50 protein-coding genes and 2 pseudogenes (1 of these 52 running past the window's edge) are annotated in these 56,028 nt (G+C 61.5%); 21 read left to right on the top strand and 31 right to left on the bottom strand.

Annotated elements, in window-relative coordinates; genetic code table 11:
• Nucleotides 1–797 precede the first annotated feature (797 nt).
• The 4 genes from QRN36_RS19330 to QRN36_RS19315 all read right to left on the bottom strand — a co-directional run bounded on the left by QRN36_RS19330 (nucleotide 798) and on the right by QRN36_RS19315 (nucleotide 3,723).
• Nucleotides 798–1,151, bottom strand: coding sequence for a hypothetical protein (locus tag QRN36_RS19330; protein ID WP_285425535.1), 354 nt, complete (start codon nucleotides 1,149–1,151; stop codon nucleotides 798–800).
• Nucleotides 1,152–1,318: 167 nt separating this feature from the next.
• The gene (locus QRN36_RS19325; protein WP_285425534.1) at nucleotides 1,319–2,068 is read right to left on the bottom strand and encodes a creatininase family protein; all 750 of its coding nucleotides are present in this window, start codon (nucleotides 2,066–2,068) and stop codon (nucleotides 1,319–1,321) included.
• Nucleotides 2,069–2,201: 133 nt separating this feature from the next.
• Nucleotides 2,202–2,999, bottom strand: coding sequence for an aldolase (locus QRN36_RS19320; protein WP_285425532.1), 798 nt, complete (start codon nucleotides 2,997–2,999; stop codon nucleotides 2,202–2,204).
• A gap of 10 nt (nucleotides 3,000–3,009) precedes the next feature.
• Complete coding sequence (locus QRN36_RS19315) at nucleotides 3,010–3,723, bottom strand: haloacid dehalogenase type II (protein WP_285425544.1); 714 nt, start codon at nucleotides 3,721–3,723, stop codon at nucleotides 3,010–3,012.
• A gap of 105 nt (nucleotides 3,724–3,828) precedes the next feature.
• Here QRN36_RS19315 and QRN36_RS19310 point away from each other — a divergent pair, with 105 nt between their 5' ends.
• A complete protein-coding gene (locus QRN36_RS19310) occupies nucleotides 3,829–4,704 on the top strand; it encodes a LysR substrate-binding domain-containing protein (protein ID WP_285425531.1) in 876 nt (291 codons plus the stop codon).
• A gap of 170 nt (nucleotides 4,705–4,874) precedes the next feature.
• On the opposite strand, the gene QRN36_RS19305 is transcribed toward QRN36_RS19310, so the two are convergent.
• Complete coding sequence (locus tag QRN36_RS19305) at nucleotides 4,875–5,807, bottom strand: hypothetical protein (RefSeq protein ID WP_093459359.1); 933 nt, start codon at nucleotides 5,805–5,807, stop codon at nucleotides 4,875–4,877.
• 419 nt (nucleotides 5,808–6,226) lie between these two features.
• Between QRN36_RS19305 and QRN36_RS19300 the strand changes: the two genes are divergently transcribed.
• The 3 genes from QRN36_RS19300 (at nucleotide 6,227) to QRN36_RS19290 (ending at nucleotide 8,112) form a co-directional block, all read left to right on the top strand.
• The gene (locus QRN36_RS19300; protein WP_285425530.1) at nucleotides 6,227–6,703 is read left to right on the top strand and encodes a GNAT family N-acetyltransferase; all 477 of its coding nucleotides are present in this window, start codon (nucleotides 6,227–6,229) and stop codon (nucleotides 6,701–6,703) included.
• A 362-nt stretch (nucleotides 6,704–7,065) separates the two neighbouring features.
• Nucleotides 7,066–7,335 (top strand): DUF1652 domain-containing protein, encoded by a 270-nt coding sequence (locus QRN36_RS19295; protein WP_306470474.1) that lies wholly within the window; start codon nucleotides 7,066–7,068, stop codon nucleotides 7,333–7,335.
• Nucleotides 7,336–7,692: 357 nt separating this feature from the next.
• Nucleotides 7,693–8,112, top strand: a complete 420-nt coding sequence (locus QRN36_RS19290) for a hypothetical protein (RefSeq protein WP_285425528.1) — start codon at nucleotides 7,693–7,695, stop codon at nucleotides 8,110–8,112.
• A 52-nt stretch (nucleotides 8,113–8,164) separates the two neighbouring features.
• Here the strand turns inward: QRN36_RS19290 and QRN36_RS19285 are convergent, their stop codons facing one another.
• Nucleotides 8,165–8,479 carry a hypothetical protein gene (locus QRN36_RS19285; protein ID WP_285425527.1) on the bottom strand — a complete coding sequence of 105 codons (315 nt, stop codon included), beginning with the start codon at nucleotides 8,477–8,479 and terminating at the stop codon, nucleotides 8,165–8,167.
• 936 nt (nucleotides 8,480–9,415) lie between these two features.
• Here QRN36_RS19285 and QRN36_RS19280 point away from each other — a divergent pair.
• Together QRN36_RS19280 and QRN36_RS19275 are read left to right on the top strand one after the other, a co-directional pair.
• Complete coding sequence (locus QRN36_RS19280; RefSeq protein ID WP_285425543.1) at nucleotides 9,416–10,852, top strand: pyridine nucleotide-disulfide oxidoreductase; 1,437 nt, start codon at nucleotides 9,416–9,418, stop codon at nucleotides 10,850–10,852.
• 174 nt (nucleotides 10,853–11,026) lie between these two features.
• Nucleotides 11,027–11,968 (top strand): ketopantoate reductase family protein, encoded by a 942-nt coding sequence (locus QRN36_RS19275; protein ID WP_285425526.1) that lies wholly within the window; start codon nucleotides 11,027–11,029, stop codon nucleotides 11,966–11,968.
• Nucleotides 11,969–12,094: 126 nt separating this feature from the next.
• Here the strand turns inward: QRN36_RS19275 and QRN36_RS19270 are convergent, their stop codons facing one another.
• On the bottom strand, nucleotides 12,095–13,342 hold the full coding sequence (locus QRN36_RS19270; protein ID WP_285425525.1) for a M20/M25/M40 family metallo-hydrolase: 1,248 nt from the start codon (nucleotides 13,340–13,342) through the stop codon (nucleotides 12,095–12,097).
• A 202-nt stretch (nucleotides 13,343–13,544) separates the two neighbouring features.
• Between QRN36_RS19270 and QRN36_RS19265 the strand changes: the two genes are divergently transcribed.
• Nucleotides 13,545–13,787 (top strand): DUF465 domain-containing protein, encoded by a 243-nt coding sequence (locus tag QRN36_RS19265; RefSeq protein WP_285425524.1) that lies wholly within the window; start codon nucleotides 13,545–13,547, stop codon nucleotides 13,785–13,787.
• Nucleotides 13,788–14,082: 295 nt separating this feature from the next.
• On the opposite strand, the gene csrA is transcribed toward QRN36_RS19265, so the two are convergent.
• The 3 genes from csrA to QRN36_RS19250 all read right to left on the bottom strand — a co-directional run bounded on the left by csrA (nucleotide 14,083) and on the right by QRN36_RS19250 (nucleotide 16,826).
• Nucleotides 14,083–14,271, bottom strand: coding sequence for a carbon storage regulator CsrA (gene csrA, locus QRN36_RS19260; RefSeq protein WP_285425523.1), 189 nt, complete (start codon nucleotides 14,269–14,271; stop codon nucleotides 14,083–14,085).
• Nucleotides 14,272–14,843: 572 nt separating this feature from the next.
• On the bottom strand, nucleotides 14,844–16,196 hold the full coding sequence (locus tag QRN36_RS19255; protein ID WP_285425522.1) for a GntP family permease: 1,353 nt from the start codon (nucleotides 16,194–16,196) through the stop codon (nucleotides 14,844–14,846).
• A gap of 114 nt (nucleotides 16,197–16,310) precedes the next feature.
• Nucleotides 16,311–16,826: a gluconokinase gene (locus QRN36_RS19250; RefSeq protein WP_177182083.1), complete on the bottom strand. Its 516-nt coding sequence runs from the start codon at nucleotides 16,824–16,826 to the stop codon at nucleotides 16,311–16,313.
• A 273-nt stretch (nucleotides 16,827–17,099) separates the two neighbouring features.
• Here QRN36_RS19250 and QRN36_RS19245 point away from each other — a divergent pair, with 273 nt between their 5' ends.
• Nucleotides 17,100–18,116, top strand: a complete 1,017-nt coding sequence (locus tag QRN36_RS19245) for a LacI family DNA-binding transcriptional regulator (RefSeq protein WP_285425521.1) — start codon at nucleotides 17,100–17,102, stop codon at nucleotides 18,114–18,116.
• 247 nt (nucleotides 18,117–18,363) lie between these two features.
• Here the strand turns inward: QRN36_RS19245 and QRN36_RS19240 are convergent, their stop codons facing one another.
• The 6 genes from QRN36_RS19240 to QRN36_RS19215 form a co-directional block, all read right to left on the bottom strand.
• Nucleotides 18,364–20,541, bottom strand: a complete 2,178-nt coding sequence (locus tag QRN36_RS19240; RefSeq protein ID WP_285425520.1) for a malate synthase G — start codon at nucleotides 20,539–20,541, stop codon at nucleotides 18,364–18,366.
• A 141-nt stretch (nucleotides 20,542–20,682) separates the two neighbouring features.
• Nucleotides 20,683–21,090 carry a heme-binding protein gene (locus QRN36_RS19235; protein ID WP_285425519.1) on the bottom strand — a complete coding sequence of 136 codons (408 nt, stop codon included), beginning with the start codon at nucleotides 21,088–21,090 and terminating at the stop codon, nucleotides 20,683–20,685.
• A gap of 49 nt (nucleotides 21,091–21,139) precedes the next feature.
• A complete protein-coding gene (glcF, locus tag QRN36_RS19230; RefSeq protein WP_285425518.1) occupies nucleotides 21,140–22,363 on the bottom strand; it encodes a glycolate oxidase subunit GlcF in 1,224 nt (407 codons plus the stop codon).
• A gap of 2 nt (nucleotides 22,364–22,365) precedes the next feature.
• Entirely contained in the window at nucleotides 22,366–23,463 is a 1,098-nt protein-coding gene (gene glcE, locus QRN36_RS19225) for a glycolate oxidase subunit GlcE (RefSeq protein ID WP_285425517.1), read from the bottom strand.
• The gene (gene glcD, locus QRN36_RS19220) at nucleotides 23,463–24,962 is read right to left on the bottom strand and encodes a glycolate oxidase subunit GlcD (RefSeq protein ID WP_285425516.1); all 1,500 of its coding nucleotides are present in this window, start codon (nucleotides 24,960–24,962) and stop codon (nucleotides 23,463–23,465) included. The genes glcE and glcD overlap by 1 nt, the downstream gene beginning before the upstream one ends.
• A 57-nt stretch (nucleotides 24,963–25,019) precedes the next feature.
• Complete coding sequence (locus QRN36_RS19215; protein ID WP_285425515.1) at nucleotides 25,020–25,190, bottom strand: hypothetical protein; 171 nt, start codon at nucleotides 25,188–25,190, stop codon at nucleotides 25,020–25,022.
• 70 nt (nucleotides 25,191–25,260) lie between these two features.
• On the opposite strand from QRN36_RS19215, the gene glcC reads away from it, so the two are divergent.
• From glcC to hppD, 3 genes are all read left to right on the top strand, one after another.
• Nucleotides 25,261–26,034 carry a transcriptional regulator GlcC gene (glcC, locus tag QRN36_RS19210; protein ID WP_285425514.1) on the top strand — a complete coding sequence of 258 codons (774 nt, stop codon included), beginning with the start codon at nucleotides 25,261–25,263 and terminating at the stop codon, nucleotides 26,032–26,034.
• An 80-nt stretch (nucleotides 26,035–26,114) separates the two neighbouring features.
• Nucleotides 26,115–26,747, top strand: coding sequence for a maleylacetoacetate isomerase (gene maiA, locus QRN36_RS19205; RefSeq protein ID WP_285425513.1), 633 nt, complete (start codon nucleotides 26,115–26,117; stop codon nucleotides 26,745–26,747).
• Between the two features lie 142 nt (nucleotides 26,748–26,889).
• Nucleotides 26,890–27,966: a 4-hydroxyphenylpyruvate dioxygenase gene (hppD, locus tag QRN36_RS19200; RefSeq protein WP_285425512.1), complete on the top strand. Its 1,077-nt coding sequence runs from the start codon at nucleotides 26,890–26,892 to the stop codon at nucleotides 27,964–27,966.
• 102 nt (nucleotides 27,967–28,068) lie between these two features.
• Here hppD and QRN36_RS19195 read toward each other — a convergent pair whose 3' ends face one another.
• Nucleotides 28,069–28,860: an IclR family transcriptional regulator gene (locus tag QRN36_RS19195; RefSeq protein ID WP_285425511.1), complete on the bottom strand. Its 792-nt coding sequence runs from the start codon at nucleotides 28,858–28,860 to the stop codon at nucleotides 28,069–28,071.
• A 110-nt stretch (nucleotides 28,861–28,970) separates the two neighbouring features.
• On the opposite strand from QRN36_RS19195, the gene hmgA reads away from it, so the two are divergent.
• A complete protein-coding gene (gene hmgA / locus QRN36_RS19190; RefSeq protein WP_285425509.1) occupies nucleotides 28,971–30,287 on the top strand; it encodes a homogentisate 1,2-dioxygenase in 1,317 nt (438 codons plus the stop codon).
• Nucleotides 30,284–31,582: a fumarylacetoacetase gene (gene fahA, locus QRN36_RS19185; protein WP_285425508.1), complete on the top strand. Its 1,299-nt coding sequence runs from the start codon at nucleotides 30,284–30,286 to the stop codon at nucleotides 31,580–31,582. Before hmgA ends, fahA begins: the two co-directional genes overlap by 4 nt.
• 160 nt (nucleotides 31,583–31,742) lie before the next feature.
• Here fahA and QRN36_RS19180 read toward each other — a convergent pair whose 3' ends face one another.
• The 4 genes from QRN36_RS19180 to QRN36_RS19165 all read right to left on the bottom strand — a co-directional run bounded on the left by QRN36_RS19180 (nucleotide 31,743) and on the right by QRN36_RS19165 (nucleotide 36,801).
• Complete coding sequence (locus QRN36_RS19180; RefSeq protein ID WP_285425507.1) at nucleotides 31,743–33,212, bottom strand: amidohydrolase family protein; 1,470 nt, start codon at nucleotides 33,210–33,212, stop codon at nucleotides 31,743–31,745.
• Between the two features lie 3 nt (nucleotides 33,213–33,215).
• Nucleotides 33,216–34,076: a MurR/RpiR family transcriptional regulator gene (locus QRN36_RS19175; protein WP_285425506.1), complete on the bottom strand. Its 861-nt coding sequence runs from the start codon at nucleotides 34,074–34,076 to the stop codon at nucleotides 33,216–33,218.
• Nucleotides 34,077–35,426: a gluconate:H+ symporter gene (locus QRN36_RS19170; protein ID WP_285425505.1), complete on the bottom strand. Its 1,350-nt coding sequence runs from the start codon at nucleotides 35,424–35,426 to the stop codon at nucleotides 34,077–34,079.
• Nucleotides 35,427–35,820: 394 nt separating this feature from the next.
• Nucleotides 35,821–36,801, bottom strand: coding sequence for a GlxA family transcriptional regulator (locus tag QRN36_RS19165; protein ID WP_285425504.1), 981 nt, complete (start codon nucleotides 36,799–36,801; stop codon nucleotides 35,821–35,823).
• Nucleotides 36,802–36,950: 149 nt separating this feature from the next.
• On the opposite strand from QRN36_RS19165, the gene QRN36_RS19160 reads away from it, so the two are divergent.
• Nucleotides 36,951–37,628: a DJ-1/PfpI family protein gene (locus QRN36_RS19160; RefSeq protein ID WP_285425503.1), complete on the top strand. Its 678-nt coding sequence runs from the start codon at nucleotides 36,951–36,953 to the stop codon at nucleotides 37,626–37,628.
• On the opposite strand, the gene QRN36_RS19155 is transcribed toward QRN36_RS19160, so the two are convergent.
• Complete coding sequence (locus QRN36_RS19155) at nucleotides 37,625–38,251, bottom strand: TetR/AcrR family transcriptional regulator (protein WP_285425502.1); 627 nt, start codon at nucleotides 38,249–38,251, stop codon at nucleotides 37,625–37,627. The two genes, QRN36_RS19160 and QRN36_RS19155, sit on opposite strands and share 4 nt — an antisense overlap.
• A gap of 228 nt (nucleotides 38,252–38,479) precedes the next feature.
• Between QRN36_RS19155 and QRN36_RS19150 the strand changes: the two genes are divergently transcribed.
• A complete protein-coding gene (locus tag QRN36_RS19150; RefSeq protein WP_285425501.1) occupies nucleotides 38,480–39,616 on the top strand; it encodes an MBL fold metallo-hydrolase in 1,137 nt (378 codons plus the stop codon).
• A gap of 43 nt (nucleotides 39,617–39,659) precedes the next feature.
• On the opposite strand, the gene QRN36_RS19145 is transcribed toward QRN36_RS19150, so the two are convergent.
• The 3 genes from QRN36_RS19145 to QRN36_RS19135 form a co-directional block, all read right to left on the bottom strand.
• Nucleotides 39,660–39,815, bottom strand: a complete 156-nt coding sequence (locus tag QRN36_RS19145; RefSeq protein ID WP_285425500.1) for a hypothetical protein — start codon at nucleotides 39,813–39,815, stop codon at nucleotides 39,660–39,662.
• 43 nt (nucleotides 39,816–39,858) lie between these two features.
• The gene (locus QRN36_RS19140; protein ID WP_285425499.1) at nucleotides 39,859–41,406 is read right to left on the bottom strand and encodes an FAD-dependent oxidoreductase; all 1,548 of its coding nucleotides are present in this window, start codon (nucleotides 41,404–41,406) and stop codon (nucleotides 39,859–39,861) included.
• Between the two features lie 95 nt (nucleotides 41,407–41,501).
• Nucleotides 41,502–41,990: a GFA family protein gene (locus tag QRN36_RS19135; RefSeq protein ID WP_285425498.1), complete on the bottom strand. Its 489-nt coding sequence runs from the start codon at nucleotides 41,988–41,990 to the stop codon at nucleotides 41,502–41,504.
• 193 nt (nucleotides 41,991–42,183) lie between these two features.
• Between QRN36_RS19135 and QRN36_RS27660 the strand changes: the two are divergent.
• The 3 genes and pseudogenes from QRN36_RS27660 to QRN36_RS19125 all read left to right on the top strand — a co-directional run.
• Nucleotides 42,184–42,951 (top strand): annotated as a pseudogene (locus QRN36_RS27660) (MCP four helix bundle domain-containing protein); the annotation flags it as partial.
• The gene (locus QRN36_RS27655; RefSeq protein WP_373568771.1) at nucleotides 42,946–43,809 is read left to right on the top strand and encodes a methyl-accepting chemotaxis protein; all 864 of its coding nucleotides are present in this window, start codon (nucleotides 42,946–42,948) and stop codon (nucleotides 43,807–43,809) included. The pseudogene QRN36_RS27660 and the gene QRN36_RS27655, both read left to right, overlap by 6 nt.
• 151 nt (nucleotides 43,810–43,960) lie before the next feature.
• Nucleotides 43,961–45,205 carry an AGE family epimerase/isomerase gene (locus QRN36_RS19125; RefSeq protein WP_285425496.1) on the top strand — a complete coding sequence of 415 codons (1,245 nt, stop codon included), beginning with the start codon at nucleotides 43,961–43,963 and terminating at the stop codon, nucleotides 45,203–45,205.
• A 15-nt stretch (nucleotides 45,206–45,220) separates the two neighbouring features.
• On the opposite strand, the gene QRN36_RS19120 is transcribed toward QRN36_RS19125, so the two are convergent.
• Nucleotides 45,221–46,003 carry an exodeoxyribonuclease III gene (locus QRN36_RS19120; RefSeq protein ID WP_285425495.1) on the bottom strand — a complete coding sequence of 261 codons (783 nt, stop codon included), beginning with the start codon at nucleotides 46,001–46,003 and terminating at the stop codon, nucleotides 45,221–45,223.
• Between the two features lie 127 nt (nucleotides 46,004–46,130).
• Nucleotides 46,131–47,228 carry an AbrB family transcriptional regulator gene (locus QRN36_RS19115; RefSeq protein WP_373568769.1) on the bottom strand — a complete coding sequence of 366 codons (1,098 nt, stop codon included), beginning with the start codon at nucleotides 47,226–47,228 and terminating at the stop codon, nucleotides 46,131–46,133.
• 104 nt (nucleotides 47,229–47,332) lie between these two features.
• Between QRN36_RS19115 and QRN36_RS19110 the strand changes: the two genes are divergently transcribed.
• Together QRN36_RS19110 and QRN36_RS19105 are read left to right on the top strand one after the other, a co-directional pair.
• Nucleotides 47,333–48,235 (top strand): LysR family transcriptional regulator, encoded by a 903-nt coding sequence (locus tag QRN36_RS19110; RefSeq protein ID WP_285425494.1) that lies wholly within the window; start codon nucleotides 47,333–47,335, stop codon nucleotides 48,233–48,235.
• A gap of 68 nt (nucleotides 48,236–48,303) precedes the next feature.
• Complete coding sequence (locus QRN36_RS19105) at nucleotides 48,304–48,516, top strand: hypothetical protein (RefSeq protein WP_285425493.1); 213 nt, start codon at nucleotides 48,304–48,306, stop codon at nucleotides 48,514–48,516.
• A gap of 85 nt (nucleotides 48,517–48,601) precedes the next feature.
• Here QRN36_RS19105 and QRN36_RS19100 read toward each other — a convergent pair whose 3' ends face one another.
• A complete protein-coding gene (locus tag QRN36_RS19100; protein WP_285425492.1) occupies nucleotides 48,602–49,123 on the bottom strand; it encodes a nucleoside 2-deoxyribosyltransferase in 522 nt (173 codons plus the stop codon).
• Between the two features lie 153 nt (nucleotides 49,124–49,276).
• Here QRN36_RS19100 and QRN36_RS19095 point away from each other — a divergent pair.
• Nucleotides 49,277–50,947: pseudogene (locus QRN36_RS19095) on the top strand (VRR-NUC domain-containing protein); the annotation flags it as partial.
• A gap of 306 nt (nucleotides 50,948–51,253) precedes the next feature.
• Here the strand turns inward: QRN36_RS19095 and QRN36_RS19090 are convergent.
• The 3 genes in view from QRN36_RS19090 to mfd are tightly spaced (at most 13 nt apart) and all read right to left on the bottom strand, a layout consistent with a single transcriptional unit that may run on beyond the window.
• Nucleotides 51,254–53,959, bottom strand: coding sequence for a DEAD/DEAH box helicase (locus QRN36_RS19090; RefSeq protein ID WP_285425491.1), 2,706 nt, complete (start codon nucleotides 53,957–53,959; stop codon nucleotides 51,254–51,256).
• Nucleotides 53,960–53,972: 13 nt separating this feature from the next.
• Nucleotides 53,973–54,509: a CsiV family protein gene (locus QRN36_RS19085; protein ID WP_285425490.1), complete on the bottom strand. Its 537-nt coding sequence runs from the start codon at nucleotides 54,507–54,509 to the stop codon at nucleotides 53,973–53,975.
• A 9-nt stretch (nucleotides 54,510–54,518) separates the two neighbouring features.
• Nucleotides 54,519–56,028: the 3' end of a transcription-repair coupling factor gene (gene mfd, locus QRN36_RS19080; RefSeq protein ID WP_285425488.1), read on the bottom strand. 1,952 nt of this gene lie beyond the right edge of the window; only the last 1,510 of its 3,462 coding nucleotides appear in the window; the start codon falls outside the window, past its right edge; its stop codon occupies nucleotides 54,519–54,521.

Below are 56,028 nucleotides of genomic sequence, written 5' to 3'. Positions count from 1 at the left end.
GCAGAATTTGTGGGAGTGAGCTTGCTCGCGATCGGCGACGCAGTCGTCGTAAACCCGGGTCATGCGATCTGCCTGATGCACCGCGTCATCCGATGCTGCTGCCGCTTTGCGCCAGATCGCGGGCAAGCCACGCTCCTACAGGGGACGTGTGGCGTTGCCAGAATTTGTGTCGAACGCAGAATTTGTAGGAGTGAGCTTGCTCGCGATCGGCGACGCATTCGTCGTAAACCCGGGCTACGTGCTCTGCCTGATACACCGCGTCATCCGATGTTGCTGCCGCTGCGCGCCAGATCGCGGGCAAGCTACGCTCCTACAGGGGATGTGTGGCGTTGTCAGGTTTTGTGTCGAACGGCAAAACCTGTGGGAGCGTGGCTTGTCCCGCGATCGGCGACGCAGTCGTCGTAAACCCGGGCTAGGCGATCTGCCTGAAGTACCGCGTCATACGATTCTGCTGCCGCTGCGCGCCAGATCGCGGGCAAGCGCGCTCCTGCAAGGTAATGCGGCGCCGACGGGTGTCGAGGCAGGCCACAAACCTGTGGGAGCGTGGCTTGTCCCGCGATCGGCGACGCAGTCGTCGTAAACCTGGGCTAGGCGATCTGCCTGATGCACCGCGTCATACGATTCTGTTGCCGCTGCGTGCCAGATCGCGGGCAAGCCACGCTCCTACAAGGTAATGCAGCGTCGACGGGTGTCGAGCAAAGCCAAAAAACCTGTAGGAGTGAGCTTGCTCGCGATGGCTGATTTACAGTCATCCTGACATGTTCAGGTTCGACGGCAATGCAGTGGCGGCAAAAGAATCAGCTACGCAGGTCCTTGTTCACGTCATCGCCGCAGGGTGTCTGGCGGGATTCGCCAGGGAAAAACTCACCTCCCACGCCCAGGGCTTTCAAACGGGCTACCAGCACATTTTTGATATCTGCAGTGGCTTCTCCGTCGTTCAGATCATTAATCTGCAACCACAACCGCGGCAGATTCTGGAAATACACCTCGTCGATTTCCACGTCTGTGGTCAGTTCGCGGTCTGCACGCCACAGGCATTCGCGTTCGGTCTGCGGATCCTGAGGCCACTCTTCCTTCGTAGTCAGCCAGACTTCGTGGTAGTCGTGCAGGTTGATGGTCTCGAGTTTGTCCACTGGAATGAAAGTATTCACATATCACCTGTCAGCCAAGTGGATCGGGCAGGGCCGTTGCGCCCCTGCCTGCCACGATCCGGTACGTTGAGAAAAGCGCATGAAACTATGGCTGCGGCACGGCTCACGAGTTCAACGTTTTTATCGCCTGAGTGGCGCGCTTGACGGCTGGACAAGCGCGGCGATGCTTACTGCGGCCTGACTTCACGGCTGAACGCGGCAACCGCTTGAACGAGCCCCAAGGCGGCAACGCGCACCAGTTCACCGCCTTTTTCCGGGGTCGCCAGTGAAGGGTCCGAACCCATGCGGCCATCGGCGAAGCGGGCGCGAAAATCGAGGGCTTCGCGAATAGGACCGGTCGGCGCGATCTGCGGCGAATAGTCCGCAGTTTTGATCGACTCGGGGTAGGCCCACTGCGTGACCGCGATCTCCGACGGCGTGGCGTGGGAGCCATGGCCCACCGGAAACTGCTGCTGGGCCAGCTCGCCGACGCCTTCCAGATCCCACCAGTTGCACAGCTTCAACGCGAAGCCGGCTGGGCGCCTGGCGAAACTCGCTTCGGCGTACAACTCCGAGAACGCCGCTTCGATCGAGGCGATATTGCCGCCATGGCCATTGAGAAACAGGATCTTCTCGAAGCCGTGCCCGGCAAGCGAGCGAACCCAGTCACCGATGGCTGCGATGAAGGTCGAGGGGCGTAGGGAAATGGTCCCTGGAAAGCCGAGATGATGTTGCGCCATGCCGATATTGAAGGTGGGAGCGATCAGGATGTCGGCGTTTTTCTGGGCTTCATGGGCAATGATCTGCGGGCACATCCAGTCGGTGCCCAACAAGCCGGTCGGACCATGTTGTTCGTTGGAGCCGATCGGCACGACCACCGTGCGGCTGCGCTGGAGAAACTGGTCGATTTCGATCCATGTCGATGCATGTAAAAGCATTTCAGAGCCTCGCTGGGGCAGTCTTGATTGACGTGCGAACGCAGCGAAGCGTACTCGAATTGACCACCGCGGCCAACGAAGCGCAGCCCGTCACGACGCGTGCGCGCTGGCCGACAGTGCTTGCTGCGGTGTCTCAGTGTGCAAAGTCTGGCGCCGTGCGTGTGAGTATCCGCTTGACGCTCTCCAGATGCAGTCTGGCGCTTTCGGCATCTTCCTCGCTCATCTGGCGCGCCGTACGCAACAGAATCTCCGGTTCGATGGCCTTGAGCGCACGGCCGCTGCTCATGGCCTTGAGCTGCACTTCGGCGGCGCGCTCCAGGTAATACAGGTCGTCCCAGGCTTGGGCAATGCTCGGCGCGGTGACCATGACTCCATGATTCTTGAGAAACACGATGTCCGCCTGACCCATCGACGCTGCGATGCGGTCGCCTTCATGGTTGTCCAGCGCCAAGCCGTTGTAATGCTCGTCCACCGCGACGCGGCCGTAGAACTTGAGCGCGGTCTGACCGGCCCACAGCAGCGGTTCACCTTCAAGCATCGCCAGCGCCGTGGCATGGGGCATGTGCGTGTGAAACGCCGCAACGGCCCGGGGTTTATGCAGATGCAGGCGAGCGTGGATATAAAAAGCGGTGGCTTCCGGTTTGCCGTCGCCCATGACCACATTGCCGTCGAAGTCGCAGATCAGCAGGCTGGACGCGGTGATCTCCTCGAACGCCAGGCCATATGGGTTGACCAGAAACAGATCCGGATGCCCCGGCACCAGAGCCGAGAAATGATTGCAGATGCCCTCACTCAGCCCCAGCCGCGCCGCCATGCGCAGGCTGGCGGCCAGATCGGTCCTCGCGGCCTCGATCATCACGGTGTTCAGGTTCGCTTGCTGCCGGTCGTTGCGTGCAGGCCGCAGATCACTGGCGCGTAAGTCGTGTGCCATCGTGTTCTCCCTATTCGTTCGCCCAACCTTTGCTGCGAATGTAGTCCGCAACCTGGGACAGATCCGCCAGCGTGGCGTCAGGAGTGTAGTCGGGCAATGGCTTGCGGCGGGTTCCGCGGTCGATCCAGACACAGCGAAAACCCATGCCCTTGGCGGCTTCGAGATCCAGATGCGGGCTGGCGCATATGTGCAGCACGTCATCGAGGCCGACGCCGAGCGTCCGGTGAGCATGCTGGAACAGTCGATGATCCGGTTTGTAGGCCTGCGCTTGCTGGGCCGTGATGACTCGATCGATGTAACCGCCGAGCTGAGCGACGTTGCCGGCAATGATGTCGTCGTCCGTGTTCGACACGATGCACAGGCTGAAGCCCTGATCCTTCAACCACTTCAATGCGCCGAGCACTTCCGGGAACGGCGGCATGGCACCGATGCGCTGAATCAGACCTTCGGCATCCTCCGGCTCACACGGCATGCCTGATGCCTGCAGCGTCAATGCCATCGACCGGCGCGAGATATCGGCGAACGAACGATGCGGCGGCGTTTGTTCCAGCGCGTGCTCGTGGCGATCGTAAACAGCGATGAAGGCGTCGGCGTCGAGACGGGCGTCCTTGCGCTCGAGCAACTGCCGAACGTAGTCGAGCAGCCCTTCATCCCATTGAATGAGGGTGCCGTAGCAATCGAATGTGATCCAGCGCGGGCGGGCAGGAAGGGTGCTCATGGTCAGTTCCTCTTTATAGGGTGTGAACTGATTCTGCGAGCGATGGCGATCATCGTAAAATTAAATTATATTGCTTGAATAATTCGTTTCTTGAATGAGTGAATCATTCCCATGTTTGATCTCGAACTGCTGCACACCTTCGTCTGCGTGGTCGACGCCGGCGGCTTCACCAAGGCGGGGGAACGGGTCAATCGCACCCAGTCCACCGTCAGTCAGCAGATCCGCAAGCTGGAGGATCAGCTCGGTCGGCCACTGTTGCTGCGTCAGCGCGCGAGCAAGCACATTCAACTGACCGAGGATGGCGAGCGCTTGATCGGCTATGCCCGGCGGCTGGTTGCATTGGCCCTGGAAGCGCACAGTTCGCTCAGCCGTGACGACGAGACCGGCGTAGTCAAACTGGGTGTGCCGGAGGATTTCGATGTGCAGCGCCTGATGTCACTGTTGTCCGGGTTCGCGCGGGAACATCCGCACATCCGCCTGGACACGGTCAACGGGCTGAGCGTCGACCTCTATGCGCGGCTGGATAACAAGGACATCGATCTGGCATTGGTCAAGCGCGACCTCGCCGGTCGGCACGGGCAGCGGCAGGACACAGCGCTGGCGAGTTGGCCCGAGCAGGTGCATTGGGTGACGGGCCGGGACACGCAGGTGATCGACGATCCAGTCCCGCTCGTGGTGTATCCGCAAGGGTGCATTTACCGCAATCGCATCGTCCATGCGCTGGAGTCTTCCGGACGTCGCTGGCGCGTGGCGTTCGCCAGTCAGAGTCTGGTCGGTATTCAGGCGGCGGTGTCGGCCGGTCTGGGCATCAGCCTGTTGCCCACTTCGGCCATGCGCCAGGACCATCGATTACTGACACCGGATGAAGGCTTCGCCCAAGTGCCGGGCGGAGAACTGGCGTTGATTGCTGGCAGCCGGCTGCTGACGCAGGTGCAGCAGACACTGGTGGCGTACATGAAAGAGCGCATGACAATGGAGTTGGCCTGAGACGTTTCGGCGGGTAAACGCCGGGTGAAAAAAATCCGCGCAGGCCCTAGAAGGCACAGCGCGGATTGTCTACGACTCGATCAGTGCATGAACAGCGCGATCAGAATGATCACTGGAATCGGCACGCCGAGGAACCACAAGAGTAGTGAACGCATGATGTCTCTCCTTGATCAGCGGATGGTTGAAGTGCTGGTGTAGGCACGGGTTTCTACGTAGGTCACGGCGTCACGGCGACGACCGCCCCAGATGGCAGCGAGGCTGGCGACGAAGGCGCCGATCAACAGTGCAACGAACGTCCACAGGGCGCTCATGGCGGCGACCTTGGCGGCGGCATCGGCGGCCTGTTGAGCTTTGACCTTGGCGTCCTGAACCGCTTGCTTGGCCTGGCCATACACCTGATCGACACGCGCCTGAGCGTCCGCCTGACTCAGGTTGGTACGCTGGGCGACCAGCTGAGCGAGGTAGTTGCGGTCTTCCGGCGCCAGTTGGCCATCATTGGCCAGGGTCTTGGTGAAGATGCGCACGACAACGCCGCGAGCAGCGTCGTCGCTGACAGCGGCAGGGCGGTCATCACGGAACAGGGTGTCGACGAAGTAACCGTATTGGTCACTGCTGGTATTGCTCGCCGCATTGCCCGCAGCCACGGCCGCCGTGCCAGCAACGCCTGCAACAGCGCTTGCACCTGCCTTGACGCCGCTGCCGACGATGCCGCTTACCGAACTGACGATCAGCACGGCAGCCACCAGCGTAGCGACGGCCCAGGCGAGGAAGCCGTGGGCGGTGTCACGGAAATACACTTCGTCGCCGTGCATGTTCGACCACTTCACGCGCAGACGACCGGCCAGATAGCCGCCAAGTCCCGAAGCGATGATTTGCGTCAATGCCAGCCAGACCACCGTGGAGATCCCGATGGTCTTGGCACTGGCACCCTCGTTTGCCCATGGCGACATGGCTGAAAAACCCAGCCCCGAGCCCAGCAGAACGAGAATCAGCGAAAGTGCGGCGGCACCGGCGGCGCCAGCGAAGATGGCTCCCCAGGAGACTCCCGAGGCGTTGGTGGATTCTTCTACAGCGGCAGGATAAGTATCAGGGGTGACGTTCATTGTTGTGCTGCTCCGTGCGAATAATGTGTGCTTCGCAGTGAAACGGTGCAGTGCTTGTGCCAGTCTCGACCAGCGGAATAAATCCATATAAATCAATTAGTTGAATCGAGCTTGTATTTGCGGAGTCATGCATTTTGCATGAACTGCCCCGGCGTCGCAGGCGTTATGCCCGGTGGGAAAAAGTTCTGAGCTGTCAGGGAGTTGCGTGTGCTTTCTAGTGTTCAGACATCGTATCTGAAACATTTCGGCACTAAATCGCTGAAATCGAGGTCTTATGGACTCGTGTTTGACAACGCGTCGCCTTGCGATTGACACCTCGCGCCACGTCATAGAGCGCTGCAGTCGAGATTGATGCCGCGATGGCGCCGTTTGTCTTATAGTCTGAATCCAGTGCCCGTTTCTTCGAGAGGATAACCGTCATGTTTCTACATCGCCCCCTGGAAGAAAAAGACATCCCCGTCGTGTGTGATATGCCACAGAGCGTCGACGAGCTCTTCTATATGTTCCCCAAAGCGGTGTTTCCGCTGACCCCCGCGCAGTTGAAGGATGCGATTGAGCAGCGCTCCGATAACACGGTGATCGAGTTGAATGGCGAGGTGGTGGGGTTCGCCAACTTTTCACGCTACGACTTCCGCGGACGTTGCTCGATGGGCAATGTGATCATCGCCCCCCACGCGCGCTCCAAAGGCGTGGGTCGCTACATGATCGGCTGCATGATGGAATTGGCGTTTGGCAAGCATGAGGCGAGTGAGCTGACCGCATCTTGCTTCAACCACAATGTGCCTGGCCTGCTGTTTTATCCCAAGCTGGGATTCAAGCCCTTCGCCATCGAAGAGCGTCAGGACAAGAAAGGCTCGCGTGTCGCATTGATCCACCTGCGCCTGCCTCGTAGCTGATCGTCCGGTCGTTTCGTCGGCAACTGAGTGGGCGGGGCGACGAACGGGCGGACCCGAATATTACAAAACATGAGTCGATCGATCGGGACGCGCTACTTTGGCGTTGCGATTAATCGGCTTTTTGTCGTTGTTCAGGGCGGATGAATCGTTTCTTCTCTTTCATTGATCAATGACATCCCATTGCGGTGCGCGCAAGTTCGTCACGTTGCTACAACTTGGGGCGAGGCGTATAAATTGGGTATTCGCCAATAACCACGAGGCTTATCTGACGAATCAGGATCACTGCGGATCCCATGGAAGCCAATCAATAAAAACCCGGTCCATCACTGCACTCATTCTTCCTGCAGTCCGACCGAGGGAGGATGTCAATGATTGCATGCACGCTGTCTAATCTTGAACTGCGAAGCATTATAGAAAGTGCTTTTCTGCCTATGCGTTGTAATTGCTCGGTGGTCGCCGACTCCATGAGCGTCGAAATCATCGACCCGGTCAGTCAGGACGTTAAGCTGTACAGCTCAGGGATTTCCCTGGACAAGCTGGACACCAGCCGCGCGCTGTGTGAACTCATCGCGCAATTGCGAAGTGAACTGAACAAAGAGCTGCAGCCATTCCCTCACGCCCTGGCGGGATGAATGGCCGCAATATACCCACCCGCTACGTAATCCATGCCCATGACGCTGTACAGGCCATGGGCATTTTTGTGGGCGCTTTTCCTATTTGCAAAGCGCCTTTGGCAGTACAAGTGGTCTACCGATATAAAATGGAGGCGTGGGAACGTATTGCGTACAAACGCGTGGGTTTAATCGGGCAGGACGTCCACTTGCGGGAATCTTCGCCAAATTGATCGAGCCGATCACGGCGACGCTTATTTCCCTGAATACCCAGCCCAATTGCCGCACGTGTGCAACGGGTATGGCAATACAGGCCCAGACCTTTTATCTTTACGCGGCGAGTGGCACTCCAGGCCAGAATGAACACAAGGGGTAGGCATGGCGGATACGCAGCCTGATGTCCATGAGATACCGAAAGGCAGAGCAGCAAGGCGGCTGGATGTGCGCCGCAGGGCGCTGATCGGCATGGGCTGCCTGTTGGGTATCGTGGTGATCTGCGTCGCAGTCATTGCCTACATGCTCAACCATCTGGAGTCACGCAGGGGCACTGTTCAGCCTCCCATGACAGCGCTTGAGCGAGAGCGATTGCTGCCTGGCGATCCGGTGTTGGAAACCGCGCCTCGTCTGGATGGCTTGCGCTATCGCGACGACGATCAGTCCGGCGTCGATGGCTTCTCACCGTCGCACACCACTGATCAGCAATTCAGTCCCATGCCTTTGAATCAGACCTTGATCCTGCAGGGCAGGGACCTGCCTCTGACCCACGGCCTGCACGCATCCACCGAGACGCGCCAATAGCGTGCCGCGAAGCAAGCATGACGATTAACGCCTGACGAGTGACGTGAGCCCTTCAATGCACGCGGCGACGGTGCTCGTTCTCAAAGAGCAGTTTGAACTGTTCCTCGCCCTCACTGCGAATCGCGTAATGCTCGCGAATCGGGCCTGCCTCGATGCGGCCATCCATCGCCACCCGAATGATCGCTGATTTGGGCAGGTAATCCGGAACGTCCCCGATGATGGTCAGCTCACGCAGCGTGTGGCCGTCGTGTTCGATAGTCGCCAGGCGCACGCGGCAGGTCGCTTGCATGGGGATCGGCCCGAACAAGGTGTCTCGTGAGTAATCGATTTCGGCAATGCTGGACCGACGGTTTTTATCAGCATTCATGGTGGCCACCTCTATATCCATGCAAAAGTAAGCGTAAGCCTGATAATGGAGACGGATCTGCTTGAAATAGTTCTGTTTTTTTTACCGTGGGTGTAACCGTTCATCGGTTGCGTTGGAACGCTGCAATTGGCTGCTTTGCAGCCCGATAGGCAGTGCCGATGAATACTGTCTTGCTTGACGTCAAAATGCCGCCTTTGTCGAAACGCTGTATTCGTTGACACTCAACTTTTACCGACTTTTATGACGCTTACTTTCAGACGCTGGAAATTTGTCTTTTTCTATTATTTAACGATAGCGATTCCTGTTTATCAGGCAATTGGAGAAGTGCATTTTTTACCCGCTATTATTTTAAAAATGCATGGAGCCTGCACGGTCATGCGGAATTCCGCCGTCAAAAATTAAATTTGTTCAAAAACAATGTGATAGACGTCCAAAATCACAAATATTCATTTTTCTCGAAAATTTGACACTTTCGGGCTTTTTTGAAACTATCGCTTTACGGTTTTTCTCCTCTCACCGTTGTGGATGTTGTTTCGCTGCCGTCGGATGTTCAACTGAGCGCTTGTGTCCGAAGGGGACTAAGTGGCGGTAGCGTCCCTGACAACAGGCAATCCCTGCTCGCATCATACGGGCCGGTAAAGGCTGCTGAACGACGCCAGACAATCAGCGTTCGTATTCACATAACCCTTGAAACAGAGCCTTCCTGGCCTGATCGGGGTCACCGCTTCTGATTATTCAATCCCAGCAATTGACTTGACTGACAATTGCTACGGTAGCTGTGCGTTTATTTTAAGTGCGAAACCGCAAGTTGCTGTTTGTATCAAGTTCGACATTTAAAAACATCGCATCGGGGTGGGCTGTCGCGGTTCCTGTTATTACCGGGGCGGGACGGTTCCGGGCTGCGCTAATGCATCGACCAAGTTTGGAGTCATGATTATGTATGGAGATCATCTGGAAACCGTCTGCGGTTGTGTAGTGGGAGGCGCAGGACCAGCGGGCATGGGATTGCTTTTCAATGCATTGAAAAGTGGGACCATGCCTGAACTAGCCAAGGAAGGCCTGATTATTGTCGATGCCAGCCCGACGCCCGGCACAGGTCGTCTGGGGCAATACCGGATCACTGCCAACTCGGTGGGTGATGTGTTCCTGGATTGTCTGCGCGACCCGGCGCTGCGTGACGTCTTCGAGCCGTTGGAGCATTCACCGGCGTACTGGCGGATCCGGCGGCAGGCGCAGAGTGCCCCGCAGCTGGCGGACGTGGCGCAACTGCTAGCGGAAGCGTCGACCCTGGTGCTGGATTTCATCGTCGAGCATTACGGCGTCAAGCTCTGGAGCAGCACCACGATCACTGAAGTCGTGCACGAGGGCGATGAATATCAGGTGTGGGTCGAATCGGAAGGGCGCACGCGGCGTATTCGTTGCCGCGCCGTCGTGCTTAATCTGGGCGGTCGTCAGGATCCTCAACACCTGCTGAACGGCCTGGCGGACCAAGGTCTGGCCATCGCGCCCTCGGCGAGGATTCAAAGCGCCGATGCCTTGTTGCGCATGAACGCCGTTCAGCTGCGCGACCTGTTTGCGTCGACACTGGCGCGAAAGGGGCGGATCAGCGTCGTGGGCGGCTCACACAGCGCATTTTCGGTGCTCGAAAATCTTGCCGATGCGTTGGAATTCGCGGGCCTCAAGGAAGTGACGCTGGTTCATCGCTCGCCGGTCCGGCTGTTTTACGAAACCGCACAAGCGGCAACGGACGCCGGTTATGTGTTCGATCCGCAGCGCGATGTGTGCCCGGTCTCCGGCAGGGTCAATCGCTCGGGCGGCCTGCGCTATCGTGCACTGGATGTCGGGCGCGAGGCGCTGGCCAACGGGCACATCGGCAAGACCGGCGTGCGTGTGCAGCTGCTGCAGACCGACAACGGTCCTGCCGATCACTACGAGCGCGCTCGCGAGGCCCTGGCGGAGTCGGAATTCGTCGTTCAGTGCACCGGTTATCAGCCTTTGCTGCCCGCCTTGAGCCATGCCAATGGCAGCCCGATCAATCTGCTGGAGGTCAAGGGCGGACTGGATTCAGACCCTTGCGGCTGTCCGATGGACGCCTCGGGCCAGCGCTTGCACGGGCTGCATCTTTTCGGGCTTGGCGCAGGCCTGGGCGTCGATCCCCGGCTGGGCAGCGAGGCGTCGTTCGACGGTCGGATCTATGGCGTCTGGCAGTTCCACAACGACGCCAGCAGGGCCGTGATCGATGCAGTGCTTGAACGCTTGCAGGTCCCGCTGGCTCAGCCGGTCAGCCTGGGACGTCTGCTGGTCGCAGTGCCAAGCCGCAACGAAGAACGGCAACCGTTTCTGTGGCCCGCGATGGTTAACGCGCAATCCTGACTCTCCTTGCAGTAGCTTTCCCGGACCGCCCCTGGCGCTCCGGGATTTTTTTTGCCTGAGTTCGGATCCGTTCATCTATATGTTGGTTGTCATCCTGCTTTTGGCTAGAGTCTGTCCGGTCATCTATTCTGGGGGCTCGACCCTCTCCGGTTCATCAACAAGGGCTGACAGGACATGCGTATTTTGATCGTGGGCGCGGGTGCAATAGGCGGTTATTTCGGCGGGCGGTTGCTCGAAGCCGGGCGTGACGTGACGTTTCTGGTGCGCCAGGGCCGATCGGAGGAGCTGGACCGTGACGGCCTGATCGTTCGCAGCCCGCTGGGAAACATTCTGTACCCCTCGCCGCCGCATCGGTTGGCGGCACTGCTGGATGAGACGTTCGACCTGATTCTGCTCAGTTGCAAGGCTCAGGACCTGGACGCCGCCATGGATGCCTTCGCGCCGGCAGTAGGCCCGGACACGCTGATCTTGCCGCTGCTCAACGGCATGGCTCATCTGGACCGGCTGGGCACACGCTTCACGCCCGATAACGTACTGGGTGGGCAATGCCTGATCTCGCTGGACCGTGATGCGTCCGGAGCGATCCTGCATTTGAACGACACCAATCAATTGTCGTTTGGTGAGTTGAGTGGCGCCCTGACGCCGCGCATTCTCAAGGTCGCAGAAGCGCTGGCTGACGCGGGATTCGATTCCAGCCTGAGTCAGCAGATCGTTCAGGAGATGTGGGAAAAATGGTGCTTCATTGCGACAGGTGCCGGCGTCACCGGGTCGATGCGCGCCAGTATCGGTGATGTCATCGCCAGCGGCGGCGAAGCGTTCATCATCGGTCTTCTGACGGAGTGCGCGAGCGTCGCGCAGCACGCGGGCTACCCGATACGCAGCGAAGTGCTGCAACGTTTTCGGAAGATGTTGACAACTCCGGGTTCAAAGATGACCGCGTCAATGCTCCGGGACATCGAGCGCCACGCGCCGATCGAGGTTGAGCACGTGATTGGCGACATGATTGCGCGGCGTCCACAGCAGGACGCGCCTGCGCCCGGCGGCTTGAGTGCTCTGGATGTGGTCTATCTGCATCTGCGCGCATACGAAGCGCGGCGGGAACGCGAACACGCATAGGCCGTGTCGCAGCGCCGGCGCCCCGCGCATTCACTCGCGGCGCGTCTTGCCTCATCGTCGCGCAGACTTGTCTGGCAGGATCGCGTCGCGATCGAATAACGCATCGTCAGTCGGCGGGGCGGAGCATCAGCCTTTCTGCTTCGTCAACTCCATGATCATCCGCGTCAGCAGATAGATCCTCGGCGACACGCTTTCTACCTCGGCGTACTCCTCAGGCGTATGAATGTTGCCGCCGACGATGCCGAAGCCGTCGAGGGTGGGCACGCCGACACCCGCCGACAGGCTGGCATCCGCTGCGCCGCCGCTGCCTTCGATCGTCAGCTTGCGGCCAATCTCGCCATAGATGCGCTGCGCGATGTCGACCAGCCGGTCGGATTCGGCCGTTTGCGGCATCGGCGGTAACCCACGTTCCAGGCGAGTCGTCACCTCGGTTTCCGGGATCAGCTTGTCGGCCGAGACCCGCGCCAGGTCCTTCTCGATACGGTCGAACTCTTCGGGCACCGCAGCGCGCACATCGCCTTTGGCGGTGGCCTGATCCGGAATCACGTTGACCCGGTCGCCGGCGTTGAGCACGGTGAAATTGATCGTGGTCTTTTTCTCGGCGTCGCCCAGTTTGCCCAGTTGCAGAATCTGGTGGGCGACTTCCATCGCCGCGTTGCGCCCCAGTTCCGGGGCGACCCCGGCATGGGAGGCCTTGCCTTTGACCTCGACCACAGCGGTCGCGCTGCCTTTGCGCCACACCACCAGGCCATCGGCGGGACGGCCCGGCTCAAGGTTCAGCGTGACATCGTGCTGCCGGGCGACTTTCTGGATCAACTCGGTGGCGGCGGTCGACCCCGTCTCTTCGCTGGCATCGAGCAGGAAAGTGATCTGCGCGTAGTCCTTGAAGTCGAGGTTCTTGAGGATTTTCAGCGCATACAGGCCGGCGACGATCCCGCCCTTGTCGTCCATCACGCCTGGTCCATAGGCGCGACCGTCTTTGATATGGAAGGGGCGGGCAGCGGCCGAACCTTCCTTGAAGACAGTGTCCATGTGGGCCATCAACAGAATCTTCGCTTTGCCGGTGCCCTTGAGCGTGGCGACAACGTGGCTGCTTTTGTCCGGTGCGGCGTTGGGGAAGGTCTCGATGCTGGCGCCGAGTTTTTTCAGCTCGTCGACGACGATGCCGCGCACCTGGGTCAAGCCAGGCTCGTAGCCGGAGCCTGTGTCGATATTGACCAGCCGCTCCAGCAGCTTGAGCGCCTCATCCTTGTACTGTTCAGCGTCGGCCTGCACCTTTTTGTCAGGCTCTGCCAGCGCGGGCGTCGCCATGCCGATGACCAGGCCCAGCGTCAGGGCGGAGGCGATGAGGGAGCGAGAGAAAGGAAGAGTCATGTGTCGATCCTTGATGGGGTATTAAATTGTTGTGGATCACACCGTAGCCGCTTGAACAGGATTGTGCATGTCAAAATGCGACGCGACGCCTGCCGATGCATGGGCATGCTCGACGCACGGATCGTGCGCGGACGAAAAACGCCGAACCTTTGTGCTGGGCTACCCTCAATAAGTCAACATCAGCCAAGCACAGGAGAGTCCCATGCCGGTCAAGCACGATTTGCTCGCAGATCTGAAAATCGACAAAGAAGAGTTAGTCAAAAAACGCGGCAATGATCCTAAGCTCAATCAATTGGTCAACGATTACGACGAGCTTGACGCCGACATCGTCAAAGCGGAGAAGGGACCTTCGGGCAGCATTTCCGATGATGACCTCAAGAAGCTGAAAGAGAAGCGCTTGCTGGCCAAGGACAAGATCGTCAAGCAGCTGGAATACCCGGGTTAATCAGAATAATTCGCATATACAGCGCGGCTGGCTTCCATTGGAAGCTGGCCGTTTTTATTTGCGTATCAATACCGCGTCCGCCATTTAGTCCGAACTAGACAGGTTGCAAAGTGCGATTCAGAGCAGTTGCCCTTCCTGCGCAAGTGCCTTTTGGCTGGCATTGTTGGTTGCCGAAAGAGCAGTCGGATGGATCCAACTTACTGGCAAAAAAAATGGCGCCGTGATGGGCGCCGTTTTTTTGAGTGTCAGCAGCTGCGGGCTGCTGGCAGTGTCGGAATAGTATGAACCGGGTGGTTCATTGAGGTTCCTGATCAGGTGCGGTCTCGGCCTTGATGCGTTTGTAGATTTCTTCACGGTGTACCGAAACATCTTTCGGAGCGTTAATCCCGAGCCGGACTTGCAGGCCCTGTACGCCCAGAATGGTAACGGTGATTTCGTCACCAATGTTTATGCTTTCGCCGACTTTGCGGGTGAGTATCAACATAATCTTTTCCTTGATGGCCTCTTGAAGCGCCTCTACCAGGAGGCTGGCGTTAGCCTTTGGGTGGTGGTAATTGCCGAGTGCATCCAAATGCGTCCATCAGTATGACGCCATTGGTACGAATTTAATTCCCCAGGATCATCTTCTTGTCATTGATAGGGTTTCTCCCAAGGCCAACCGGCATGCGAATTTTGCCTGTTCGTGGCTCTAAATCCCCGTCGGAATTGGCTATGACTCTGATAGCCAGATCCGGGGCGGCGCCTATTGCACACTCCTTTCGCATTTATTGCAAAGAACTCGTGCCGGGCGGCCATGAAATTTTTCTTAGATTGCCCAGTGGGACATCTCTTTACGCAGTGTAGGAGAGTTCCGAATCGTGTAGAGGCAAAGTGGCATAACTTTAGTCGAATCTTCGACAGACTGCCCGCAAAGCCGTGTATCCGGATGCGTACAAAGCGTGCTGGGGCGACAAGGCGTCGAGGCGGGGATGAGCGCAGGCTTGGCAGTGGGGCGTTGGCGACCCCGGAAACGACATGCCCACCGCGAGGGTGGGCATGGGTGCAACGGTCAGAGAATCAGACCACCAGCGACAACAGCATGATCAGAATGATGCCGACCACCGACAGGATGGTTTCCATCACCGTCCAGGTCTTCAGGGTCTCAACGACGGTCATGTTGAAGTACTGCTTGACCAGCCAGAACCCGGCGTCGTTGACGTGGGACAGGATCAACGAGCCTGCGCCCGTCGCCAGCACCAGCAGTTCGCGGTTGACGCCCGGCACCATCGCGACGACCGGCGCCACGATACCGGCACCGGTGATGGTGGCCACGGTTGCGGAACCGGTGGCAACGCGAATCACCGCAGCGACCAGCCATGCCAGCAGAATCGGCGAAATCTGCGCCTGCACGGCCATGTGGCCGATGAGGTTGCCGACGCCGCTGTCCACCAGCATTTGTTTGAAGCCGCCGCCAGCACCGACGATCAGCACGATTGCAGCCACAGGCGCCAGGCTCTGGTCCAGCAGCTTGATGATCTGCTCGCGGCTGAAACCACGCGCTGAGCCGAAGGTGTAGAACGCCAGCAGCAAGGCAAACAGCAGGGCCGCGATCGGGTGACCGATGAAGTCCATCCAGATACGGAAGATGTGGCCGTTAGGCAGCGCCACGTCGGCAAAAGTCTTGAGCAGCATCAGGAAAACCGGCAGCAGGATCGTCACCAGCGTGATGGCGAAGCTGGGCAGGTTCTCGTTGGTCGATTCCTTGGCGATCTGGTCCATCAGGTCTTTGGACGGGTTGCCGGGAATGTGCTTCGCGATCCATTTACCGAAGATGGGACCGGCGATGATCGCGGTCGGAAACGCAACGATCAGACCGTAGAAAATGGTCTTGCCGATGTCAGCGTTGAAGATGCCGATGGCCAGCAGCGGACCCGGGTGCGGAGGCACCAGGCCGTGAACCGCGGACAGGCCGGCCAGCAGCGGGATGCCGATCTTGACGATGGACACGCCGCTGCGACGCGCGACGATGAACACCAGCGGGATCAGCAGCACGAAGCCGATTTCGAAGAACAGCGGGATACCCACCAGAAACGCCGAAAACATCATGGCCCAGTGAACGCGTTCTTTGCCGAAGCGACGGATGAGCGTCTGTGCGATCTGGTCAGCGCCGCCCGAGTCAGCCATCAGCTTGCCGAGCATGGTGCCCAGGCCGAGGATGATACCGACGAAGCCAAGCACGCCGCCGAAGCCGTCCTGGAACGATTTCATGACTTTATCGACGGGCATTCCGGAGGTCAGCCCGAGAAAACCTGCAGCGATGGTCAGTGCAATAAAAGGGTGGACTTTGAACTTGGTGATCAGCAGCACGAGGCCGACGATGGTCACCAACGCATCGACAAGCAGATACGTGTCTTGAGTCATACCGAACATGGGGTGTCTCTCCGTTGTATTTTGTTTTTTTGGAGCTACTGCTCAGCGCTGTTGTTCACTGCCTTGTGTACAAATAAGACAGCGCTATCTTTGTCGCTCACGCCGGATCCAGGATCAGGAGCCGGTGAGGGCGGTGGCAGATGGGGTGTGTGAAGACTTCCACCAGGAAGCCGCGTCGATGCCGATCTGTTCGATGGACTTGGTTGCGTCCACGACCAGCGTGCGGTCTTCGCCATAAGGCGGTTCGAGCGTGGCGAACTGGCTGTCCACCAGGCTTGCCGGCATGAAGTGCCCCGGGCGATGCGAGCAGCGTTCGGTGGCCAGCTCTTTGGTCAGCTCCAGAAACACGAAACCCAGGCCCGGCACGGCAGCGCGCAGGCGGTCACGGTAAATGAGCTTGAGGGAGGAGCAGGTCAGGATCGGCTTTTCGCCATTACGCAGCGCACTGGCAACTTCTTCGCCCAGGCGAGTCAGCCAGCCGGCACGGTCTTCATCGTTGAGGGGATGGCCAGCGCTCATCTTGTCGATGTTGGCCTGAGGATGAAACGCATCGCCTTCGATGAGGCGACCGCCGCTGTTCTTGGCAATCTCAGCGCCGACGGCACTTTTGCCGCAGCCGGAAACACCCATTACCACGACGGCGGAAATAGCATGTGAAGCAGTAGTCATAAAAACCTCGTCCCGAAGACAGCGCTGTCTTTGCCGAATGGTGTGCAAGTCCGGCACGTCTGTTTCCGGGTGTAGTCATTGTTATAGGTATCTCGCTGATCCATGAGATGCATCGACCCCAGCCTTTGAAATGGCCGAAGAAAGTTGCGGGCCTCCGTGAGATAGCGCTACCTTAGAGCCCATCTGACACAATCGCAACCCCTTCGGCTTTTCCTTCCAATCAGTTGGCAACGCATGACACGCATTGGTTCCCGCTCCACCGGTCGTCCCACGCTCAACGAAGTCGCCAGACTGGCCGCCGTATCGCCTATCACGGCCTCCAGAGCATTGCGTGGCGTGGCCACGGTGGCGCCGGAATTGGTGGAGAAAGTGCGTGCCGCTGCGCAGAGTCTAGGCTATGTCGCCAACCCTGCCGCCCGCGCGTTGGCTTCCTCGCAAAGTCAGTCGGTGGTGGTGCTGGTGCCGTCGCTGTCGAACCAGTTGTTCATCGAAACCCTGGAAGCCATTCAGGATGTGCTGCGCCCTCGCGGGCTGGAGGTGGTGATCGGCAACTATCACTACTCGCCCGTGGAAGAAGAGAACCTGCTGCGCAGCCACCTGGCCAACCGGCCTCGGGGCATCCTGCTCACCGGTTTTGATCGCAGCGTCGCCGCGCAACAGCTGCTGGCGGCCAGCGGCGTGCCCTGCGTGCACATGATGGAACTCGATCCCGGACGCGCGGAGCCTTGCGTGGGTTTTTCGCAACAGCAAGCGGGAGCCGAGGCCGCACGGCACCTGTTGAGTCGCGGGCGTCGGCGCCTGGCGTACGTGTCGGCGCAGCTTGACCCTCGAGTGATTCAGCGCGGTGCGGGTTTCCGCAGCGCCCTGCAAGAGGAGGGGCTGTACGACGAGACATTGCAGATGGCTTCGCCGTTGCCCTCATCGATCGGTCTGGGAGGCGAACTGTTCGCCCGGCTGCTGTCCGAGCATCCTGACGTTGACGGAGTATTTTTCTGTAACGACGACCTCGCTCAGGGCGCGGCGCTGGAAGCGTTGCGACGTGGCATCAAGGTTCCGCAGCAGGTGTCGCTGATCGGTTTCAATGACCTGCCGGGCTCGGCACACATGGTTCCGCGCCTGACCTCGATCCGCACCCCGCGTGAACAGGTTGGCCAACGCGCCGCGCAATTGCTGCTCGGTCTGCTCGATGGCAACGTGCAGGACGCGCAGGTAGACCTGGGCTTTGAGTTGGTGGTGCGGGAGAGTACCTGACTCTGATCACCTGACCGCCCGGATTTCAAGGGGGGGCACAACTCTGTGGAAGCTTCTGGGGGGGTACGACGGTGGCGAAAGCAGTGAGTCAGTAACACCGCATCTGATCGTTCCCACGCTCCGCGTGGTAACGCCGCCCTAGACGCTCTGCGTCCAGCCGTGGTGACGCAGAGCGTCACATGATGCATGCCCACGCAGCGCGTGGGCACGATCATCTATGGCTTTACGCCGGACCGTTCTTCGTCGATCAGGCTTCTTGCTTGAACGCCAGCCTGAATTCGTGCAACAACGGCTCGGTGTAGCCGCTTGGTTGCTCCCGACCCTTGAACACCAGCGCGCACGCGGCCTGGAACGCCACCGACTTGTCGAAGTTCTCGGTCATCGGTTTGTACGCCGCATCCCCCGCATTCTGCTTGTCCACCACTTTGGCCATGCGCTTGAGGGTTTCCAGCGCGTAATGATCGTCGATCACTTTATGACGCAGCCAGTTGGCGATGTGCTGGCTTGAAATACGCAAGGTCGCACGGTCCTCCATCAAGCCGACGTTATGGATGTCCGGCACCTTCGAACAGCCGACGCCTTGCTCGACCCAGCGCACCACGTAACCCAGCAGTCCTTGCGCATTGTTCTCGACTTCTTCGCGGATCTGGTCGTCAGTCCATTTCGCTTCTGCCACCACCGGGATGCTCAGCAGATCCAGCAGGATGTCCTCGCTGACGCTGTCCAGATCGACTTTTTCCAGTTCCTGCTGCACGGCTTTCACGTCGACCTTGTGGTAATGCAGCGCATGCAGGGTCGCGGCAGTCGGCGAGGGCACCCAGGCGGTTGTCGCACCGGACTTGGGATGGCCGATCTTCTGCTCCAGCATGTCGGCCATCTGGTCTGGCATCGCCCACATGCCCTTGCCGATCTGCGCCCGACCGCGCAAGCCGCAGGCCAGACCGACCAGCACGTTGCTGCGCTCGTAAGCCTTGATCCACGGCGTGGCCTTCATGTCGCCTTTGCGCAGCATCGGGCCGGCTTCCATGGAGGTGTGCATCTCGTCGCCGGTGCGATCCAGGAACCCGGTATTGATGAACGCCACCCGCGCCGACGCGGCGTGAATGCAGGCCTTGAGGTTGACGCTGGTACGCCGTTCTTCATCCATGATGCCCATTTTCAGGGTGTTGCGCGGGATCTTCAGGACGTCTTCGATGCGCGCAAACAGCTGATCGGCGAAAGCGACTTCGGCCGGGCCATGCATCTTCGGCTTGACGATGTACACGCTGCCCGCGCGGGAGTTGCCGCGATTGTGCAGATCATGCAGCGCGATCAGGCTGGTGATCACGCCATCAAGAATGCCTTCGGGAATTTCCTTGTTGCCGTCATACACGATTGCCGGGTTGGTCATGAGGTGGCCGACGTTGCGAATGAACAGCAGCGAGCGGCCGTGCAGGGTGATGTGGCTGCCATCGGCGGCGGTGTATTCGCGGTCGGCATTCAGGCGGCGAGTGAGGGTCTTGCCGCCCTTGACCAGTTCTTCGGTGAGATCGCCCTTCATCAGGCCGAGCCAGTTGCGGTAGATCACCAGCTTGTCGTCGGCGTCCACCGCCGCGACCGAGTCTTCACAGTCGATGATGGTCGACAGCGCGGCTTCGAGCAGCAGGTCCTTGATGCCTGCCGGATCGGTGCTGCCGATGGCGCTGGCGGGGTCAATCTGGATCTCGATGTGCAGGCCGTGATTCTTCAGCAGAATGGCGGTCGGCTGCCGCGGCTCGCCCTGATAACCAACGTACTTTTCCGGTTGCGCCAGTCGCGACTGGCTGCCGTCGGCGAGGGTCACCAGCAGCTCGCCACTGTCGACGGCATAGGCCTGTGCCTGAACGTGAGAACCGGACGCCAGTGGCGCGGCTTCATCGAGCAGGGCGCGGGCAAAGGCAATGACCTTGGCGCCGCGCAGCGGATTGTAACCGGCCTTGATTTCGGCACCGTTGGCGCTGGAAATCGCGTCGGTGCCGTACAGCGCGTCGTACAGCGAACCCCAGCGCGCATTGGCGGCGTTCAGGGCGTAGCGGGCATTGGCTGCCGGTACCACGAGCTGCGGACCGGCCTGTTCGCTGACCTCGATGTCGACCTTGCTGGTGATGGCCTTGACCTCGGCGGGCACCGGCTGCAAGTAGCCGATGGAGTCGAGAAAGGCGATGTAGGCGGGCATGTCGGTGACCGGGCCCGGGTTGGATTTATGCCACTTGTCCAGTTGCGCCTGGATACGGTCGCGCTCAGCCAGCAACTCCCGGTTGATGGGTGCGAGGTCGTGCACCAGCGAATCGAAATCGGCCCAGAACACGTCCGGGTTCAGCCCTGTTCCGGGAAGCACGTCCTCGTCGACGAAGCGTTTCAGATTGGCCGCAACTTTGAGGTTGTGGCAGTTGACGAATTCGGTCATCTCGGGCTCTCCATCATGAATTGTGTGTCATGCGACCCTGTAGGCGTGAGCTTGCTCGCGATCGCAACCTGTTCGTAAAAAGGGTGTCTGGTCCAACCCTATCGCGACCAAGCTCACTCCTACAGAGGATATCTGTTGCTGTTAACCGGCATTGACCGCGGCAACCCCGGCCTTGGCGACCTGCGCATCCTGATCGGCCTTGACGCCGGAAACGCCCACCGCGCCAACCGTTTCGCCGGCGACGATGACCGGCACGCCGCCTTCCAGCGATGTCAGCAGCGGGGCCGTGACGAAGGCCGTGCGGCCGCCGTTGACCATTTCTTCGTAGCCCTTGGATTCGCGTCGGCCAAGCGCTGCGGTGCGGGCTTTTTCGATGGCAATGTAGCCACCGATCGGCGCGCAGCCGTCCAGACGCTCGAAGCCCAGCAAATGGCCGCCGTCGTCGGTCACGGCGATGGCAACCGCCCAGCCGTTGTTCTGGGCTTCGGCGCGGGCAGCGGCGAGGATCTGGGTGACTTCGGTCTGGGTCAGTACGGATTTGGTTTTCATGCAGCTCTCCTGAGCAAGAACGGGGTAAGAGGGTCAAGGCCGCGCGCGATCAGGTTTGATGCAGCGCGTCCTCGATGAGTTCGATCCAGTGTTTGACAGGCGTACGGCCGGCACCCGCCAGGTGGGTCTGGCAGCCGATGTTGGCGGTCGCGATAACGTCCGGGCTGCCGCTTTCCAACGCATTCATCTTGTTGTCGCGCAGCCGTTTCGACAATTCGGGCTGGGTGATCGAGTACGTCCCGGCCGAGCCACAGCATAAGTGACTGTCGGGCACGGCGGTCAGATTGAAACCCAGCCGGGTGAGCACGGCTTCCACGGCGCCCCCCAGTTTTTGCGCATGCTGCAACGTGCACGGACAGTGGAAGGCGAGTTTCTGGCTGGTGCAGGCGCCAAGGTTTTCCAGCGGCTCGGCCCGCATGATTTCAACCAGATCCTTGGTCAGCGCGCTGACCCGGGCGGCTTTCTCGGCGTATGCCGGGTCGTCACGCAACAAGTGCCCGTAGTCTTTGACGAACGCCCCGCAACCACTGGCCGTCTGCACGATCGCTTCGGCGCCGGCCTGCACGGCGGGCCACCACGCATCGATGTTCTGACGCGCGCGCTGCAAGCCTTGCTCCTGGGCGTTGAGGTGGTAATCCACGGCGCCGCAGCAACCCGCCTGGGCGATCGATTTGACCGTGATACCCAGCCGATCCAGCACCCGCGCCGTGGCAGCGTTGGTGTTGGGGGACAGACCGGGCTGCACGCAGCCTTCCAGAATCAGCATCTGCCGGGCGTGTTGCCGCGTCGGGCGCAACCCGGGAGCACGAAGGTGGTCCGGCAGCTTGTCCTTGAGGCGGCTCGGCAGCAGCGGGCGAAACGAATTGCCCATCTGCGTCAGCGCCTTGAACAGCCCGGCATTGGGCACCACCGCGCGCAGGCTTTCTCGCAGCATGCGCTGACCCATCGGGCGCGGCACGGCTGCGTCGACTACCGCCCGGCCGATGTCCAGCAGGTTGTGATAGTCGACGCCGGAAGGGCAGGTGGTTTCGCAGTTGCGGCAGGACAGGCAACGGTCCAGGTGCAACTGGGTTTTCTCAGTGACTTCCTTGCCCTCCAGCACTTGCTTGATCAGGTAGATCCGGCCGCGTGGGCCGTCGAGCTCGTCGCCCAGCAGTTGATAGGTCGGGCAGGTGGCGTTGCAGAATCCGCAGTGCACGCAGCTGCGCAGAATGCTCTCGGCTTCTTCGCCACGGGGCAGGCTTTTGGCGTGTTCGCTCAGGGTCGTCTGCATGATCAGATCTCCGCGTACATTCGGCCGGGGTTGAATATCCCGTGCGGATCGAGTTGTGCCTTGAGCTGGCGGTGATAGCGCAGAAGCGGCTCCGCCAAGGGCTGGAAGGGGCTGTCGTCCAGGCCATGGCTGTAGCAGACGGCGTGACCACCCACTGCACTGACGATGCGTCGGATGTCTTCGCCGCCCGCGTCGGATTTCAGCCAGCGTTGCGCGCCGCCCCAATCGATCAATTGCTCGCCCGGTACGGCCAGCAGCGCGGTGTGAGTGGGCAGCGAAAGACGCCATAACGGTCGGCCGTCGGTGAAGAAGTCCAGCCGGTGTGCGTTCAGGTCTCGCCAGTAAGCCGGGTCGATCGACTCGCCGCCGAGACGATCATGGGCGGCGGCCACCGAACCTTCGCCGCCTTCGAGGCGCAGGCGCAGCACGCGTCCATCATGGCTTGCGGCGCTGATCGGCAGCGGCTGCTGACCCCATTCGGCGAGGCGGGCGAGGGCGCGTGCGCTGTCCATTTCCAGCGCAATGCTGGTACACAGGCGCGGCTTGGGCAGGACTTTCAGCGAGACGTCGGTGATCAGCCCAAGGCAGCCAAAGCTGCCCGCCATCAGGCGCGACAGATCATAACCCGCGACGTTTTTCATCACCTCGCCGCCGAATTTCAGGTGCTTGCCCAGGCCGGTGATCACCCGCGTGCCCAAGACGAAGTCGCGCACCGAGCCCGCCCATGGGCGCCGTGGCCCGGAGAGCCCGGCTGCAATCATGCCGCCGACCGTGGCGTCGCCGATGCCGCCGTCGCTGTACGTGGGGGGTTCGCACGGGAGCATCTGCCCGGCCTCGTCGAGCGCGGCATTCAGTTCGCTGAGCGGGGTGCCGGCGCGTGCGGTGATCACCAGCTCCGTCGGGTCATAGGTGACGATGCCGCGATGCGCGCGGGTGTCGAGCACCTCGCCGGCCACCTCGCGGCCGAGAAACGCCTTGCTGTTCGCGCCCTGGATGCGCAGCGGCAGGCTGAGGTCGATGGCCTGCCTGACTTGCTCCAGCAACACGTCGCTGGCATCGCGGTCCGGCGTGCGGGTCTGTGGTTGGCGTTCGGCACTCATCAGAAACGCTCCAGTTCAGGGAAGGGCAGCTTGCCCATGTGCACGTGCATCGCGCCGAACTCCGCGCAACGATGGAGCGTCGGAATGTTCTTGCCGGGATTGAGCAGGCCACTGGGGTCGAACGCCGCTTTGATGGCGTGGAACAGGGTCAGTTCGTCGCTGTTGAACTGCGCGCACATCTGATTGATTTTCTCTCGCCCGACGCCATGCTCACCGGTGATGCTGCCGCCGACTTTGACGCACAGTTCCAGAATTTTCCCGCCCAACGCTTCGGCGCGGTCCAGTTCGCCCGCCTGGTTGGCATCGAACAGAATCAGCGGGTGCATGTTGCCGTCGCCGGCGTGGAACACGTTCGCCACGCGCAGGCCGTACTCTTCGGACAGCGCTGAAATACCCTTCAACACGCCCGGCAGTTCCCGACGTGGAATGGTCCCGTCCATGCAGTAATAGTCCGGCGACAATCGGCCCACCGCAGGAAACGCATTTTTCCGGCCCGCCCAGAAACGCACGCGCTCGGCCTCGTCCTTCGCCTGCCGCACCTCAGTGGCGCCGGCCTTTTGCAGGACCGCGCGGACGCGGTCGCAATCGTCGTGAACGTCGGCTTCGACACCGTCCAGTTCGCACAGCAGAATCGCTTCTGCGTCTACCGGGTAGCCTGCGTGGATGAAATCTTCGGCGGCGCGAATGGCCAGGTTGTCCATCATTTCCAGACCGCCGGGGATGATGCCCTCAGCGATGATGTCGGCCACCGCGCGACCGGCTTTTTCCACCGAATCGAATGCCGCCAGCAGCACGCGGGCGACCTGCGGCTTGGGCAACAGCTTGACGGTCACTTCGGTGATGACCCCGAGCATGCCTTCGGAACCTGTGAACAGCGCCAGCAGGTCGAAGCCCGGCGAGTCGAGCGCATCCGATCCGAGCACCATGCGTTCGCCTTCGACGGTGAGGATGTCGACCTTAAGCAGGTTATGCACGGTCAGGCCGTATTTCAGGCAATGCACGCCGCCAGCGTTCTCCGCGACATTGCCACCGATCGAGCAGGCGATCTGCGAGGACGGGTCGGGCGCGTAATAAAGGTCGAAAGGCGCGGCGGCCTGGGAGATGGCCAGGTTGCGCACGCCTGGCTGCACGCGGGCAAAGCGTCCGGCTGGGTCGATGTGCAGAATCTTGTTGAAGCGGGCCATGACCAGCAACACGCCTTTCTCCAGCGGCAGAGCGCCGCCGGATAACCCCGTGCCGGCGCCGCGGGCGACCACCGGAACGCCGCGCTCGTGGCAGACCTTGAGCAGCGTCTGCACTTGCTCGACGCGCTCGGGAAGCGCCACCAGCATGGGCGTGGTGCGATAAGCCGAAAGCCCGTCGCATTCGTAGGGACGCAATTCTTCCTCTCGATGGAGGAGGTCAAGGTCGGGCAGTCGCGTCTGCAGCGCTTGCAGCAGCTGCGCCTTGTCGATGGCAGGCAACGCGCCATCGACGCGTTCGTCGTACAGAATATTCATGATGGGTTTGCAACCCTGTCTTGTTTTTATATGAGGCCTGTTCTGATGCAGAACGTTTCACGGCTGACTTGCATCATTGGCCCTGCGGTCGCTACTGTCCATGTGAGAACGCACTGGTCGAACCAGTTTTTCCGGGCGTTTGCACCGTTCTATTTTGAAAAGATCATGCAGATCAGTCAGATAGATCGTTAAGGATTTGGCAGATATTTGTTCGATGCCGCTGGTCATACCAGTGATCCTGGCTGCGGGCAGCGTGTGTCGCAGCGCTGGGGTCCAGCCGTCATGCAGGGAGAGAGGGATGGAAGGCAGTACCAGCACCCGCGCGCCGCAAGTCGCCGATGTCGTCAGTGAGCGCATCGAGCGGTTGATCGTGGATGGCGTGCTCAAGGTCGGTGAGCTGTTGCCGTCCGAGCGTCGTCTGACCGAAAAACTGGGGGTTTCCCGAACCGCGCTGCGCGAAGGTCTCAAGCTGCTCCGTGCCCGAGGCATCATCGAAACGCAACAGGGCAAGGGTTCGTTCGTCGCGCAGATGGGCGGGCTGGGGCTGAACGCGTCGTCTCCGCTGATGCACTTGTTCGCCTCACAACCGCGCACGCTCTACGACTTGTTCGAGGTGCGAAGCCTGCTGGAGGGCGAATCGGCGCGGCTGGCGGCCTTGCGCGGCACCGACGCCGATTTTGTGCTGATTACGCGCGCTTATGATGCGCTGGTGCAGGCCCATGGCCACACGCTTTCGGCGTCCGAACACGCGCGCCTGGATCACGCATTCCATCTGGCGATCTGCGAAGCGTCGCACAACCCGGTGCTGGTCCAGACGCTGCGCTCGCTCACCGATCTGTTGCTCAATACCGTATTTGCCTCGGTCAACAACCTCTATCACCGCGAGGCGCAGAAACGTCAGATCGACCGGCACCATGCGCGGCTTTATAACGCGGTCACCGGACGCTTGCCGGAACAGGCGCGCAAGGCCGCCGTGGCGCACATTCAGAGCATCTGCGACAACCTGCGGGAGATCGAAAACGAGGAGCAGCGGCTGGTCCGCGCGACGTTGCGACTGGAGGGCTGGACCTGACCTTGACAGTCGCAAGCCAATGTCGCAATTTACGCAATGCGTAAACGGTTTACGACAATAACAACAAGACAGGCCTTCCCGTGGATCTTTTCACTTATTACCGATCAACCTCCAGCTACCGGGTGCGCATCGCCCTGGCGCTGAAGGGGCTCGAAGTCAACGCGATTCCGGTCAATCTGATCCGGGACGGCGGCGAGCACCACAAGCCGGAATACCTGGCAATCAATCCGCAAGGGCGCGTGCCCGTCCTCAGGCTCGACAGCGGCCACGTTGTCATCCAGTCCATGGCAATCATCGAATACCTCGAAGAACACTCACCGGAACCTGCGTTGTTGCCGACTGACCTTCTGGCCCGGGCACGGCATCGTGAAGTCGCCGCGCTGATCGGATGCGACATTCATCCGTTGCACAATGTGGCGGTGCTCAACCGGCTGCGCGGTCTGGGGCATGATGAAGGGGACGTCGGCGCGTGGATCGGACACTGGATCACTCAGGGTTTCGCTGCCGTGGAAGCCTTGATCGGCGATGAAGGATTCTGTTTCGGCCAGGTCGGCCTGGCAGATGCATACCTGTTGCCGCAGCTGTATGCCGCCCGCCGGTTCAATGTCGACCTGAGCGCCTTCCCGCGCATCTGTCGGGTGGAAGCGCTGGCGTTGCAGCATCCGGCGTTTCAGCACGCCCATCCTGATGCGCAATCGGACAAGCCGGAGTAACCTTTCCTACATGAAAATCTTCGGTCTGCAGTTGATATTCGGCGACTTCCTCGCCCGCAGCGTACGGGGAATCTCCTGTGCGCCTCCCGCTGAACGGTAATGCCCGCCGTTGTGCATTCCACTTTTCAGCAGGAGCAAGACCGTGACCGATCTCTACGAAAACCCGATGGGCCTGATGGGCTTCGAATTCATCGAATTCGCCTCGCCGGTTCCAGGTGTCCTTGAGCCCGTGTTTCAGATGATGGGCTTCACCAAGGTCGCCCATCACCGATCCAAGAACGTGGCGCTGTACCGTCAGGGCGCCATCAATATCATCCTCAACAACGAGCCTCACAGCGAAGCGTCCTACTTCGCTGCCGAGCACGGTCCTTCCGTGTGCGGGATGGCATTCCGGGTCAAGGATTCCCAGCAGGCCTACAAACGTGCGCTGGAGCTCGGCGCTCAACCGGTTGAAATCGCAACCGGGCCGATGGAGCTGCGATTGCCGGCCATCAAGGGCATCGGCGGCGCGCCGTTGTACCTGATCGACCGCTTCGGCGAGGGCACGTCCATCTACGACATCGACTTCGTGTTCATCGAAGGTGTCGATCGTCATCCCGAGGGTGCAGGGCTGCAATTCATCGATCACCTGACCCATAACGTTTATCGCGGTCGCATGGCGTATTGGGCGAATTTCTACGAGAAGCTGTTCAATTTCCGCGAGATTCGTTACTTCGATATCAAAGGCGAGTACACCGGCCTGACGTCCAAGGCGATGACGGCGCCGGACGGCATGATTCGTATCCCGCTCAATGAGGAGTCCTCCAAAGGGGCCGGGCAGATCGAAGAATTCCTGATGAAGTTCAACGGCGAAGGCATTCAGCACGTGGCCTTTTTCACCGAAGACCTGATCGACACCTGGGATCGGCTCAAAGCGCTGGGCATGCGGTTCATGACCGCGCCGCCGGACACTTACTACGAAATGCTCGAAGGCCGTCTGCCAAACCACGGCGAGCCCGAGCACGAGCTCAAGGCGCGGGGCATCCTGCTCGACGGGAACTCGGAAGGCGGCAATCGGCGCCTGCTGCTGCAGATCTTTTCGGAAACGCTGATGGGCCCGGTGTTCTTCGAGTTCATTCAGCGCAAAGGCGACGATGGCTTTGGCGAGGGCAATTTCAAGGCGCTGTTCGAATCGATCGAGCGCGATCAGTTGCGACGTGGGGTTCTGACGGCGGATTGATTCGCCTGATTGCTCGGCTGGCGCCGGTGGTGACTGACAGGACGTCTGCGTTGCACCGCCGCTGCGGCCGGGCTCATTCCGGCACGTTGGATCCGACAGCGCTCAGGGCTTCGGCATGTCACCGCCCATCCGGGCGCTGATGGCCCGGGCGGTCTTCAGCAACTGCTGCGCCGCCAGCGCCTGGCGCTCATCGGTGAGCACCGATGCCGAGCCCACCACCGTCACCACGCCCATCAACTTGCTGCCCATGGCGAACACCGGCGATGACACAGCGTTGACGCCCGCCATGAGCAGGCCATGAATCTGATGCACGCCGGTGCTGCGGATTTCTTTGATGTGGCGGTCGATGTCCTTCAGTTGTTTCGCGTTCAGGGCAGCCGCTTCCGATTGCCTGAGCGCTGCCGTTTCGGCAGGGGAGAGAAAGGTGTCGAACACCAGACCTGTCGAGGAACCGAGCAGCGGCAGGACCGAGCCGATCTGCGTGACCAACGTCACCGCGCCCAGCGATTGCTCGACATACACAACCGTAGGGCCTTTGTTGCCCCACACCGCGAGGAAGCATGTTTCATTGAGCTCGTCACGCAGTGCACTGAGTTCGGGGGCAGCCATTTTCAGCACGTCCAGTTGACTGAGCGCCGCAAGGCCAACCTGCAACGCCGAGCGGCCCAGACGGTAGTGGTTGGTCACCGGGTCTTGCTCGGCAAAGCCGCTGTCCACCAGCGCCTGCAAGTAACGATGCACCTTGCTGGCGGGCATGCCCACGTATTCGGCGAGCCTGGACAACGAGGTGGAGGGCGCGAGTTCGGCCAGCGCCTTGAGAATGCCGACGCCGACTTCGGCGGACTGCACTTTCTGTTGGCGCGGACCTGCAGGGCTTACGGATTGTTCAGTCATGAGCGGGGCGTGCGCCGGTCTGGAAAGGCTGCTTTATAGCTTGACCGTCCCGCAAACTCAAATTACGTTATGCGTAATCCGTTTACGTAGAATAAAAACAAGAGGTCGAAATGTTCACAGCACCTGTGTCCGAGGCTTTGAGGTATCAATCCGGCTTCGGCAATCAGTTCAGCAGCGAGGCTTTGCCCGGCGGCTTGCCGACCGGGCAGAACTCGCCGCAGCGCCATCCGCTCGGACTCTACGCCGAGCAATTCTCGGGCACGGCGTTCACTGTGCCCCGGGCGGAAGCCCGACGGACCTGGCTCTACCGCATCGCGCCCTCGGCGGCGCATCCACGTTACTGCCGGCTGGAGCGGCAGATTCGTGGTCAGGAGCAGGGCCCTGTCACGCCCAATCGCCTGCGCTGGAACGCGTTCGACATTCCCGCCACGCCTGCCGATTTCATCGACGGCCTCATCGCGCTGGCCCGCACTTCGTCCGCCGATCAGGCCGATGGCGTCAGCGTGTACGTATACACCGCCAACCAGTCCATGCAGCGGGCTTTTTTCAACGCCGACGGCGAATGGCTGGTCGTCCCGCAGCAGGGCCGCTTGCGTATCGTCACCGAGCTTGGCGTGCTCGACATCGAGCCTCAGGAAATCGCCGTTCTGCCTCGCGGGCTGAAATTCTGCGTGCAGTTGCTGGACGGCTCGGCGCGGGGCTATGTCTGTGAAAATCATGGTTGTGCGCTGCGGCTGCCGGACCTTGGGCCCATCGGCAGTAACGGCCTGGCCAATCCTCGGGATTTTCAGGTGCCGGTGGCGCAGTTCGAAGACAGCACTCAGCCGACCGTGCTGGTGCAGAAGTTTCTCGGCGAACTGTGGTCGACCACGCTCACGCATTCGCCATTCGACGTCGTCGCCTGGCATGGCAACAACGTGCCGTACAAATACGACCTGCGCCGGTTCAACACCCTGGGCACCGTCAGCTACGACCATCCGGATCCGTCGATCTTCACGGTGCTGACGTCGCCGGGTGCCGTCCATGGTCAGGCCAACGTCGATTTCGTGATCTTCCCGCCGCGCTGGATGGTCGCCGAAAACACCTTCCGGCCGCCGTGGTTTCACCGCAATCTGATGAACGAATTCATGGGCCTCATTGACGGCGCCTACGACGCCAAGGCGCAAGGCTTCATGCCTGGCGGGGCGTCCCTGCACAACTGCATGAGTGCTCACGGGCCCGACAATGCCAGCGCTGAAAAGGCCATCGCCGCCGACCTCAAACCGCACAAGATCGAACAGACCATGGCGTTCATGTTCGAGACCGGCCGCGTCCTGCGCCCCAGCCGTCAGGCGCTCGAGTGCCCGCAGCTGCAGAGTGATTACGACGCGTGTTGGGACGGCATTGCCCGAACCTTCAAACCCTTCGATATGGACAGCCCACGATGAGCATTCCCACACACCCGCGCAGTTGGGTAACGAGCGCCAACGATCACCCGGATTTCCCGCTGCAAAACCTGCCGTTCGGGGTGTTCAGCCAGGCGAATTCGAACCGGCGCGGCGGCGTCGCCATTGGCGACTTCATCTTCGACCTCCAGGCGGCACTGGATGCCAGCCTGTTCCAAGGGGCCGCGCGTCTGGGCGCCGAGGCCGCGAGTCGCGGTCAGCTCAATGATTTTTTTGCGCTCGGCGCGTCAGCGCGACAGGCCTTGCGCAACGAACTGCTTCACCTGCTCGACGCGGCGAATCCCCAGCGCGAGCGCCTGCAAGGCATGGGCGAGCGATTGCTGCTGCCGATGAGCGAGTGTCGGATGCACCTGCCTGCGCAGGTCGGCGATTACACCGACTTTTATGTCGGCATTCATCACGCCATGAACGTCGGCAAGCTGTTCCGCCCCGACAATCCGCTGTTGCCGAACTACAAGTATGTGCCGATCGCCTATCACGGTCGCGCTTCGACGTTGTGCGTATCGGGCACGCCCGTCAGACGCCCGAATGGTCAGACCCTGGCGCCGGGCGCAGACCAGCCGACCTTCGGACCGAGCAAGCGGCTGGACTACGAACTGGAAGTCGGTGTGTGGATGGGCCCGGGCAATGCGCCGGGTGAAGCGATCGGGATTGCCGACGCAGGCCGGCACATTGCGGGTTTCTGCCTGCTCAACGACTGGTCGGCGCGGGATCTGCAAGCGTGGGAGTACCAGCCGCTGGGACCCTTTCTGTCCAAGAGCTTTGCCACGAGCATTTCCCCGTGGGTGGTGACGGCCGAGGCGCTCGCCCCGTTTCGCAGCGCTCAGCCCGCACGGGCCGAAGGCGATCCGCAGCCGCTGGCGTACCTGTTCGACGCGCAGGATCAGCAGAGCGGCGCGCTGGACATCGAGCTTGAGGTGCTGCTCGCAACGGCAACGATGCGCGAGCAAGGCGTCGCACCGGTTCGTCTGGCGCTGAGCAACACGTTGAACATGTATTGGACCGTGGCGCAGATGGTCGCGCACCACAGTGTCAACGGTTGCACGCTGCAACCGGGCGATCTGTTCGGCACCGGCACACTGTCCGGTCCGCAGGCGGGGCAGTTCGGCAGCCTGCTGGAAATGACCGAAGGCGGCAAACACGAAGTGCAATTGCCCAGCGGCGAAACCCGCAGGTTTCTCGAGGCAGGGGACGAGGTGATTCTCAAGGCGCGCTGCCGCAGAGATGGCGCAGTGAGCATCGGCTTCGGCGAATGCCGAGGCGTGGTCGTCGGTTGATGGCTCGCTGAATCCATCGGCGTCATTGCGATGCTTCGCGCCCACAGGTCGATGGCGTCTGTGCTGGAGCGCCCGGTTGATCCGGGCTTGCAGGCAGAACGCGTCTTCTCTGTGGGATGTTCTTCGCGAGCAGGCAGTAGCGGCCAAATCAGGGTCTGAGTCAGGTTCGGGGCTGTCCGAACCCTGACACCAATGAGCCGCTGCGGGGCAGAAAGCGCCCGTGTCGCTCACCTTGAGGCTGGCCGTTCGCGTAGCTCAGGCGGCCATTGACCCAGACGCCGTCGATTCCCTGCGCAGCACGCTTGGGCTCCTTGAAGTCGGCGACATCTTGCACGGTTTCGGCATCGAACAGCACCAGATCGGCCCAATAGCCCTCGCGCACGAAGCCACGCTCATGCAGGCCAAAGCGGGTGGCGGTCAGGCCGGTCATCTTGTGCACGGCAGTGTGCAGCGCGAACAGCCCGAGATCGCGACTGAAATGCCCTAACACCCGAGGAAAGGCGCCCCACAGACGCGGGTGCGGAAACGGATCCTCAGGCAGCCCGTCGGAGCCGATCATCGACAGCGGATGCTTCATGATGCGCTGTACGTCCTGTTCGTCCATGCCGTAGTACACCGCGCCCGCCGGTTGCAACTCGCGCGCGGCGTCGAGCAGGGACAGGCCCCAGTCTGCGGCGATGTCCTTCAGATCGCGGCCGCCCTGATCCGGGTGCGGTGTGGACCAGGTGATGGTAATGCGGAACGCATCGGTCACCTGCTTGAGGTCAAGCGTCGAAGAGCTGGCCGCGTAGGGGTAGCAATCGCAACCGACCGGGTGAGTCAGCGCAGCGTTCTCCAGCGCGGCCAGCAGTTGTGGGCTTCGGCCCCAGTTGCCGGCGCCCGCGCATTTCAGGTGAGAGATGACCACAGGCGATCGTGCGTGCCGGCCGATATCGAAGGCCTCGTCCATGGCCTCCAGCACCGGCTCGAACTCGCTGCGCAAATGCGTGGTATAGACCGCGCCAAACGCAGTCAGCTCTTCGGCCAGTTGCTTGACCTCGTCCGTGTCCGCCGCGTTGGCCGATGCGTAGGCCAGACCGGTGGAAAGCCCCAGCGCGCCGTGTTCCAGGCTGTCGCGCAGTTGCTCGCGCATGGCGCTGATTTCCTCGGGGCGCGCCGTGCGCAACAGCTCGTCCAGATGATTGCTGCGCAGCGCCGTATGTCCGATCAGAGCGGCGACGTTGACTGCGGGGCGCGCCTTGTCGACCGCTGCGCGATAGTCGCTGAAGCGCGGGTAGACGAACGCGCTTGCCGGGCCCAGCAGATTCATCGGATCGGGAGGATCACCCGCCAGCGTCACGGGCGATGCGCTGATGCCGCAATTGCCGACGATCACGGTCGTCACGCCTTGGGTGATCTTCGGCAACATGTCCGGCTGGCGGATAACCACCGTATCGTCGTGGGTGTGCACGTCGATGAAACCGGGGGCCAGCACTCGACCCGCGGCATTGATCTCTTCGCTGGCCGAGACGTCGCTCAGCTCGCCGATGCGCTGGATGCGCCCTTCGCGAATCGCCACATCGGCGCGGTAACCCGGCGTGTCGCTGCCGTCGATCACCAGCGCGTCGCGAATGATCAGATCGTAAAGCATGGTTCAGTCTCCAAGCGGCAGGCCGTCGTCACCGCCGCGGTAGTCATCGAGCGCCAGTTTGATCCGGCGCAGGCGTTCCTGATTATCATCCGGGGCCGTGAGCGCGAGTTCCGTGGCGAGCACATCGATGGTCAGCAGCATGCCGTAACGCGCCGCCGTGGGTTTATAGATGAAGTTGGTTTCGGCAATCTGCAGCGGCAGCAACACATCGGCGAGTTCCGCCAGGGGCGAGCCGGGCAGGGTGATCGCCAGGACCTTCGCGCCATAGCTGCGCGCCAGGCGCGTGGCATCGAGCAGCTCGGGCGTACGTCCGCTGAGCGAGCAGACGATCAGGCTGTGATCCGGGCTGAGGGTTGCGGCGATCAGGCGCATCATCACTGGATCGCGGCTGGCGGCAATGGGGTAACCCAGGCGCACCAACCGGGTCTGCAATTCTTCGCTGCACAGGCTGGAAGCACCGCCCATGCCGAAGCTGTGGATCATGCGTGCCGGCGCCAGCAAGGCGACCGCCGCCTTGAAACGCGCCTCGTCGAAGCCCGCCAGGTGCTGGCGCAGGGCCGACTCGATGTCCCCGACGATCCGGGTGAAGAACGCCGATTGCTCCGGCGCCTGCTCGGGCTTGAGAAAGCGGCTGCCGACGCCGCTGGCCTGGGCCAGTTGCAGGCGCAGGTCACGCAGATCCTTGCAGCCCACCGTGCGGGCGAAGCGTGACAGCGTGGCGCTGCTCACTTCGGCGCGGGCGGCGAGTTCGTCCAGGCTGGCGCTGGCGCAGAAGGCAACATCGCTGAGAATCAGCCGGGCGATGCGACCTTCGCCGGCGCTGAAGGAATCCTGGCGGGCGCGGATCTGGTAAAGAATGTCCACTCAGAGCACCTGCGCCAGCCCGAGGGTCAGGGCGAAGGCGATCACCGAAATGAGCGTTTCCAGCACTGTCCAGGTTTTGAAGGTCTGCGCCACGGTCATGTTGAAATACTCCTTGATCAGCCAGAAACCGCCGTCATTGACGTGGGAGAAGATCACTGAACCCGCGCCGGTGGCCAGCACCAGCAGTTCAGGGTGCGGATAGCCCAGGCCCAGCGCAACCGGTGCGACGATCCCTGATGCCGTGGTCATGGCCACCGTGGCCGAACCTGTCGCGACGCGCATCAGCGCTGCGAACAGCCAGCCCATCAGCAGCGGCGAGAGATGAAAGTCCTGAGCCAGACCGACGATTTCCTGGGTCACCCCGCTGTCGACAAGAATCCGGTTCAGCCCGCCACCTGCGCCGACCAGAAGCGTGATGCTGGCCGTTGGAGCGAGGCATTCCTGAGTGAATCTGAGGATCGCGTCGCGGTTGAAGCCTTGGGCGATGCCCAGTGTCCAGAAGCTTAGCAAGGTGGCCAGCAGCAGGGCGATGACCGAGTTGCCGATGAACGCCAGGAAACTGTTGAGCGCACTGCCGGGCGTCGAAATCAGGTTGGCCCAGCCGCCCAGCAGCATCAGAACGACCGGCAGCAGGATGGTCGCCATGGTGATGGCAAAGCCGGGCAATTGTTCGCGTGGCTCGCGTTCGAGGAATTGTCTGGCGAGCGGGTTCTCCTCGGGCAGGTGAATGCGCGGCACGATGAAGCGCGCGTAAATGGGCCCGGCGATGATCGCGGTGGGAATGCCGATGAGAATGGCATAAAACAGCGTCTGGCCCACTGACGCCTGGTACGCCTGCACTGCCAACATGGCCGCCGGGTGCGGCGGCACCAGCGCATGCACCACCGACAGGCCCGCGACCATGGGCAGACCGACCATCAGAATCGACACGCCGACCCGACGGGCGACGGTAAACGCAATCGGCACCAACAGCACGAAGCCGACTTCGAAAAACAGCGGCAGGCCGACCAGAAAGGCAATGCAGACCATCGCCCAGTGCGCATTTCGCTCACCGAAACGGTCGATCAGGGTTCGCGCCACCCGTTCGGCGCCGCCGGATTCGGCCATCATCTTGCCCAGCATGGTGCCCAGCGCCACGACCAGCGCAATGTGGCCAAGGGTCTTGCCGACACCCCCCTCGTAAGAGGCGACCACCGCGTTGGCGGGCATCCCCGCGACCAGTGCCAGGCCGACGGAAACCAGGGTGATGACGACGAATGGATTGAGCCGGAAGCGCGCGATGAGGACGATCAGCGCAATGATCGCGACAGCGGCGTAGGCCAACAGAGAAAGGCCGGTAGAAGGGGGCATGCAACGGTTCCTTGCTGAGAAGAGGGGATGTCAGGCCTGGCACCGGCGGCGTTCGGGCGCGGCGGTTTCAGGCGTTGAAAAAACGCTCGGCAGGGGATGTCGCAAAGGCTCGCAGGGCGAGAAAAGGGCAAGGCGGAGACGATCACAGGCAGGCATTATTTTTATCTCTGATTTCGTGATGAAAATTAAATTACACGAAAACTGATAAAAATATCAATTTATGAAAATTAATTTCTTATGCAACCGCTGCTGACGGACGCAAGCCGCTGCGCACGGGGCCGGCGTGATTGCCTGGGTCACGATTGGCGGCGCGGCGATGCACGTGTTTTCCAAACGGGCGATGACGCCAAGGGCGCGAATTCATTGGTAAAAAACGTCCCTGCGGGCAGAAGCGTCACCCTGCGCTGAAGCGCTCCCGATAGGCTTGTGGGGTGACGGACACTGCGCGCATGAAGCTGCGGCGCAAGGTCTCTTCGGTGCCGAAACCGCAGCGATCGGCGATGCGTTTGATCGGCAGCGCACTGTCGCCGAGCAAGCGCCTGGCGGCTTCCACGCGCAGTTGTTCAATGGCCCGCGCCGGCGTGTTGCCGGTGTGGGCGCGGTAGTGGCGCACGAAACTGCGTTCGCTCATGCCGACTTGTGCGGCGAGGGTGGCCACCGACAGATCGCTGGCCAGGTTATCGAGGATCCAGGCGTGCAGATCGCCAAACCGGCTGTCCTGACTGCGCGTGGCGTGCTGCATCGACAGCGCGGTGCTGAACTGCGACTGACCGCCCGGCCGCTTGAGGAACACCACCAGATCCCGGGCCACCGCCAGTGCCACCGTGCGCCCCAGGTCCGCTTCCACCATCGCCAGCGCCAGGTCGATACCGGCCGTGACGCCTGCTGATGTCCAGAGTTTGCCCTGATTGATGAAAATCGGTTCCGGGTCGACCTGCAACTGTGGATAGCGCTCGGCGAGCCTTGCACAGCTGTCCCAGTGCGTGACCACCCGCTGTCCGTCGATCACGCCCGCCTCGGCGAGCATGAACGTGCCGGTGCACACCGAGGCTACGCGCCGGGCGCCGACAGCCTGATCGCGCACCCACTGCAACAGGCGTTGGTCCTTCAGGGCCGTGTGCACGCCCTTGCCTCCGGCGACGATCAGCGTGTCGGATGCCGTTTCCGGCAGCGGATCCGTGAGCAGGCCGAGCCCGGATGAGGACACCACGCTGCCGTCCTGAGCGGCGACCACGCGCGGGGAGTAATGCGCCGCCTGGCCGTTTTCCTGCAGCTGCACGTTCGCCGACGCGAAGACCTGCAAGGGACCTGTGACGTCCAGCAGTTGAACGTTGGGAAAGGCCAGGATGTGCACCGGTCTTGAGGGCTCGGGCATAGAAAACTCGCTTTGCCGTGGCGTGAAATGTGGGTGATATGGCGTATCCGCCAGAGCGTATCTGGCTACAGTGAGTTCGTCCACCGATCAGAGAAAGGTGCGTTTTTTTCGAATGACGCCTGCGCTCATATCCATTGAGGAGAAACTCCATGACATTGCACATCGGTCTGCTGGTGTTCCCGAAGGTCCAGCAACTGGACCTCACTGGCCCTTATGAAGTGTTCGCCACGATGCCGGGTGTCACCGTGCATCTGGTGTGGAAAAACCTTGAGCCATTGCAGTCCAGCACCGGGCTGACGCTGGTGCCCACCCGCACGTTCACCGATTGCCCGGATCTGGACGTGATCTGCATCCCGGGCGGAGTCGGTATCGATGCCTTGCTGGAAGACGCCGAGACGCTGGCTTTCATCAAGGCGCAAGCCACAACTGCGCAATACATCACGTCGGTCTGCACCGGTGCCTTGGTGCTGGGCGCTGCCGGCCTGCTGCAGGGCAAGCGCGCAACCACGCATTGGGCGTCTCATTCGTTGCTTGAGTCGTTTGGTGCGATCCCGGTCAAGGAGCGGGTCGTGCGCGACGGCAATCTGATGACTGGCGGCGGCGTGACGGCTGGGATCGACTTTGCCCTGACCCTGATCGCAGAGATCTTCGATCCGGAAAAATCCCAGGTCATTCAGCTGCAACTGGAGTACGCCCCAGCGCCGCCGTTCGACTCCGGCCGTCCCGAAACCGCGCCGGCCCATGTCCTGGCTGTCGCCAGTGAGCGCGCATCGGCGGGGCTGCTGGCCCGTCGGCAGATCGTCGAGCGTGTGTTGGCCAGCCGTTAGGCGCAAGAGGCGGCGGGCAGCTCGTACCAGCAGAGGAAAAGGTCCAGCGCCGACTCGACCACCGCCGCCTGCTTTTCAGGCGTCAGCAAGGGCTCGTTGAGCGTCACTTGCGGCCAGAAGGCAAACGCCTTGAGCAAGGCGTGAATCTGCGAGGCGGCGAAACCCGGTTCGACGGCTTTCAAGCGGCCGTCCTGCTGGGCGCCGCGTACCCAGACCGTGAAGGTTTCCTCGCGCTGGTTGAGCCGGTTGACCCACGTCTGCGCGCGTTCGGGTGAATGAATCGTCGCGCCGATGGCCACGCGCGCCAGATCCAGAAAATTGCTGTCACCCAGAAGTGCCATCTTGGCATTGAGCAAGTCGCGCAGTTGCGCACGCAACGGCACATCCGGCCGATAGGCAGCATCGGGCTGAGCCGCGGCACTGGCCCACAGGCGGTGAAGCATCTCGGAGAACAGCTCTTCCTTGCTCGGAAAGTGGTTGTAGACCGTGCGTTTGGACACTTCGGCGCGGGCCGCGATACGGTCCATGCTGGTGACCTCGAAACCGTTGTCGCGGAATTCGGCAATCGCTGCCTGCACGATGGATTCACGTTTTCGGTCGGTCAGTCGCAAGGGGGCGGTCATGGCTTCGCTTCTAAGAGGTTGTGCAGGGGCCGTACTGGCAAGACACCCCGGCAAGAAAATTACACTGAACAGTTTACTTCCATTTGAAGATCGTGCAAGCTTGAAACTACACTGTGTAGTGTAAAGCGCTGTTACAACTTCCCGCTTACTTCTTTCCGTCGTTTGCAACATTCTGCACAGCGTTTGCTGTCGCGGAAACCTCCACCCGTTCCATGGAGTCAGCACATCATGGCCTCGATCGAAAAAAACCTCGATACCGCTTCCTCACTGCCTGTTCTGTCCCGGTCTGAGGGTCGCTATCTCAATCACAAGCCGATGAAGCGCTCCGGATTTCTCAAGACCCTGCGCATTTTCTGGAACGCGACCTTCAATAAGCCCCGTCACACCCGCCCGATCGGCGAAATTCCTGTGCAGCCGCTGTCTCGCCAGCAGTTGCTCGCGGCGCCGGACAACACGGTTTACCGCCTGGGCCATTCGACGGTGCTGCTCAAACTGCGCAATCAATATTTCCTCACCGATCCGGTGTTCGCCGAGCGTGCCTCGCCGATCCAGTGGGCCGGTCCGCAACGTTTCCACCAGCCGCCGATCAGCCTGGCCGACCTGCCGCCGCTCAAAGCGGTTATTCTTTCGCACAACCATTACGACCATCTGGACCACATGACCATCCAGGTGCTCAAGGACAAGGCCGAGCATTTCATTGCGCCGCTGGGGGTCGGGGACACACTGATCGAGTGGGGCGTGCCGGCCGAGAAGGTCCGGCAACTGAACTGGTGGCAGTCCACCGAGATCCACGGCATCCGCTTCGTCGCCACGCCCGCGCAGCATTTTTCCGGCCGCAGCTTGAGCGACGGCAACCGCACGTTGTGGTGTTCATGGGTGATGCTCGATGGCGAGCAACGCATTTTCTTCAGTGGTGACACCGGGTACCACGACGGCTTCAAGCTGATCGGCGAACAGTACGGGCCGTTCGACCTGACCCTGATGGAAACCGGCGCTTACAACGTTGAGTGGCCCGACGTGCACATGCAGCCGGAGGAGACATTGCAGGCGCACATCGACTTGCGCGGAAAATGGCTGTTACCCATTCACAATGGGACGTTCGACCTGGCGATGCACGCCTGGCACGAGCCTTTCGACCGGATTCTCGCGTTGGCCTGGGATCGCAGCATTTCCATCACCACGCCCGAGATGGGCCAGCCGTTTTACCTTCAGTACCCCAGCCGGGGTCAGGCATGGTGGATAAAGGTCGAAAAAGCGGCAGAAGTGGACGAGATGGCCCCGCCGCATTCACAGCAGCCACAGCCTCAGGTTCAGCAGCACCGCAGCCGACGCTGCCCGCGCCAGCAGGCGGTCGGTCGAAGCTGACCCATAGAGAGGGCCGCAACCGAGTCGTTGCGGCCCTGCGTGTTCAAGGTTTGCTTTGATTCTGCTCTTTCGGATCCGCAGGCGTGCCAGGGTGGCGGTCCTGCTCTCCCTGCTGGTTCAGCTGCTTGTGCTCTTCGCCGACCTTGCCGGCGTTCTCGGGCTTGTGATCGAGGTCGTCACGGTTCGATTCTTTGTTCATCTCATTCTCCGCTTGCTTGTTGTTTTCGTTGCAGGTCTGACGGTCATTCGTCCATCTGGCGGATCAGCATCAGCGCTTCGTCCTTGAACAGCGGTTGCTTCAGCCGCTCGGCAAGCAGCGCCATCTGCCGCTCTCGTTCACAGCCCACCGCAGCCGCGACCACGCCCTCTTTGCACATCAGCGCCAGAAACTCGAAGGTTTCAGGTTCGCCCAGGTAGACAATTTCATCCCATTGGTCGGCATGACCGAGGTAGTCCAGCCGCTTCTCAAAGTGATACGTCCAGAAAAACGGAACGTCGGTGTAATGCCGGTCGCCGCCCAGCATGTTGCTGGCGGCGATGCGCGCCTGTTGTTGCGCCAGCCGCCAGTGTTCGATGCGTTGGGGTTTTTTATCGTACGGAAACGTGGCCAGATCACCCGCTGCCCACACGTCCTTGCCGGCATGCATGCCATCGTCGACGGCAAGCGAGCCATCCTGTTCGAGCTGCAGCCCGTCAATGAAATGCGTGGCCGGCGAGACGCCGATGCCGATCAGCGCGAGATCGACGGGCAGTCGTTCTCCATTGGTCAGCACCGCCGTCTGCAACGCTTTCTTGCCATTCACGCCATCGCCCTCAAAGCGACTGATCTCGACGTGGGTGCGGAACAGCACGCCGTTGCGCTCGTGCAGGCTGCGGATCGCTTTGCCGATGCGCTCGCCCAGTTGCGCCGCGAAGGGCACTTCATGGCGCGCCAGAATGGTCACGTCGACGCCGTGCTTGCGCAGCGCTGAGGCCGCTTCCAGACCGATGAAGCTGTCGCCGACGATCAGTGCCTGACGACCGGGCTGCGCGGCGGCCAGGATCTTTTTCGCATCCTCGCGGCTGCGCAGCGTGAGAACCTGCGGCAGGTCGGCGCCGATCAACGGCAGTGCGCGCGGCTCGCCGCCGGTGGTGATCAGTGCGGCGTCATAGCCGAAACGCCGACCATCTGCCAGCGTCAGTCGTTTGTTGACGACGTCCAGCTTCATCACCTCACCCTGAATCCGCTCGATATGGCTGGCCTCGTAGAACGCGTCGTCTCGAAGCGGCGGCGTTTCGTCGGGCTGCATGTCAGCGGACAGCACAAATTTGCTCAACGCGGTGCGGTCGTAACCCGGGTTGCCCTCGCGGTCGACCAGCAGCAGGCGTCCATTGAAACCTTTCTCCCTCAGGGCACAGGCCGCCGCAGTGCCGGCAGCCCCCGCTCCGATCACGATGAAGCAGCGCGAATCGTCGGGCAGCGATCGTGGCTCGGCAACGAACGCTTGATCATCGACATGCACCTGTCCTTCGATCACCTGCGTCGGATAGCGAGTCAGGGCATCCAGGGCAGGCGGCTCACACAAGTGGCCATCGTCGACCGAGAATTCTGCCTTGTGCCACGGGCAGATCAGATGCCCATTGCAGACCGCCCCCTCGGCCAGCGGTGCGCCGGCATGAGGGCATTCGCCCTGATAGGCGCGAACCTCATCGCCATGGCGCAGCAATACGACCTTTTTCTCGCCAACTTCAACCTGAAGGCCCCGATCTCGACGAAGATCGGCCAGGCTAGCGACTCGATGCATAGGCATTTGATGTTCCTCCCAGGCTTTCTGTTGGGAGTGGGGCGCCTGTGCAGAGGTTCAGACAATTTGGCGAGTCAGCGCCGATCACCCATCGGCCGGCATCAGCGCACCAGACCCAGCCGCTCGTGCCAGTCGGCGATCGATTCTTGCGGGTATTGCTCGAACTGCTGGTCGTCGGGGCCCGCCTGGACTTCGACCCACGAGGCCTTCGAATCCAGCAGCAGGTGAGTGTGCTCGGGCGGCGTCGGCAGCGGGGTGTCGATGGCCGATGCAAACGGGTGGATCAGCTCGGGCCACTCAGGGCTGAACAACCATAGGCCGCTGCCGCACTGCTTGCAGAAATGCCGCTCGGCGCTGCTGGTGTGAACGTGATGGTGAGCCTTATCGCGCATCTTGGCGTGATAGATGGCGATGCTGTTCTTGCCTTTGACTTTCAGGCTTTTGGCATCGCCGCCCAGGTTGATCGAATAGCCTCCGCCGCCTTGTGTCTTGCGGCAGATCGAGCAATAGCAACGTTGATAGGGGTAGGGGTGAACGCTGGTCAGGCTGAACTCCACCGCGCCGCAATGGCAGGAACCTTCAAGATGCATGCTGTTACCTCCTTGATCGGTCGGATCGTCGACATCCTTTGTCTAGACCGTCCCGTGGGTTGTAGTTCGAAGTTTTCTCGAACAGGCGTTCGGATTCTTCATCCTCCGGGCCCTCAAGAAGCGCTGGGCAGCGTCGATAAGCGATAGTCATACGACGACATTCGCTGTCCCTGATAACAATGAGCAAACGGTCATGAACCTACGCAACCTGACCATCGCCCGTCGCGCGGGCCTTGGGTTTACCCTGATTTCCCTGCTTGTCGCGTTGCTGGGCTGGTTTGCCCTCAGCCAGATGTCCACCATTCGCCAGAGCGAAGTGGCGGTCGAGAGCAACTGGATGCCGAGCATGCGGCTGGTGAACGATATCCGTGAAGCCATGCTGCGCATTCGCACGATCTCGCTGCGCATGGCCCTGGACACCGACCCGAAAAACGTCAGCACGTACAAGGGGCAGATGGATGCACGGGCCAAGGTGCTGGCCGACAAACTGGCAAGCCTGGACACGTTCGTCGACACGCCTCAGGAAAAAGTCCTCTACGACAAATTCCGCTCGACCCTGGCCGATTACCAGCGCGCGCTGGCGCAGTCCTTCGTGCTGGCCGAAAGCGGCGATCTGAAGGCGCTCAACACGCTGCTGCTGGTCGACATGAAAACCGTGGTCGACAACTCAGGCACGCAACTGGGCGATCTGGGTGATTTCTACTCCCGCCAGGTGGAGCTCGAAGGGGCTGCGGCCCAGGCGCAATACGACCATTCCCGTGACATCGTGCTGGTGTTCGTGCTGATTGCCGCGCTGGCGACCATTGTCCTGGCGCTGTGGCTCACGCGCAGCATCATTCGTCCGCTGGAAGACGCCGTGGGCGCGGCCGAATACGTCGCCAAGGGCGATCTGACCCACGACATCCGCGTCGAGGGCAAGGATGAAGTGACCCGATTGCTCAAAGCCTTGCAGGCGATGCAGAACAATCTGCGTTCGACCTTGAGCCTGATCGGCAGCTCAGCCAGTCAACTGGCCTCAGCGGCGACCGAACTCAACTCGGTCACCGAGGACAGCCATCGCGGTCTGCATCAGCAGAACGCCGAGATCGAGCAGGCGGCCACCGCTGTCAACGAGATGACCTCGGCGGTCGAGGAAGTGGCGCGCAATGCGGTGTCCACCTCGCAGGCCTCCAGTGAGTCCAACAGCGCAGCCAAGGACGGACAGGCTCGCGTCATCGACACGGTCAATTCGATTCAGACGCTGTCCGGCAACGTGCAGCACACCTCAGAGCTGGTGCAGAACCTGGCCGATCAATCCCAGGACATCGGCAAAGTGCTGGACGTGATTCGCTCCATCGCCGAACAGACCAATCTGCTGGCGCTCAACGCGGCCATCGAAGCGGCCCGCGCCGGTGAGTCCGGCCGTGGTTTTGCGGTCGTGGCGGACGAGGTTCGTGCGCTGGCCCATCGCACGCAGCAATCGACCTTGGAAATCGACAAGATGGTGTCGACCATGCGCAGCGGCTCCAGTGAAGCGCTGCAATCGATGCTGGTCAGTCGTTCGCGGGCCAGCGAAACCCTGGAGCTGGCGCAGGGCGCGGGGGAATCGCTGCACCGGATCACCTCGTCGATCAACGAAATCTCCGAACGCAACCTGGTCATCGCCAGCGCCGCCGAGGAGCAAGCGCAAGTGGCCCGGGAAGTGGACCGCAACATCGTCAACATCCGCGACCTGTCGCTGCAATCGTCTTCGGGTGCCAACCAGATCAGCGCATCCAGCAATGAACTGTCGCGCTTGGCCGGCGAGCTGAATCAGGTGGTGGCACGCTTCAGAGTCTGATGATCCGCTCCGGGTCTTGGAGGCGACGACCCGGTCCTGCGCAAACGTTTCATCTCATTCACTTGCCTGTCGCCGTCCAGGGCTTGCATGATTCGCCACGACTAATAATTCCTGGCGGGCCGTACCTGCCGACAAGACAAGGTGAAAGGCAATGGATGATCTGAATCACGAGTTCAGCAGCTGGCTGCGTTCTCCCGGCCACAAGGCCTGGCTGGCGCATGAGGGAAACCGGCTGCTGGCGTTCGCCAAGGCGGCTCGGATGCCTCATGGGTTTGGCAACCTCGATGATCACGGGCGCCTGCCGGCCGATGCAGTTGCCGAAACCATGAACACCGCGCGCATGACCCACAGCTTTGCGCTGGCCCACATCAACGGCATCCCGGGCTGCGCCGAATGGGTCGATCACGGCGTCGCGGCACTGGCCGGTCCCCTGCGCGATGCCGAGCATGGCGGCTGGTTCGCCAAGCCCCTGGAGCAGGGCGCCGACACCGGTAAAGCGGCGTACCTGCATGCCTTCGTTGCGCTGGCCGCAAGTTCCGCAGTGGTGGCCCGCCGACCCGGCGCGCAGGCATTGCTCGATCAGGCGATTCAAGTCATTTCCCAGCGATTCTGGAGCGAAGAAGAAGGCGCCATGCGGGAGTCCTTCGACCGCGACTGGAGTCATGAAGAGCACTATCGCGGCGCCAACAGCAACATGCACAGCACCGAAGCCTTTCTTGCGCTGGCCGACGTCACGGGCGATGCGCGTTGGCTGGACCGTGCGCTGCGCATCGTCGAGCGGGTCATACATCAGCATGCGGCGGCCAACAACCATCAGGTGATCGAGCACTTTGACCTGCAGTGGCAACCGCTGCGCGAGTACAACGTCGACAAGCCCGACGACGGTTTCCGTCCGTATGGCACGACGCCCGGTCACGCTTTCGAGTGGGCGCGGCTGGTCCTGCACCTTGAAGCGGCCAGGCAGAGAGCCCGGCTCGACACCCCGGCGTGGCTACTGGAAGACGCGCGTGGTCTGTTCGAGAACGCCTGTCGCTACGGCTGGGACGTCGACGGCGCAGCGGGGATTGTTTACACCCTGGACTGGGAAAACAAACCGGTCGTGCGCCATCGCCTGCACTGGACCCACGCCGAAGCGGCGGCGGCAGCGGCGGCCTTGCTGCAACGCACCAACGAGCAAACCTACGAAGACTGGTATCGCACGTTCTGGGAGTTCAACGAAACCCGTTTCATCGATCGCGAGCATGGCAGCTGGCGGCATGAGCTGAACCCGCAGAACCAGCCAAGCGCTGACATCTGGCCCGGCAAACCGGATCTCTACCACGCCTTGCAGGCCACGCTGCTGCCGGTGTTGCCGCTGGCGCAGAGTCTTGCCACGGCACTTGCGCAACTGCGCTGAGTCAGTCTGGCCGACTCAGACTTCGATCTCGATCCACGTCGGCGCATGGTCGCTGGCGTGGGGCAGGTCGCGCACCCAACGGTCCACGCCCGCGTTGCGCAGCCTGGGCGCCAGGTCTTCGCTCAACAGCAGGTGATCGATGCGCAAGCCCGAATTAGTTTTCCAGTGATTGCGGAAGTAATCCCAGAACGTGTAGATGCGCTCGTCGGGGAAGTGCGCGCGTATCGCGTCCGTCCAGCCCTGTTCGAGCAGGCGGCTGTAGCAGGCCCGGCTTTGCGGCTGCAGCAACGCATCCTTGAGCCATGAGCGGGTGTTGTAAATGTCATCGTCGGTGGGGATGACGTTGTAGTCGCCGGCTAGCACCACCGGGTGGGTGCTCTTGAACAGCGTGTCGGCGTGCCTGATCAGGTGTTCGAACCACTCCAGTTTGTAATCGAATTTCGGCCCCGGCTGCGGGTTGCCGTTGGGCAAATACAGGCACCCCACGATGACCCCTTGAACCGCCGCTTCCAGGTAGCGGCTGTGACTGTCTTTCTCGTTGCCCGGCAGACCGCGACGAATTTCCAGCGGCTCGCTGTCGCGGGACAGAATCGCGACGCCGTTCCAGGACGACTGGCCGTGCCAGAGGGGCTGATAGCCGGCCTTGCGAATCTCGTCGGCGGGGAAGGCGATGTCCGTGGCTTTCAATTCCTGAAGGCAGACGATGTCCGGCGCTTCGGTTTCCAGCCATTGCAGCAGAATCGGCAAGCGTGCGCGGATACCGTTGATATTGAACGTGGCGATTTTCAGCGTGGCCATGGCGGGTCGCTCACAAGGGTGTGATGCGTTGGAGGCATGGCAGGCGCAGAAGATTCAACGATTTGCCAGGCGCCGATGGCCGCCTGGGTCAACTCGGTGACAGCAGCGTCCGGGCGGGTTGGTTGGCTCACGCCAGGCGTTGAGTCACGCGGATGACCTGCCGCGCAATGTAGGCGCCGGTGACAATGACGCCGAACAGGCGCAAGGTCTGCATAGCCAGCACGAAGCCGACGTCCGAATGGGTGTCGATGGCGATGATGGCCATGGCATCGAGGCCGCCGGGGCTGGTCGCCAGGTAAACCGAGAGGAAGTCTTTGCCCATCATCCGGGCGATGAACCAGGCAGAGATCGCGCACAACAGAATCAGCAGCAGGGCACCCACGATCATCGCCGGCAGTCTGCGCCAGACGTAATGGATGGTCGCGCGGTCGAAGCGCAGCCCGATGTAACTGCCGATTGCGCCGTAGGCAATCGCCAGCAACCAGGTAGGCATGGTGATCTGCAGCAAGCCGCTGAGTTGCAACGCGCCGCCCAGCAGCAGCGGCACCAGCAGCGCGCCTGCTGGAATGCGCCCGCTCAACGCGACACCCACCACGATGACCAACAGACTCAGGCTCAGGTTCAGCAGATTCATGCCCTGCAGCAGTGCGTCATTGCTATGGGCGTCCGTGCCGCCGGCGTCGGCACCGATCAAGCGGCTGACCAGCGCACCAATCATCACCACGCAGACCACCCGCACGTACTGCATGGTTGCCACCACCCGCGAATCGGCGCCGTAGTCTTCCGACATCGCCACCATCGCCGAGGCCGCGCCGGGCGAGGTGCCCCATGCCGCCGTGCTGCTCTGAATGCCGCCCCAGCGCGCCATGCCGATGCCCACCACCGCGCTCAGCGCGACCGTCAGCAAGGTGGCGAACACCATGACGTGCCACGAGTGCACGGCAGCCAGCAGCACGCCCATCGTCATCGAATGGGCGACCAGCACACCGACCGTGCCCTGACCGAGGCGAAAGACATGCCTGTTCAGGCGCACCGACGCCCCGCAGACGCCGAAGCCGATGGCGACCAGCATGGGACCGAGAAACAGGGCGGCGGGAACGTGAAAGTACTTGAACAACTGACCGGCACTGCCTGCCAGCAGGATGAGCAGCGACCATTGCAACAGCGGGTGCAGGTGATCGAGGGAAAACGATGAGGGGCGCGACAACGCAGGTCTCCAGAGCATTGGCTTTTTCCTGGTGGAGTTTCATCCAATGCCGGGCAGTATCGACAGTCCAACCGATCAAGTCTATTTTCTAATAATCATGAATTGATAACTTTGGTTGATATATGGACCTGCGTGACCTGACCTATTTTGAAACCATCGCCGAGCTGGGCCACCTCGGCCGCGCAGCTGAAAAACTCAACCGCAGCCAGCCTGCGCTGACCAAAAGCATTCAGCGCCTGGAGGAGTCGTTCGGCACCAAGCTGTTCCAGCGCGACGGGCGCAGAATCAAGCTGACCCCCGTGGGTGAACTGTTGCAGGCGCGCGGCAAGGTGCTGCAGCAGAGCATCGCCCAGACCCAGCGCGAGGTGCGGGATTTCGCCAGTGGCGCGGTCGGCGAGATTCGGCTGGGCTGCGCGGCCACCATGGCCGAGTATTTGCTGCCCGAACTGACCAACGCGTTGCTCAAGCGCTCCCCGGCGATCACCCTGAAGCTGGTGATCGGCCAGGACGACATGTTGCGCGAGCAACTGCGCTCCGGGCATCTGGACATGATCATCTGCGCGCAACGCAGCAATGAAGACGAATTCACCGGCTATCCGATTCTCACCGACGAGGCCGTGGTGATCGCCAGTCGCAACCACCCGATATTCAAGAAGGCGTTCCAGATGAGCGACCTGTGTCGTTATCGTTGGGTGCTGCCGCCGCAGGGCGTGTCGTCGCGGATCTGGGTCGACGAAGCGTTTGCCCGGCACGATCTGCCGCTGCCGGTGGTGCAGATCGAGGCCAATTCGATCTCCTTGCTGCCGCGCCTGATCGCGCAGACCAGCCTGCTGAGCTTCATCGCCCGGGAAACCCTGGAGTTCGGCAAGAACATGCAGGAGTTACGCGAGGTCCCGCTGGAGCAGACGACGATGGCGCGCACTATCTGCGTGATGCTGCGTCGCGAGGGCTACCTGTCGCCCGCCGCTCATGCGATGGTGCAGATGCTGCGCGACAACGGCGGCTCGTTCCTGAGCTGGTCATGACCGATGCTTTTTCCAGGCGAACTGGGTTAGCCTGAGCCTTGACCTTTCTTCAGCGGGAGAACCTCACGATGCATGCACAGTCCGACCCTTCACTTCTGCACCGCCCAGCGTTTCTGTTCAACACCGAAGATCAGCATTTCGGCGGCGACCGTTCGCCGCTCAACGACGCCGACGCCGACGAAGACAGCGATCCGGAAGGCGAACTCGACCTGGGCGAACTGGGTCTGGACGAATTTGCCGACGCCGACAAACTGGACATCGGCTCCTCGACGCTCGGCTGATACCAGGCTCCAATACCGGCCAGGCGAGCAGCGGGGCTGAGCATACCGACTTACGCAGCGCCTGCCGGGTAAGCAGCGGGGCGGATCAGGACCGGCGGGCGTGATGAGCCGCCAGATAACTGCTCAACGCCTCAATTCCGGCTTCCGCCGTCTCGCTGCTGCCTGCCCAGGTGCACGCCAGCATCAGGTTCTTCGGCAGCCGGAAGTCTTCCACCTGAAATCCTTGCGCATCGAACCCCTGGGTATCGTGTTCGATCTGACCGCGCAGCGAGCCTTCGGCGCTGAAATAAGCCCAGACCGGTTTGCCCAGCGCGGCCGCCATGCCCACTTCAAACGCTGTCCCCGAATCCGGCTCCACGCCACGGAATGCGTTCAGATTGGCCAGCACGGCATCGCAATCCTTGATCATCTCGATATTGGCGTGGCAGATCAGCGCTGCGGTCTGTTCCGGCGCAAGATCCTGCGGCACTTCATTATCGAACGGGTAGAGCCCTTCGAGCCCGCGAGCCTGGCACAGTGCTTTGAGATAGCGGCCATGGTCGACGGCGTCGGCGCGAAACACGTCGAAGCCTGCAAGGTAAATGCGCGGCGGCGATGAAAAGGACATGAACGGTTCCTGCCAGAGTGAGTGCGGGAATTCTACCGTGCCTCGAGGGTGCCGTTGATCAGACCAGCGCCTGTGCACGGTAGAAAGGGGCTGGAATCTGTACGGATAACCAGTATCCTGACGCCTTTCGACCAGCCGTTGCGTGACCTCGCCGTGAGCACTTCGCCCCTCGACAACCCGTTTTATTATCTGCAGAACTTCCGCCAGGTGCTGAGCTGGATCGCCGAGCGCTATGAAGACTTGCTGGATGACGACGAGCGCCGGTTCATTGCCGACTTCACGTCCCTGCCGCAGCCGGCGCAGGCGCTGCTGGTGCGAATGGTCATGCGCAAGGGCACGCTGTTCAGGGCGAGTAAACTGGAATACCCGGAGATCGGCGACGTACGCCTCGCCGCCGCGCCACTGCTGGACAACGGATGGCTCGAAGGCCAGCCGCACCTTGATCTTCAAGCCCTGTTCGCGCTGTTGCGCAAGGAAGAACTGTGCGCCTGCTTCAAGGCGCACGGGATCAAGCGGGCGGAGAACAAATCCACGTTGCTCGAACGCCTGCTGCCTTCCTATCCCACGGCCCGGCCGCTCGATGAATGGTTTGCCGGTTTCGACGAGGTGATTTTTTCCCTCCAGGTGATGCCGCTGTGCGACCGGCTGCGCTTGCTGTACTTCGGCAATCTGTATCAGGAATGGTCCGAATTCGTGTTGGCGGACCTGGGCATCTACCGCTACGAGAAGGTCGAATTTTCCCTTGAGTCGCGGGGCATCAATCAGCGCACGGACATCGACATCTGCCTGCACCTGCACGCCTGTCGTCAGGCGCTCGATGAAGGCGCTGCACTGGCCGAGCTCGCGGCTCAGGCGCTGGCGGTTCAGACCGACAACCCGTGGCTGGCGATGCGCCGCGCCAAATTGCTGTTCCGGATCGGTCAACAGGCCGAGCGCGAGCAGGACGCCGCCCTGGCGCTGAGCGTCTACGGCTCATCGAGCTATCCCGGCGCCCGCGTGCGCCGGATCCGTGTGCTCGAGCGCGCGGAGCGCTTCGCCGAAGCGATGGCGCTGCTGCAGCAGGCGCAGGCCGCCCCGGAAAACGACGAAGAAACCCAGCACCTGCTGCGAATCGAGCCGCGGCTCAAGCGCAAGCTGGGCGAGGGCGGGGTTCAGCGACGAGCCAGACGCGTGGTCAGCCGGCTGGATCTGAGCGTGATGCCACTGCCGGATCACAGCGTCGAGCGATTGATTCAGGCGCACCTGGCCGAAGAAGGCAGCGAAGTGCATTACGTCGAAAATGCCTTGGTCAACTCGCTGTTCGGGCTGCTGTGCTGGCCGGTGATTTTCGCGCCATTGCCGGGAGCGTTCTTTCACCCGTTCCACAGCGCGCCGAGTGATCTGTACAGCCCCGACTTCTGTCAGCGTCGCGCTGCGTTGTTCGATGAGCGCCTGGCGCTGCTGGACGATGAGCGTTACCTGAGCGCCATTCGCGACACGTACGTGAACAAGTTCGGGCTGCAATCGCCTTTCGTGTTCTGGGGCACGCTGACGTCGCAACTGCTGGAGCAGGCGCTGCATTGTCTGCCCGCGCAGCACCTTCAGCGCTGGTTCCGGCGGCTGCTGCAGGACATCAAAGCCAATCGCACCGGCATGCCCGACCTGATCCAGTTCTACCCCGAGCAACGCCGTTACCGGATGATCGAAGTCAAGGGCCCGGGTGATCGCCTGCAGGACAACCAGTTGCGCTGGCTGGATTTCTGCGCAGAGCATGAAATGCCGGTCGTGGTCTGTTATGTGCAATGGGCGGAGCGGGCGGACAACCAGACAGAAACCCACTTGCCCGGTCGATCGGACGCTTGTGGAAGTGAGCCAACGGTCTTTGACGCCCCCTTCGATCAAACGCGTGACACCCAACGCGTTCCCGGCTGAAGCCGGTCCTGCAAGACTTGCGGCGTCTGTGGACTGACCTCTTCCCGGCTGAAGCCGGTCCTACGCAACATTTGCAGCGTCTGTAGGACCGGCTTTAGCCGGGAAGAGGCCGGTGCAGGCTGTGGAGATGCAGTGGTCGGAAATCAGCCTTCGTGAGCACGCCAACCCCCGCAGGTCATCCATCACCCTGGGTAAACGCGCCGAAATCCCCTCCAGAAGTCAGCGTTTGACCTTCTTCGGCGGCAACGGCAGCGGCGCAAACAGTGCCTCGATGTCGTCATCCTGCAACTTCCAGTCACCGGCTGTTCTGCCATCCAGCACGCCTGATGCCAGTGCGGATTTCTCCTGCTGCAAGTGCTGGATCTTTTCCTCGACGGTGCCGCGCGCGATCATCTTGTAGACGAACACCGGCTTCTCCTGACCGATGCGATAGGCGCGGTCGGTGGCCTGGTTTTCGGCCGCCGGGTTCCACCACGGGTCGTAATGGATCACGGTGTCGGCGGCGGTCAGGTTCAGGCCGGTGCCGCCGGCTTTCAGGCTGATCAGAAAGATCGAGCGCTTGCCGCTCTGGAAATCCTGCACCGGCGTACGGCGATCCTTGGTACGCCCGGTGAGGATCGCGTACTCGATGCCGCGCTGTTGCAGTTCGGCCTCGATCAGTTCCAGCATTGAGGTGAACTGCGAGAACAACAGGATCTTGCGGTTCTCCGCCAGCAGTTCGTCCAGCATGTCCAGCAGGCTTTCCAGCTTGGCCGAACCGGACGGGCGCGGGCCGGCCGGTGCGCTGTTGACCAGACGCAGATCGCAACACACCTGGCGCAGCTTGAGCAGTGCCTCGAGGATGATGATCTGGCTGCGCGCCACGCCCTTGCGGGTGATTTCGTCGCGCACCTTCTTGTCCATCGCCAGCCGCATGGTCTCGTAAACATCGCGCTGCGCATCGCTGAGCTCGACCCAGTGCACGATCTCGGTCTTGGGCGGCAGTTCGGTGGCAACCTGTTCCTTGGTGCGACGCAGCAGGAATGGCTTGATTCGCGCGTTCAAGTGCTGGAGGCGCGCCTCGTTACCAAGCTTTTCGATGGGGGTGCGGTAGTTGCTGGTGAACTGTTTGGCGTCGCCCAGCCAGCCCGGCATCAGGAAATGAAACAGCGACCAGAGTTCGCCCAGATGGTTTTCCAGCGGCGTGCCGCTCAGGCACAGGCGCTGCCGCGCGTTCAGCTGACGCGCCGCCTGGGCAGCCTTGCTGTTGGGGTTCTTGATGTACTGCGCCTCGTCGAGCACCAGCACGTGGAGCAACTGTTTACTGAGCAGTTCCACGTCCCGGGGCAGCAGCGCATAGGTGGTCAGGATCAGGTCGTAGTCCTGCAAATCCTGATAATCCTGATGCCGATTGGCGCCGTACAGTGCCAGCACATTGAGCTGCGGGGTGAAGTGCTTCGCCTCGTCCATCCAGTTGGGTATCAGACTGGTCGGCATGACCGCCAGGGCCGGTCGATCCAGACGCCCGGCCTGCTTTTCCAGCAGCAGATGCGCCAGGGTCTGCAATGTTTTGCCCAGGCCCATGTCGTCCGCCAGCACGCCGCCGACTTCCAGCTCTCGCAGCGCCTGCATCCAGCTCAAGCCCTCGAGCTGATACGGCCGCAGCTTCGCGTTCAATCCTTTTGGCGCTTTGACGCTGGCATTCTTGATATTGACCAGGCGCTCGGAAAACTGCCGAAGCCGATCTCCGCCTTGCCACACCAGCGGCATGTCATCGAGTTGCTTGAGGCGTGTGGCGTCGGCGGTGTTCAGGCGAATGGCATCGTTGCCGTCTTCGCGCCAATAGAAATCGCCCAGGGTCGCCAGCACGGTTTTCAGTCGGCCATAGGGCAGGGCCACTTGAATCGGGCCGCCGCCGCGCTGGGTGAAATGATTGAGCTGGACCAGCAGCTGCTCGTCGTCGCGACGCTTGGCAATACCGGCCAGGGTCATCAATTCGGGATGCGTGCGCAGCAGGTTGATCAGTATCGGCAGCAGACTCAGGCGTTCGCCGTTGACGATGATGCCCAGCTCCAGATCGAACCAGTCGCGCTCCGGCTCTTCGTCGACCACTGCGTACCAGTCGTCCACCGGCGTGACGTCGAAGCCGAAATCGTCGTTCATCTCGACCTGCCAGCCCTGTTCACGCAGCACTGGCAACTGATCGAGCATGAAACTCAGCCAGGCCTTGTCGTTGGGCAGCTCGAACATTTCGCCGGCACTGTCCGGCAGCGCCTTGCTCTGGCGCGTGGCGATGCGAAAGCCGAGGTCCTGCAACTGCTTGCGGTACTGCGCCTCCTGCTCCAGATGGCGGCGCAAGCGCAGGGTTTCGTCGCTCAGGTGGCGCACGATATCGCTGGAGCGACCTGGGCCAGGCAAACCCGAGGCGTAGAACTCGTTGTAACGAAACGCCAGCGCGGCGCGGTGCTGAATGTGCCGCTGCATCTTGCCGTTGCGCGGCTCGTAGGCGCTGAACTCGAAGCTGGCGAGGATCAGGCGCGGCTCGGGCGCAACAGCCTCAATGATGCGCTCGGGCAGCGCAGGTTTTTCCTCAGCCTTGGCCGCGCGCGCCGCGCCTTGCCGTTCAACGGCCGCCAGAATCCCCGAACGGTTGTCCGGGTCCTGCAGGAAGAACAGCGCCGCCGCACAGTGTTTGCAGTTGTTTCTGACCGGACAGGTGCACTTGCCGACGACGAAATGCCGCGTGCGCTCGGGGTCCTTGAACTGCAAGGTCTGGGTGTAGATTTCCAGGCTCGAGCCGCGGCACGCCGTGCGCACCACGTCGTCGCTCAAGTGTTCCAGCATCACCCGTTTCTGACGCGCGTACTCAAGCCCGCGCTCGACGCTCTGCGCTTTGAACAAGGGCTCCCATGGCAGAGCCAGGGCTTTTTCCAATAGGGATGACACGTCTTGCCCTACGTCAACGCGGTGCTGGAAGTGGAGAGACCTTGATCAGCATGGCCAGGCTCCCGTTGTCCAGGTAAGTCAGTTCGCCATTGCGGACCCGGGTGGCCTGACGCATGCGCTCGCTGGTCACCAGCACGCCGTGTTCATCGAGCTGGTTCACCCAGAAATTTGCGTCAATGTCGGTGAATCGGGCCAGGCTCAGGCTGACCGTGCCCTCGATCGGGAAATGGCCGAACTGTTCCTCACCGCTGCTGATCGCCACCTTGCCTGGCGTCGCGCTCAGGTCCTGCTGCCAGGCGCGGTGCAGCAACACGGCGTAGCCAGTGCTGGTTTGCAGCTTGCTCACCAACGCGTCGAGGCTGGTCGAGGTCTGGTTGTCCGCACCCAGGCGCCGGGCGTCGGCGGCCCAGTTTTCCGGCGCAGGCTGATTGGTCGCCGCCGGCTCGCCGTTCTGGCGGAACAGGATCAGTTCGACCTGATAGGTGCCATCGGCGAAGGCCGCAGGGGCAACCAGCACCAGCAGCAGGGTGAACGCGCGAATCAGACGCATGGTGAATCCTTAAGCCGATTTTGTGGACTGCGGGGTCAGACGCTCGAACAGCGCTTCCAGCGTATTGAAGCGTTCCTCGGGGCGCTCCATGGGCACCATGAACTTGAACAGCGTGGCACCTTCGAACTTGTAACGCTTGGGTTGTCCCTGAATCAGCTTGATCAGCGTCAGTGGGTCTACTGAAGTATCGGCACCGAATTCGATTCGTCCACCCTGCGGACCCGCATCGACCTTCTTGATCCCCAGCTGCTCGGCCTTGAGCTTGAGCGAGGTCATGCGCACCAGATTCTTGGTCGGCTCCGGGAGCAGGCCGAATCGGTCGATCATTTCCACCTGCAAGTCCTTAAGGCCTTCCTCATCGGCGGCATTGGCGATGCGTTTGTAAAGGATCAGGCGTGCGTGAACGTCGGGCAGGTAGTCCTCGGGAATCAGCCCCGGCACGCGCAGATTGATTTCCGGGCCGCCGCCAAGCGGTTGTTCCAGATTCGGTTGCTCGCCTTTGCGAATCGATTTCACCGCGCGCTCGAGCATCTCCATGTACAGCGTGAAACCGACTGCCTGAATCTGCCCGCTCTGACCTTCACCCAGCAGCTCGCCGGCGCCGCGAATTTCCAGGTCGTTGGTCGCCAGCACGAAGCCTGCGCCCAGATCCTGCGTGTTGGCGATGGCCTCCAGACGCTTCTCGGCATCCGGCGTGATCTGCTTGCGCGGCGGCGTGAGCAGGTAGGCATAGGCCTGGTGGTGACTGCGTCCGACGCGTCCGCGCAACTGGTGCAACTGGGCCAGGCCGAATTTGTCGGCGCGTTCGATGATGATGGTATTGGCGCTGGGCACGTCGATCCCGGTCTCGATGATGGTCGAGGCGATCAGCACGTTGAAGCGCTTGTGGTAGAAGTCGCTCATCACCTGTTCGAGGTCGCGCTCGTGCATCTGGCCGTGGCCGATACCGATACGCGCCTCAGGCACCAGTTCGGCGAGGTCGGCGGCGCATTTCTCGATGGTCTTCACGTCGTTGTGCAGGTAATACACCTGGCCGCCGCGCAGCAACTCGCGCAGCAGCGCTTCTTTGACCGTTGGCTTATTCTGTTCCATGACGAAGGTGCGCACCGACAGGCGACGCGCCGGCGGCGTGGCGATGATCGACAGGTCGCGCATGCCGGCCACGGCCATGTTCAGGGTCCGCGGAATCGGCGTGGCGGTCAGGGTCAGGATGTCCACCTCACTGCGCAACGCTTTGAGCTGTTCCTTCTGGCGCACACCGAAACGGTGTTCTTCGTCGATGATCACCAGGCCCAGGTTCTTGATCTTGACGTCATCCTGCAACAGCTTGTGGGTGCCGATGACGATGTCGATCTTGCCCTCGGCCAGCTCCGCGACGGCCGCGCTGACTTCCTTGGCGGACTTGAAGCGGCTCATCACCTCGACCTTCACCGGCCAGTCGGCGAAGCGGTCGCGGAAACTGTTGTAGTGCTGCTGGGCGAGCAGGGTGGTCGGCACCAGAATTGCCACCTGCCTGCCG

Origin of the sequence: Pseudomonas sp. efr-133-TYG-103a, assembly GCF_030209235.1 — a bacterium.
Taxonomy (GTDB): domain Bacteria; phylum Pseudomonadota; class Gammaproteobacteria; order Pseudomonadales; family Pseudomonadaceae; genus Aquipseudomonas.
The sequence above is the reverse complement of the archived record's forward strand: the minus strand, read 5'-3'. Positions and strand labels throughout refer to the sequence as shown.

Bases quoted from the DNA above. Each gene is read 5' to 3' on its own strand.
- QRN36_RS19115 (WP_373568769.1), bottom strand. From the start codon at position 47,228: ATGCTCTGGAGACCTGCGTTGTCGCGCCCCTCATCGTTTTCCCTCGAT.
- QRN36_RS19180 (WP_285425507.1), bottom strand. From the start codon at position 33,212: ATGCTTTACGATCTGATCATTCGCGACGCGCTGGTGATCGACGGCAGC.
- QRN36_RS19150 (WP_285425501.1), top strand. From the start codon at position 38,480: ATGGCCTCGATCGAAAAAAACCTCGATACCGCTTCCTCACTGCCTGTT.
- QRN36_RS19250 (WP_177182083.1), bottom strand. From the start codon at position 16,826: ATGGGTGTTTCCGGCTGCGGCAAAAGTGCCGTCGGCGCTGAGATTGCC.
- QRN36_RS19325 (WP_285425534.1), bottom strand. From the start codon at position 2,068: ATGCTTTTACATGCATCGACATGGATCGAAATCGACCAGTTTCTCCAG.
- QRN36_RS19170 (WP_285425505.1), bottom strand. From the start codon at position 35,426: ATGCCCCCTTCTACCGGCCTTTCTCTGTTGGCCTACGCCGCTGTCGCG.
- QRN36_RS19300 (WP_285425530.1), top strand. From the start codon at position 6,227: ATGTTTCTACATCGCCCCCTGGAAGAAAAAGACATCCCCGTCGTGTGT.
- QRN36_RS19100 (WP_285425492.1), bottom strand. From the start codon at position 49,123: ATGTCCTTTTCATCGCCGCCGCGCATTTACCTTGCAGGCTTCGACGTG.
- QRN36_RS19305 (WP_093459359.1), bottom strand. From the start codon at position 5,807: ATGAACGTCACCCCTGATACTTATCCTGCCGCTGTAGAAGAATCCACC.
- QRN36_RS19290 (WP_285425528.1), top strand. From the start codon at position 7,693: ATGGCGGATACGCAGCCTGATGTCCATGAGATACCGAAAGGCAGAGCA.
- csrA (WP_285425523.1), bottom strand. From the start codon at position 14,271: ATGTTGATACTCACCCGCAAAGTCGGCGAAAGCATAAACATTGGTGAC.
- QRN36_RS19105 (WP_285425493.1), top strand. From the start codon at position 48,304: ATGCATGCACAGTCCGACCCTTCACTTCTGCACCGCCCAGCGTTTCTG.
- QRN36_RS19320 (WP_285425532.1), bottom strand. From the start codon at position 2,999: ATGGCACACGACTTACGCGCCAGTGATCTGCGGCCTGCACGCAACGAC.
- QRN36_RS19245 (WP_285425521.1), top strand. From the start codon at position 17,100: ATGACACGCATTGGTTCCCGCTCCACCGGTCGTCCCACGCTCAACGAA.
- QRN36_RS19160 (WP_285425503.1), top strand. From the start codon at position 36,951: ATGACATTGCACATCGGTCTGCTGGTGTTCCCGAAGGTCCAGCAACTG.
- QRN36_RS19135 (WP_285425498.1), bottom strand. From the start codon at position 41,990: ATGCATCTTGAAGGTTCCTGCCATTGCGGCGCGGTGGAGTTCAGCCTG.
- glcE (WP_285425517.1), bottom strand. From the start codon at position 23,463: ATGAGTGCCGAACGCCAACCACAGACCCGCACGCCGGACCGCGATGCC.
- QRN36_RS19165 (WP_285425504.1), bottom strand. From the start codon at position 36,801: ATGCCCGAGCCCTCAAGACCGGTGCACATCCTGGCCTTTCCCAACGTT.
- QRN36_RS19125 (WP_285425496.1), top strand. From the start codon at position 43,961: ATGGATGATCTGAATCACGAGTTCAGCAGCTGGCTGCGTTCTCCCGGC.
- glcD (WP_285425516.1), bottom strand. From the start codon at position 24,962: ATGAATATTCTGTACGACGAACGCGTCGATGGCGCGTTGCCTGCCATC.
- QRN36_RS19285 (WP_285425527.1), bottom strand. From the start codon at position 8,479: ATGAATGCTGATAAAAACCGTCGGTCCAGCATTGCCGAAATCGATTAC.
- QRN36_RS19155 (WP_285425502.1), bottom strand. From the start codon at position 38,251: ATGACCGCCCCCTTGCGACTGACCGACCGAAAACGTGAATCCATCGTG.
- QRN36_RS19110 (WP_285425494.1), top strand. From the start codon at position 47,333: ATGGACCTGCGTGACCTGACCTATTTTGAAACCATCGCCGAGCTGGGC.
- QRN36_RS19265 (WP_285425524.1), top strand. From the start codon at position 13,545: ATGCCGGTCAAGCACGATTTGCTCGCAGATCTGAAAATCGACAAAGAA.
- glcF (WP_285425518.1), bottom strand. From the start codon at position 22,363: ATGCAGACGACCCTGAGCGAACACGCCAAAAGCCTGCCCCGTGGCGAA.
- QRN36_RS19145 (WP_285425500.1), bottom strand. From the start codon at position 39,815: ATGAACAAAGAATCGAACCGTGACGACCTCGATCACAAGCCCGAGAAC.
- QRN36_RS19235 (WP_285425519.1), bottom strand. From the start codon at position 21,090: ATGAAAACCAAATCCGTACTGACCCAGACCGAAGTCACCCAGATCCTC.
- hmgA (WP_285425509.1), top strand. From the start codon at position 28,971: ATGTTCACAGCACCTGTGTCCGAGGCTTTGAGGTATCAATCCGGCTTC.
- QRN36_RS27655 (WP_373568771.1), top strand. From the start codon at position 42,946: ATGCAGAACAATCTGCGTTCGACCTTGAGCCTGATCGGCAGCTCAGCC.
- QRN36_RS19215 (WP_285425515.1), bottom strand. From the start codon at position 25,190: ATGACCAGCGGCATCGAACAAATATCTGCCAAATCCTTAACGATCTAT.
- QRN36_RS19195 (WP_285425511.1), bottom strand. From the start codon at position 28,860: ATGACTGAACAATCCGTAAGCCCTGCAGGTCCGCGCCAACAGAAAGTG.
- QRN36_RS19240 (WP_285425520.1), bottom strand. From the start codon at position 20,541: ATGACCGAATTCGTCAACTGCCACAACCTCAAAGTTGCGGCCAATCTG.
- QRN36_RS19120 (WP_285425495.1), bottom strand. From the start codon at position 46,003: ATGGCCACGCTGAAAATCGCCACGTTCAATATCAACGGTATCCGCGCA.
- QRN36_RS19275 (WP_285425526.1), top strand. From the start codon at position 11,027: ATGCGTATTTTGATCGTGGGCGCGGGTGCAATAGGCGGTTATTTCGGC.
- QRN36_RS19280 (WP_285425543.1), top strand. From the start codon at position 9,416: ATGTATGGAGATCATCTGGAAACCGTCTGCGGTTGTGTAGTGGGAGGC.
- glcC (WP_285425514.1), top strand. From the start codon at position 25,261: ATGGAAGGCAGTACCAGCACCCGCGCGCCGCAAGTCGCCGATGTCGTC.
- QRN36_RS19310 (WP_285425531.1), top strand. From the start codon at position 3,829: ATGTTTGATCTCGAACTGCTGCACACCTTCGTCTGCGTGGTCGACGCC.
- QRN36_RS19255 (WP_285425522.1), bottom strand. From the start codon at position 16,196: ATGTTCGGTATGACTCAAGACACGTATCTGCTTGTCGATGCGTTGGTG.
- QRN36_RS19085 (WP_285425490.1), bottom strand. From the start codon at position 54,509: ATGCGTCTGATTCGCGCGTTCACCCTGCTGCTGGTGCTGGTTGCCCCT.
- QRN36_RS19140 (WP_285425499.1), bottom strand. From the start codon at position 41,406: ATGCCTATGCATCGAGTCGCTAGCCTGGCCGATCTTCGTCGAGATCGG.
- QRN36_RS19295 (WP_306470474.1), top strand. From the start codon at position 7,066: ATGTCAATGATTGCATGCACGCTGTCTAATCTTGAACTGCGAAGCATT.
- fahA (WP_285425508.1), top strand. From the start codon at position 30,284: ATGAGCATTCCCACACACCCGCGCAGTTGGGTAACGAGCGCCAACGAT.
- QRN36_RS19270 (WP_285425525.1), bottom strand. From the start codon at position 13,342: ATGACTCTTCCTTTCTCTCGCTCCCTCATCGCCTCCGCCCTGACGCTG.